Consider the following 57,671-nt stretch of genomic DNA (forward strand, 5'->3'; position numbering starts at 1 on the left):
ATTCATCAATGTATTCTGTGATTTATATACTCAAAAACCAATCGAAAAGATATCCATTCAAGAGATCGCTAACCAATCAGGATATAATCGGAGTACATTTTATCAATACTTTACAGATATCTATGAGTTGTTGGACTGCGTTGAAGAGCGTGTTTTGAAATCCATTAACGAGGAAATGGCAGGCAGAGAGTTTTCAACACATACGTTCCAGGATGCACTTCAATGCTTGGAAAATGCAGAGGACATTTCAGTTCTGAAAGCTCTCTTGGGAGACTATGGTTCTGTTCATTTTGTGGAACGCTTGAAAAAAGAAATTCCCTTTGAGCGATTGATTGTGGATTTTCCAACAGATGATGTCTTGGCACCATATATCATTGAGTTTTACATTTCAACATTAATATCTATGTTTCGTCTTTGGATACGCAACGACAAAGATCTATCGTCAGAAGAATTGGTCAAGCTGATCGATAGCCTATTTGCAAAGGGGATAACACCGTATCATATCTTTGGCGCGGTCAATCCGCAGCGCTCTGATTCGAATAAAGAGTAAAGGGACGAGGAGAAAGAGAATGAGGGACTTACGGTAACAGAATCCCTGATACTAGGGTCGCTTCCCTAATCATTTTGCAAGAGCCTTTTCTGGTGTGCCTACAAACAGATCATACAGATATCCTCGCGAAAATAGTAAAGAGGAGCATTTGCTCCTCTTTACTTCCTTAACTATAGTAGTCTAAAACTCTCCATCATCCCAGGCGGTAATTAATATACGTGCACACTCGCACCAACCACGGATTTGTTTTGTACGGAATTACCGGATAGATATACCTTTTGCAGATTAGGCAGCTGGCTTAGGGTCTCTATATTGGAAATGGCATTGTTCTCGAGATGAAGCTCTTCTATGGCCTGCCAGTTGCTCATAAATTCGAGAGAAGCCAAATTGTTATCTTGCAGAGTAAAGGAACGTAGAGCGGACATGTTGGCAAAGTAAGGCATCATTTGGTCAACTTCAGCAACAGAGGTGTTGCTTATGCTGAAATATGGCTGCTCTAAGGTCAAATGTTCAAGCACGTTATTCTCCACGGCCGCCTGTTGTTCAAAGTTCAGCCTGCACTCGGAGCACATCAGAGATTTGACCTGCTTCAAACGAAATAAAGCATCGCTCTCCTTATATAGTGACGAGTCGTAAATGCTTAGGGCCTCTAGGCTGGACAAGCCGTCCAGGGCGCCAAGACGGGTTACTTCACTGACCTCCGAGAGGGAGAGTTGCTTAAGTTTCGGAAATTTCCCCAGCGCCGCCAAGTTCAATTCCCCGCTTCCGCCACGAAGCGTCAGGCTGGTAACGGCAGGTGCCTTCAGCCCGGGGAGAAAGGAGCTTGGAATTTCCACTCGTTCTACTTTAGGCAGTGTCAGAGCTTCCTCCTTCTCGTAATAACCGGACAGCGTTAATTCCCGCAAAGAGGAGAGGCTGTTGATGGGTTTGACCGAGCTGAGCTTACTTAAAGAAGCCAGGCGCAGTTTCGTGATGGAAGTCTTGTCGGTCAGACGCTCCAGACTGGAGAAATTTAAATTTTCAATATCCAGTGTTTGTAGAGCAGGCATGTTTTGCACAAAGTCGATGGACTTTACATTCGTTAAAAAGGACAACTGAAGCTCCTGAAGCTGAGTTAAGGCGTACAGCGGCTGCAGGTCTGTGGCTTCACTGTAATTGATGGACAGGGAGGTCAGCCCGGTCAGAGACGACAACCATCCCAGTTCATTGATATACGTGAGTGACAGGGACTTGAGCGGCAGTTTGTTCAACAAAGAAAAATCCGTTACCGATTCATCCACATAGGTAATGGATAACGAGTTTAGATTAGGGAATTCCAGCAGTAAGGCCAATTCCTGATTGCTGCGAAGCTGGGTGGAAAGCTCCGTAACTTTGGACTTGTCGCCAAAGTAGCCGGAAAACGTGCTGAAGGATTCGTTAAAAGCACCACCATAGCTTTTTAATCCGGACATATGAGCAAACGTGGTTTGGTTCGACTGGGAGATTTCATAGGTATTCGTCAGGTCCAATGCCGTCAGTCCCGTAAAGGCTTCAAAATCTCGCTGATCGATCTCCTGAGTATTCAGTTTCTTGTCCTGAGTAACATAAGTGATCTTCTCGGCCTGTTCATCGCTGAAGGGATCGGAGAGGCTATATGTAAACGTCCACTGATCATTCTCCGAATGCTCTACGGTTAAATAGCGAAGACGAGCCAATTCCTCCTCGGTAGGCAGGGCAGAGCCTTTATCGAAGATATCCCGCAAAAAGGAGAGCAGAACCTCGCTTTCAGGCATCTTCCTCACAGGCAGATTGGCTTCTGCTTGGGGATGAGTGGAGCTGACGCTGTAATAAAAATAAGTACCGATGGCGCCTGATATGACGAGCAGCAGGACCAATACCAGCCTTAGGGGGACGGAGATGGAGACGGACGGCTTCGGCGTGGCCTCAGGAACTGTCCCGTGGTAATGGTTAATGGTCTGATCCACATAGTAGACATGATTTTGTTTCAATAAAAGCTCTGTTTCACAATAGGGACACTTTAAAACTTCATCCTCCTTGTATTCAATTCTTCCGTTGCAATTGGGACAGTTTAACGGAATAAATGCCACGGATGCTCCTCCTTCATTATGATGGTCATAAGATCATGCTGAACGGTTATCTGACTTCATTATACCTTGTGAATTTACGTTTGATGAGAGAAAGAAGTTTCACATAGCGAAGGAGCAGGGAAATCCTGCTCCTTTTTGATCTTTTTTAAGTATGGCTGGGGGTAGGCATTTGACATCATCAAGCGAACCGCTGCTTTACCTGGGGAGGTTTATTTATGTTTATTGAACGCGAGGGTGAGTATGTTATATTGAGGAAGGGAAAATCAAACGATACCATTACATAAACAGGTGTAAAATGCTGCAAGCCACCAATCTCTTCCTCTATATCTGGAATAAGTTTCGTGCTTTCAGACGGATGATGCGTTTGTTCTGGATTATTTCACGTAAAGGTTTGGCTCATTTGATTCAGCAGGATCATGCCAAACTGCCCTTTGCGATTGCTGAGGTTCTGGATAACATGGGCGGCGTGTTTGTTAAATTTGCTCAAGTGTTATCGACCAAAAAGGACATGCTGCCTGCGAACTATATTCAAGCTTTCTCCAGTCTGCATGACCAGGTCAAACCTCTGAGCCAAGATGAGCTGAAAACAATCATTGACACTAGAATTGGAAATATGGATGAAACCTATGAATCCTTTGGGATGGAGCCGATTGCTGCGGCTTCGATCGGACAGGTTCATCTGGCAAGGCTAAAGTTAACGGGCGAGAAGGTTGTCGTTAAAATTTTAAGACCTGATGTGAAGCAGAAGATGACAGTGGATTTGGATATTTTGATCCAGTTTGTCACATGGCAGTCCGAACGCTCTATCAAAATCAAGAGACTTGGGTTAATCCAGTTGGCCGAAGGATTCAAACAGAATTTGCTTGAAGAAACCGATTTTGATATCGAGGCCTTAAATACGAATCTGTTGCGAAAAGCCTTCGAGGAACATGATATTCAGATCCGTGTTCCTAAAATCTACGCCGAGTTCTCGACGAAACAGGTGCTCACCATGGAATATATCGAAGGAACCAGCTTCACAAAAGCAGTGACAAACGACGTTTCGGTGAGAGTGATGCACGCATTTTTGGATCAAATTCTGATGATTGGTATCTTTCATGCGGACCCCCATCCTGGAAACCTCATGCTGACTGCTGATGGAGAAGTAGCATTGATCGACTTTGGTTCAGTGGGATATCTAACGGATGAGGAACGAGGCGGCATGTTAAGCTTCCTGATGGGTTACAGCACTAAAGATACGAAAGAGATGGCGCATGGCTTAACGCGAGTCTGTGAGGAAGGAGATTTACTGGATAAAAAGCTGATTGAGCAACGCCTTAACCGTTTGTTAGCAGAAGCATCTTTCTCACCAGACCCGACAAGTGTCATGATGAAACGTATGATGACCCTAATCACGGATATGGGTATGTCCTTAAAACCGACCATTGCTGGTGCATTCAGAGCTATCATTACGCTGGATGGTACGTTGTCATCTGTAGATGATACCTACTCTTTATCCGCAGTAAGTCAGTCCTACGCCAGCCATATGGATAAAGGGCAGATGGTTAAGGAGCGCATAAGCAAGGTCAAGGAGCAGATTACGGACTACATCCCTAGATTATTGGAGCTGCCTATTCTGAAGGATAATAAAATTACGATTGCTCGTGAGCAAAATCATTCATTGAATGATGTTATAGGCACGTTAACTGTGGGAATTTTCACGGTAATCTGTATGGTTGTTATGCTCGCAAGCTTTGTTGTGCAGAGCGAAGTCATGCGATTTCTACTTGGTCCATTATCCATATCAGGCTTTGGTGTAGGGATGACCATTTTGAGCGTATCTGTAATTAAACATTTGAAGCCCAAGGTGTAGTGTAGAGATAGATCAGTCAGATCAGGATGGATAAGCAATCGTTTACTTTTTTAAGAGTAGGTCGCACTGTGCCAGTATCCATAGATAAAGCCAAGGACTTTGTGTACGCTAACGGTGTGCTCTGGGAGCAAGCGTTATTTCACTATCTTGTTGACAGCGGATCGCATGAATGCCTTTATCAGTGCCTGCTCTGTTATAAAAATGCAGACGGCGGGTGGGCACACGGTTTGGAACATGACATTAAATGCCCGGATTCTCACCCGCTTGATTTGGAATTTCTGTTAGTGCGAGCACTTCGCAGATGGCATAGGTATTATCGAAGCCAAGACAAACTCTCGCTTGCAGCGTGTACTGACACTGATGTCCGATTCCGAGATTGACGGCCGCGCGTTAATACGAGTTCATTTGGAACTCGGGAACCGAAGCGAGGCGCAGCGTGTATATTTGCAGTTAGAGCAGGCTGTGCGTGTTCAGTTTTTAAGTATGGCTGGGGGGAGGCGTTATTAAATGGATCATTAAGCGATCGAAGTAATCGGGTATTTAACATGCACAGGGTAGATGCTGTCACCAGGTTTTTTTACAAATAGGCCTTCATTGTTGATTGTACTTTTTAGAACGATCTGATCTGTTACATCTGGTGTGAAATGGAAGGTTATTTTCTCCGTATCCTCATCTGCAATCTGATGTAAAATATCGATCATATGGATTTTGTTTAAGCTAATCACATCGAAGAGGTCGATGTGATGTTTCTCTTTTTTATAAATAACGATGACGTTTTCATTTTCCAAGTAATAAATATCATCACTAAAAACATTCAGGCAGTAAAACATGAATATGCCCTGGGCATGATCGGTTGCAAAATGCTGCGAAACAGGTATTCTTTCGTGTGAAAATCTATGGATAAGGCGTAAATCCTCCGCGTTAGTAACATCGAGTTTCTGAATGTTCGCAGCCTCCGGTGATTTTTTTGCCGTATAATTCATTGAAAAAAGATGTTCTTCCACAGGCTTAAACCCAAACTTGGGGTAAAAATCAAGCACCGTTTCATTGGCAAAAAGGTACATGCAATCGTATTTGTTCTCATATTCCTCTAAGACTTTATTCATTAAACGTGTTGAGAGTCCTTTCCCCCGATAATCAGGATGTGTCATCACCGTGCCGATTTGAATCGCTTTTTTCTTCTCTCCGTGAATGATGAGCTCAAGGATGTTAACGGAAACGTTGGCAATAACCTGGTCCCCATGGACATATGAATAAGGGATGTAACCCTCGCCCCAGTACTCTTGTTGATACCAATCTTCAAAATTGATCTCAAACGTGTTGGCAGCAAGCTCAAAAAAACTCTTGCGAAGTGCTTCATTCGTTTTAAAATTCCTCATAAATATTAAATCTTGCATGGTATTCTCCCCTTAATCCTCAATAGTGACTGCTAAAATGACCAAGCGTAACTGCAATTAAGTCAGTAATCTGGTGTTCACTATTCAAAATCTTGGTCCATTAATCTATGTTAAAATGCACGACTGCACTATATAACATTTTGGTGCGAATAGGATCAAACGTTACTTGATGTTGAACTTGCTTCACACGCAGCATTAATGCCTTATTAATCTCTATTCGTTCTTCGATCGATCGCGCCAGTTCATGGAAGTCATACGCCTGCAAGCATTCGACTTTGTCTTTGATCATATCCAGTGAAATATCCATATACAATTCAGGCCTCCTCCAAAATATGATTTGCAGGTTAAAAGCCTGCCGAGCTTCATTGTAGAGGAGCTTTTCCAGTTCGGCAAGAGTAATCGTGCTGAAAATCAAATAAAGACGTGATAAAATCGGGAAAGGGCAATTCCAGATTCGACGAACTTTCAATAATCTGAAGAGCTAATGGAAGTACTAACAGATACTGATGTTTGAGGGAAGTTCATTTGCATGGTATAAGTGAAGAAGCAAGGACACCATAATGTAAATTGTAACGAAAAATGGTAGTGTTGATGCTAAAGTAGATGATAGGCATGCAGATGTAAGAGGTACGATTTTTTACTATTAATAAGGACAAGATGGTCCTGGTAAGTATAGAGGAGTTTTAGAGATGACAAAGGAAAACTTTTGGCGTGAACTATCACGACCATTTTTTATACTGGCACCGATGGAAGATGTGACGGATGTTGTGTTTCGGCATGTCGTAAGTGAAGCGGGCAGACCGGATGTATTTTTTACGGAGTTTGCGAACACAGAGAGTTATTGTCACCCGGAGGGGCACAAGAGTGTACGTGGGCGTTTGACATTTACAGCGGATGAACAGCCGATTGTGGCTCACATTTGGGGAGATAAACCGGAATTCTTTCGTGAGATGAGTATCGGGATGGCAAAAGAAGGCTTTAAAGGCATCGATATCAATATGGGGTGCCCTGTAGCGAATGTAGCGGAGAATGGAAAGGGAAGCGGATTGATCTGCCGTCCCGGAATCGCAGCCGATATCATTCAAGCAGCCAAAGCCGGGGGGCTGCCTGTCAGTGTGAAAACAAGGCTCGGTTTCACAGCTGTAGATGAATGGCGCGACTGGTTAACTCATATTTTGCAGCAAGACATCGTGAATCTGTCTATTCACCTGCGTACGAGAGAGGAAATGAGCAAAGTAGACGCTCACTGGGAACTGATTCCGGAGATCAAAAAACTGCGGGATGAGATCGCGCCGAATACACTGCTGACGATTAACGGGGATATCCCGGACCGTGAGACAGGCCTTAGACTCGCAGAGCAATATGGTGTGGATGGTATTATGATTGGACGCGGTATTTTCCAGAATCCGTTTGCATTTGAGAAGGAGCCGAAGGAACACAGCAGTGACGAATTGCTTGATCTGTTGCGGCTTCATCTGGATCTCCATGATCAATATTCAGCACAGGAGCCACGTTCGTTCAGCCCGCTTGCTCGCTTCTTCAAAATATATGTCCGTGGATTCCGCGGGGCAAGTGAACTTAGAAACAGCTTGATGAACGCCAAATCAACAAATGAAGTACGTGCTTTGCTCGATGAATTTGGAAGTAAGGAACACGATGAGGCGGAGTAACGTGGAAGTTAACATCTCTTTGTTAAGGGAATGTGCGAAATGGGAGAGGGAAGACTGGAAATCCATGTGACTGTTTGAAATATAATTAAAGCTAAACAGCAATTCTTCCAAATAATTTTGGGAGAAAGCAGTTTAGCTTTTTTGCATTATTTCTAATTCAATAGATAAAGAATAAGCCCGCGATTTTATTGAAAAAGGCCTAGGGCATTAACGCGTATACTCCAGTTGTGCCATCGCGAGGGGCTGAGGATTAGCAAGCACCCATAACACCGCCAACTCGCATAATCTAGCAGGCGCATCATAATCCGATCCATTGCGAAGTCTACCGGCCCAAGTCTGCTGCCTCTTGGAGAAGTACCGGAGCTAATGGCGCACCACTGCCAAGGTGCCGAGTCAGCGCATCCAGCATCTTACGATACTCAGCATCCCAGTTTTCACCGGGGGGATTCCCCTGTTTATTCTCTATGTTGATATTAGCATCTTGGGTTACCAATTCCTGTTTCTATATCAATAGGAGAGGCCATTTCGTGGTGCTGTGTTATACTTTAGGTGAATGTCGTTATTGGAATTAGAGAGGTACATGTAGATGTTTAATTTAAGATGTTTGCCGCCATTCGAGCGGTAGGCTTATTGAAAATAGGAGGATCTATGTCCTGGAGTAAATTGAAGCAACAGCTGGAGAGTTTTCTCAGTCCTACGTTAGCTGGAAGAGTTGAATATCGCGCAACTGGTTATCGCTATTCACCTGATAAAGCAGGGCTTTGTTATATTTCGGTAGATAAAAAGAACGTACTCAATATGAGTGATAAAACCAGCTCAATCAGATGGTATCAGACGGAGCTGGAAATTAAGAATGATCCCAATATTCAAATTCCGATCAGCGATGATGAATTGGAAGCCGTCAGGAAGGAAACAAAAGGGACCGTTCCAGAGGATCGTCTAAACGTAATTGCAAGAAATAGAAAAGTATCCGTACTCTCAAAGGAGCTTTTGTCAGCACAGGCTGCATTAAGTAAATCCAATTTTGTGGCTACAGCGAATAAGTTCTTATCTACTTCTATAGAAGAAAGCATAGAGAGCGATGATATCTTATTGAATATTCTAGCTTTGATAGACAGACGAGTTGGCAAAAAGCGGATTTTAAACATGGGAGATATGATGAAGTTAAAGCATCCGATTGTGCAATATTTTTATGAACTGCGGCGCAGTGCGTGATGAGAATAAATAATGTTCGTTGAAAGAATCATATTGCACTTGTGGAAGAGAGGGAATTTCATGTCTGAACAAACAAAGTCGGAAAGAGTTCATCAGGTATTTGAAAAGATATCGGATTAATACGACTCGATGAACTCGGTCATCACGTTCAGGAGACATATCGCATGGCGCCATGATGTTATGAAACGGATGAATGTGAAAGTAGGTAGTAAAGCTCTTGATGTGTGCACTGGAACCGGGGATTGGGCGATTGCTTTAGCAAATGCTGTTGGAACGCATGGAGAAGTCATTGGATTAGATTTTAGCCAAAACATGCTCAGAATAGCACAAGATAAGCAAGAGCAACAAGCTTTAAAGCAGCTTACACTTATCCAGGGAAATGCCATGGAGCTTCCTTTTGAAGATGATTCATTTGATTATGTAACCATTGGTTTTGGTTTAAGAAATGTACCCGATTATTCCACCGTACTGCTGGAGATGTATCGAGTAACTAAACCAGGCGGACAAGTCGTTTGTTTAGAAACATCCCAACCCACATTAATCGCTTATAGACAAGCATCCCTCTTTTATGTTCGCTATATCATGCCCTTGCTTGGAAAGTTTATTGCCAAAAGTTATGATGAATACTCATGGTTACAAGAATCAGCCCGTCATTTTCCCAATAAAAATGCACTGAAACAAATGTTTTTGGAAGCGGGATTTTCCAAAGTAGATGTAAAAAGCTATAGTGGTGGTGTCGCGGCAATGCATAAGGCGATAAAATAGATAATAGAAAGAGGGGTATCGCCCTCTAGGCAGAGCATTGCCCAAGGTAAAACAACGGTTTCAGCACCGGCTCAGTCCTTATCAATCAGAATCAGACTTCGTTAGAGTTGGCGAAGACAGCCTTGGCATATCATGAGGGCTGTCTTCCTAAAGGGATAAGTCGCTGACAAAGCGGCTTTTTTGGTATGGTATTATGACTATATTGCATAAAATGATCAAGTGACAGAAGGGAAGTACGAATATTACATTGGGGTATAATAATTTTTTGAAATGTTATTTGGGAGGAGATTAGCTGATACTTGAAGATACAATTGCAAGAGAAAACGAAGAAGAGACAGGACTTAACACTAAAGTTTCTAAGTTATTATACATATGCGATAAACCGGATGCTTCGCCTTCACTAATACACATAACGTTCCTACTCGAAAACATAGGTGGGGAAATACGCTTCCATCGAACGAGTTTGATTATAAGTGTTATGGAGATGGTTCCGATCCAAAAACTTGCAGCTTATGGATTCTCAGAGAATTTTATGGCGATTGTTCAAAAAGGCTTTCCTGACAAGTCCATAGTCTTTCTTCTGTTTTTAGCACGACTTTAATTACCTTTTTGGTCCCGATCTTCATATCCTCCTACCGTTGTATTGTTTGAATTGTAATAATCTGATTAAAAAAATTGTGGAATTAATTTAGAAAATGGAAATAAAATAAGATAATAGTACATTCAAAATCTGTGGCATGTCTCACGGGAGCGCTACAGATAAATAAAAAACAAGGAGGTTTGAAAATGACTAATAAAAGGTTTCCTTTTAATCCCTTATCACTTTTGGTAGTTTTAGCAGTATTTCTATCCACATTCTGTGTAGCCCTACCGTCAGTAAACGCAGCAGCTAGAGGAGCATGGGCTCCAAATACCACATATGCAGTAAATGACACAGTAACCTATAGTGGAAGCACTTATACCTGTCTTCAGGCACATACTTCTCTCGTAGGTTGGGAACCGTCCAATGTTCCTGCTTTATGGCAGAAAGACGGTAGTGGCGGAACTACGCCACCAACCACACCACCGACAACGAACGGAGTAACATTCTATGCAGATATAAACTATGGAGGAAAAGCAGTGACACTCGGGATAGGCAATTATACACTGTCTCAGTTGAACACAAACGGAATTCCGAATGACTGGATGTCGTCTCTTAAGGTTCCAAGCGGTTGGACGGTTGAAGTATATGAGAATGATAATTTTGGAGGAACAAAGTGGACCTTTACTTCAGATTCTTCCTGGGTTGGCAACACGATCAATGATAAAATGTCATCGGTCAAGATTTATACGGGTTCACCATCTCCTACAGTAACAAAGCCTGCCGAGGTTCCAAGCCATATCTGGACATATGTCATGAATGCGGACAATACCTATGGGAAAGGCGGAGATTTTGCTTTATTGCTAAGTGCTGTTATCAAAAAGGAAAGCAGCTTTGGAGCAGGTTTACCAGGTAGTCCATCGGCCGGCGACGGATTGATGCAGGTAGAACCAAACACACGCAATGCGTATTTATCTCAATTCAGCTCAAAATTTGGCCGTGCGTATAATCATAGCAGTGAACAAGATCAGGTATATCTGGGCGCGTTGATTTTAAATGAGAAGATTACGAAGTTTGGAAATATCTACAACGGATTATTACACTACAACGGTGGAGATAACTGGTATCCGGGAGCTACGGATTCTTATGGCCGTCCTATTCTGGCAGATCAATATGCAAATGCAGTTTACGCTACTTATAAGGGCTATGGCGGTAAGAATTAAGGTGTTACATTGAACAGCCGATGGTAGCCCATATCTGGGGAGATAAGCCGGAATACTTTCGTCAAATGAGTATCGGCATGGCGAAAGAATGGTTTAAAGTCATTGATATTAATATGGGTTATATTCATAAATTTGGAATAAAGGATCATGTTGAGGTAGATGAACACGGAAATTAAATGGACAGTCGATAATATTTTTGGAAAACATGGCCGACTTGGCTGTGTTTTTTCTTTTGGAAACATTCAGTATCAAAAGTAATCTTAGCAGTCATTCTAGTTATAGCTTCTAGCTATAACTAGTTATGGTTTTTAAGTATCTGATCTAACCCCTTTTTGCATGATATGATAATGGTATACAACGAGGGGGTTTTTACATGACTGATAAGTTCCAGATCGTAGGAAGTTTATTGCGGCCCGATGAGCTGCTGAAATATAAAACGCAAATTGAACATCGTGATGATATCCAATACCCATTCTATGAAAACTTCGAAGGTTATGAGAAGTGCGAGACGGAGGCAATCCAACAGGTTGTGAAGAAGGAAATCGAGCATGATCTGTCGATTATTACAGATGGCGAGTTTTCCAAATCGATGTGGCATCTGGATTTTGTGTGGGGTTTTGGCGGAGTTGAACGCTATATCGCGGATCACGGCTATTTTTTCAGAGACGTGGATGGAATGTCAAAATATGAAACACGCAAAGATATTGGCCTGCGTATTACCGGCGATTTGAGCGGTAAAAATCATCATTTCATTCAACTGTTCAAACAGTTGCAAGACACGGCTGGTGACCAGCAAACGAAACTTTGCGTACCGTCGCCTTCCCATATCTTCGGTGAACTTTCCTGGTCGGATAATATTGGCGGTACGGGTGCTGTTTATCAGAACATTCAGGAGCTCAAAGCGGGTCTTGTGAAGGCATATATAGAATTTGTCGAAGAATTCGCTGCGGTAGGCGGGAAAATCCTGCAATTTGACGACTGCCTGTGGGAGCTTTTTGCAGACGACAACCCGAACTCTCCGTTTACAGGGGAACATATTAATCAAGAAGAAGTACAAGGCCTCGCTACCGAATTTATTGATATTAACAATACAGTAATTGACTTCGGTCATAGCCTGGGCTTGAAAATGTGGACACACAACTGCCGCGGTAATTACGATTCCCGCAACATGGGTGGTGGATCTTACTCGAAAATCGCCAACCTGTTCCTGAAGCAGTTGAAGTATGACCGTTTCTTCCTGGAGTGGGATGATGACCGTGCAGGTTCGATTGAGGCGCTGGAAGTGTTCAAAGACAGACCGGAAACGGAGATTGTACTCGGTTTGTTATCGTCCAAAACAAGTACACTTGATGATGAAGCACGTGTCGTCCGTTTGTTGGACGAAGCATCCAAAATCATCGATAAGGATCGCCTGTTATTGTCCCATCAATGCGGTTTTGCATCCTGCGATGGTGGCAACGAACTAAGCGAAGCCGAACAATGGGCAAAGATCGATCAAGGCCAAAAGATTGCCAAGCAGTACTGGAGCAACTAATTTGTAAATAAAAAGAACGTTTTATAAGGCGGCGGTCTTTTCCTGAATTCAATCAGGGAGAGTTCGCCGCTTTTGGTGTAGAAACGTTCCTTGGTGTGAACCGATCCGAATCTCGTTTTTCAGTTTACTCTGGGATTTGCCGTATACTCCAATAATCCTGCTGCGTCGGTTGTGGTAAAGTTTCTTAGCTTCAACCGATTGGTTCGAGGATTTACATGTAATACCTCCATTTCATTTTTCAAAAATATAGGCAAAATGTAAAAGTATATGTAAGCTGTGACAAGTAAAAAGCTGTGGAATAACAGGTTGTTTTTCGACTGTGAATTTACTAGAATTTAGTTGGACAAGAATGAGAAACGACCTATTGAAGGGAGAAATATAGATGACAACGAGCACATTTGGAAGTGAGAGGGAGCTATCGCCAGAACAACGTGAGGGACTGCTCCAAACCTTGAAAGCGCGCTTTGAAAAAAACATGAACCGTCATCCAGATATGGAATGGGCAAGCCTGCAAGCGAAGTTAGAGGCTCAACCAGAAAAACTGTGGTCACTCCATGAAATGGAAAGGACTGGCGGCGAACCGGACGTTGTGCATTATGACAGTAAGGCAGACGAATACACTTTTGTGGATTGTTCAGCGGAAAGTCCCAAGGGCCGCAGAAGTATTTGTTATGACCATGAAGCCCTGGAGTCAAGAAAAGAGCATAAACCACAGAATAGTGCGGTTGGAATGGCAGCGGATATGGGTATTGAGCTTTTAACGGAAGAGCAGTACCGGGAGCTGCAGAAGCTGGGAAACTATGATTTGAAAACGTCGAGTTGGGTGACAACACCCGCTACTATTCGAAAACTAGGCGGAGCCATCTTTTGTGATCGTCGTTATGACACGGTTTTTGTATATCACAATGGAGCAGAATCCTACTATGGTGCAAGAGGATTTCGCGGCTCGTTAAGGGTCTAACTCGTTAAGGGCATAAACCTAAATAATATCTACCTATGTTTTAAGCTCAAGTGGTATGCGACTTGAGCTTTTTGTTTTGATCATAGATACGTATGCTAATCATGTGATAGTGCCCTATAGTAAAGTTATGAAATCGAAGTACAGGTGAGGTATCCTGTTTGGATATACCGGGTGTATAATTTTGGTAGTTCATAATACATAGATTCATTGAGGGGTTCAACACATGAATAGTGAATATAAAGATAGAATGGATAGAGTGATCCAATATATTAGGCAAAATAGTCATCAAAAGCTCAACCTCGATATGTTGGCTGATGTTTCAGGTTTTTCCAAATATCATTTTACAAGAATATTTACATCGTTGGAAGGTGTGTCTCCAATCGCATTTGTAAATCGAGAGCGTTTACAGAAGGCTGTATATCTTTTGGGTGAAAACAAGAGAACCATATTAGAAATATCGAATCACTGCGGTTTTGAATCGGTATCCACCTTCAATGCTCTCTTTAAGAAGCACTTTGGCAAGACCCCAAGTGAAGTCCGAAATAACATCGGAAAACATAGCAATTATCCGTTACATTTTAGCAAGAAGCAAGAAGAGTTATCCTCTTTGGAAGATTACAATAGAAATGGAAGAAATCATCTTCTAGAGAGGGCATGGAAAAAAATGATAACGATTAAGGAACTGCCAGATTATGAGGTGGCGTATGTCAGACATGTGGGGAGTTATTTGCATACTCATGTGGCATGGGAGAAGTTGGGACATTGGGCTAGCGAACAAGGAATTACTCCGAATAATCATTATTTTATTGGGGTGTCTTTGGATGATGGAACTTTCGTCGAAGAATGGGCTTGCCGATACGATGCTTGTATAACATTGCCCCGTGGATTTGATAAGCTCCCACATCAGGGGCAAGTCGAATTTAAAACGCTATCTGGTGGAATGTACGCTGTATACCCATTCTACGACACCATTGATCATCTCGTTCTAGCCTATGAAAGCGTATTTGGCTTATGGCTGCCGAATAGTGAGTATGATGCCGACGACAGACCCAGCCTTGAGTTCTGCATGAATGATCCGGCGAAGGATGAGCAAGGGAAATGCAAAATCGATTTATGTATTCCGATCAAGAAGTCTCTTTAACCACACATCCCATGAAACATGGCTATGAAGCTGAGGCGAAGAGCTTGACGTATCATGATGATTTACCAATAAAAGATAATATGGGGAAGTGACGAAAAAAGTGAATGTGGAGGCAGTTTATGATCAACTTCCGATTCTAAAGTCAGATGAATTGGTATTGAAAAAGATTGAAGATCAGCATGTTAACGGAGTTTTTGAAATCTATGATAATGACAATGTATTCGAATACTGCGGTATCATACCCAAGCATAATAAAGAGACAGTGAAGAAGATGATCGGACATTTCGAGAGAGATTATCATAAGAGATCAAGAGTGAAGTGGGGCATATTCGCGAATAATGAACCCGATCGGTTGCTTGGTATTATTGAAGCCACCGATTTCAATCTGAAGGTGAATATGGTGACGATTGGTTACTTTTTAGCAGAATCACATTGGGGGAAGGGGATTGCGACCCAATCGGTGGGGATGTTGCTCGAATTTTTGTTCACGAAGGTTAACGTCAATCGAATTCAGGCAGAAGTGATGCCTGCAAATGAACATTCGAAAAAGGTGCTATTAAAAAACGGCTTCATTCATGAGGGGACACTTAGACAAGCAACCTTATGGTCGGGCAAAGGAATTGTTGATTTAGAAATGTACGGTATTTTAAGAGAAGACTATGCAGTATCACATCGGGATTCTATGGTGGGGAAGGCGCTCAAGTAGGTGAAGTAGCATAAACTCGACTATTCGCAAGGTAGAGAAGAGCCATGCGTCAGCATGGCCCATACATATCATGAGAAGGCAAACTTCATGTCTTAAACAACATGTGCACTCTGCTTTTTGAAATACTGCTCCACTAGAAACGTAAGCATCGGTCCGGGGTCTGCCTTCTGTAATTGAGACTGATCTCCGAATTCCATGAGATACGGCTGCTCCGTGGTGCAAGGAATCCAATGAGGCATCGGATAGCCGGTGGAGTCGGGACCGTTCGGGTCACCGGTAGCAATAAAATTAGACAAATAGTTGCACATCTGTCGGGCCAGATCGTAATGTTTGCCCACGAAAGGACGCCAGCACTTGGCGAGTGTTTCGAAGAAAAACCACAGATCGACGGAGTGGAAGGTACCCGGCTGGTCCCAGCCAGGAATCTCGGCGTCGAAGTTGTAATAGTAGAGCGGCGTTTCAGACGGATGGCCGCTGTTCGCGCGGATGGCCAGCAGGATGGCATGCTGGATCATGCGGACAGATGCGTGTTGCAGGGCACGCTCTATTTGGCCGGTATCAGCCTCACATAGCTGCAAAAAGGCAGGAGCCTCCTCGCCAAATAGCTCTGCGGCCATCTGTTTCAATTCTTCCATATTGGCTGCGGCAGGTCGGGTCCAGAATTCCGAAGAAGTATGTCCCAGCATGACGGGGATTGGCTCACGTTCCTGCTGAATAAAGCGGGTAAACGGATCGCCTGCACAGAATTGTTCATCGATGACGGTGCCCCAGAAGCCTTTGTATTCCAGAGCTTTGTCGCGAACATATTCGGCATCCAGTTGTCTGGCCTCTGCCAGAGAGGATACGCCCAGGAAGCGGAAAAATTTAACCCCTTCCTGCTCTGCTTCCCGCAGTGTGGAGCGGACAGAAGGCACGCGGACCTTCGGGTACAGCTCGGTAGCTATACCGCTCATAATGACGGCTCGCTGGAACAAGCCTTTATTTTGCGGAGAGGTCATCTGGCTGAGCACACTGCCTCCGCCTGCCGACTGCCCGCCGATTGTGATCTGGTCAGGATCACCGCCAAAGGCGGCAATGTTGCGTTTGACCCACTGGGTACCTGCTTGCTGATCGAGATGTCCGAAGTTGGCCGGTGCATGTGGGGATTCGGCACTGATCTCGGGGTGACACAGGAAGCCGAAAGCATTCAGTCGATAGTTGATCGTGACGACGACAATGCCTCTGCGAGCAATTCGCTCGCCATCAAATTCCATTTCGGCGGTGTTCCCGACCTGAAGGCCTCCCCCAAAATACCAGACAAAGACAGGCAGTTTCTCATCTGTTCGTTTGGCAGGTGTCCAGACGTTCAGATACAGACAATCCTCGTCCATAGGCAGATCCGGATCAACGGCCCATTCGCGGGTATAGATGTTGTTATCGTCTATAACCGTTTTGGCTTGCATGGAGGTGGGGGCAAAATCAAAAGCTTTCAGAATGCCATTCCAATTGGACTGCGGCTGCGGAGCGCGCCAGCGATTCTCACCTACAGGAGGTGCGGCAAAAGGGATTCCCTTGAAGCTGGTAATACGCGGGTCCGCTGCGGGCAGCCCTTGCACTTGTCCGTGTTCTACCGTTACCATTCTAAGCAACACAACATTCTCCTCTCTGGATAAAGCGTATATCAATCATGCCGATCAAAGATGTATGGATGCGCTTACAAATGTGTGGGCGAGATGCCCTCTATTTTCATAATAAGCAACTTTCAGGGAGCTTTCCAGTATTCAAACAAAATATAAGAATGCATGGATGATATATAAAGATTGAGCTATGCGTTAGGGGGAATCAAGGTTGAATCCGATTTGGCATGAGAGCAGCAGAGCCAGTCATTTGTATTTTATCAGCGGCGGTCACAAGCCAGCCAACCTTCACCAATGGGGGCCAGGAGTACGTGACGTTTATGCGCTGCACTATATTATTCGCGGCCAAGGGACGCTTGAGACGGGCGGCCGCGTGTTTCAGCTTGGTGCGGGGGAAAGCTTTATCATATTTCCGCAGAAGGAGATCTACTATTACCCTGACCCGCATGATCCGTGGGAGTATGTTTGGGTAGAGTTCAGCGGCGAGGATGCCGGGCGTTTGCTGGAGCTAACAGAGCTCTCAGAGGTAGAACCTGTGGTGACGGTCACGCCGGAGACGCTGCAGCCCTTTTTTCATCTGGCGTGGAACGCGGGCGCATCGCCCTATGAAATGCTTCGGGCGGATGCCCGTTTACGTCTCCTTCTTTCCTATTACATGGAGTATTATCCAAAGGAGCCGCAGATGGATACCAAGGATTATGTCTGGCTGGCGAGAAAATACATCGAGCAGAATTACTGGAAGCCAACCTTGACCGTCACGGAGATCGTAAAGGCAGTCAATCTGGAGCGCAGCTATTTGTTTCGCCGGTTTAAGGGAGCTACCGGCAAATCTGTGTTGGAGTATATTACATCCTGCCGAATTCGGCGAGCCTGCGAACTACTAAAGATGTCGGGTTTGCCCATTCAATCGGTGGCCTACTCCGTGGGGTACAATGACCCGTTATACTTTTCCAAAGTATTCAAGAAAGCAACATCACATACGCCATCAGCGTACATGATGCTGCATGCGGAACCAACAGAGCTTCAGCGGAACAGGGCGCAGTTGCCGGATTCCCGGAAATAACGAATCAGCTTTTCAATGGGCTCTCGCCCGCAATTCAGCTTCATGCCGAGGCAGTCGATGCACGAAAATTGCTGGGCAGAGCGCGATACCAGCTTCAGGTAGATGGCCACATCGTCTGCTGCAAGCGGAACCTGACAGGACTGGCACAGGCGATTGCTGACCATCTACTTCACCAGCTTGGCCCGGACAATGAGGCAATCATGTGCTGCGACAACTGGGGCGAAGCGTTCACGGAACTCGCCCAGCTCCTTATGTTCCCAGCAGTCGTACAGCGACAGGGCGTAACCGGCAGCGTAAGGCAGGCCCATGTCCCAAAATTGCAAAGACAATTCCCGCTGGCTGTCGCTCAGATTGAAGAAACCGATGGCCAGATCGCCGTCTGTCAGCACTTTCACCAGCATAAATACATCGTCTGTGTGAAACCACTGGGGCTCTGGTTTAATGCGGTAAGCTCCACGTGCCTCCACATCCTGATTGATGGCAATCAGGTCGGGATTCAGCAGAATATCCTTTGTAATCTGGTTGGCTTTGCGCACGTCGCATCCGATCATCAACGGTGACCCCATCATGGACCAGAGCGAGAAGTGGGTTTTATACTCAATGTCGTTGCATCCGCCGATGCTGCCAATATAATCATTGTTGCTACCACCGTACATCCCCACAATCAGCATGTCCATGTCGTTATGGCAGAAAGAGCCGGTGTAGCTTTGTTTACCTAACTGCGAAAGGGCAAGTTCTTTCACCGATTCCCAGTTATCACGGATGTCACCGGTAGAGCGGTACATATGAGCACCCGATTCCCTAATCCAGTCGTATACGTCGTCGGCTCCCCAGTTGCAGGCGGAGAACAGGATGTCCCGTCCGCAGTTTTTGAGTGCGAGGCTCATCCGTTTGTACAGCAGCTCGCCCGAGATATGGCGTGGCTTGAAGCAATAATCATACTTCAAATAATCAACGCCCCACTCGGCAAAAAGCGCAGCGTCCTGGAATTCATGCTCAAAGCTGCCTGGATACCCGGCACAAGTATGCGTACCAACGCACGAATACATCCCGAACTTCAGTCCTTTGCCATGGACATAGTCAGCAAGCGCTCTCATTCCACTCGGAAATTTCTCGGGATCAGCCACCAGATTGCCGCTTGCGTCCCGTTCTTTCAGGCTCCAGCAATCATCTATGACAATATACTCGTAGCCAGCAGCCAGATAACCTTCCGATACAAACACATCAGCGACATCCCGAATTAACTGTTCGTTAATATCCCACGTAAAGGTATTCCACGAATTCCAGCCCAGGGAGGGGGCAAAACCTAACACTTGATTGTTGCTCATCTTATCGCATCCTTCCTCATCTCGGGTTCGTTAGTAGAACTAAACTGAACTTAAACGATGAGCGACGTTCCCAGCCATAGCTAGACGTTGCTTGGACATGGACAAATGATGCTCTACTGGTGGAAGCAGCCTTTCCGATTAGACAAGTGGCAGGTATTTAGAATGTTGTCGAAATAAGCATAAGAAAGGAGAAATGTCCGCCTGCGAAGAAGTTATATTCTTTCAGGTGTCTTGTGCGAAACGATGGCAGGGATGCTATGATTGTTATAATCATCTGACAGGATGTTAGAGCATCCGGGAAAACATGGATAACATTCTGTTTTATAAGGGAAGATACTCCAGTAGGGGAATTTATAGGGTTAAGGGGTGTTGGGAATTGAATCTGGATGAAGTAATGCAAGAGCTGGAGGCACTGGGCAAAGAACGAACAAAGAAAATATATATGTCCAATGGCGCACGTGAACCGCTTTTTGGGGTGGCAACCGGAGCGATGAAACCCATGGCGAAGAAAATTAAAAAGGATCAACCTTTGGCTGAGCAGCTTTACGCTACAGGGAACTATGATGCCATGTACTTTGCTGGCGTGATTGCCGATCCCCAAGCGATGACGGAAGCTGATTTTGACCGTTGGATCGACGCCGCTTATTTTTACATGATCTCTGATTTCATCGTTTCAGTCACGTTGGCGGAGACGGACATTGCCCAAGAGGTTTCGGACAAGTGGATTGCGAGCGGGGATGAACTGAAAATGTCTGCAGGCTGGAGCTGTTATTGCTGGTTGCTTGGAAGCCGTCCAGATCATGAATTTGAGGAAAGTAAACTGAACGATATGCTTGGACAGGTACAACAGACAATTCATGAATCACCTGAACGCACCAAGTATTCCATGAACAACTTCCTATACACCGTTGGTGTATCCTATCTTCCATTGCATGAGCAGGCGGTGGAGATTGCCAAGGCTGTGGGGCCTGTTGAAGTCAACAAAGACAAGCCGAAGAGCAAGTTTCTACAAGCTTCCGATAACATTCAAAAGGCAGTCGAAAAAGGACGTACGGGGTTCAAGCGCAAATATGTAAGATGCTAAGCTGAATAATAAGTCGGATAAACCGATTGGTACAAAAGATTACAGAAAACACGCCATTATGGACGTGTTTTTTGTGTTTTCTAACCTTTCATAACCATTTCTTTGGCTTGCTGCCTGCCTGAAGCGAGAAAGCTGTCGCTTAGTTCAGGATCATTAACAGAACGTGCAAGAACAAGCGAGCCAACCATGGTACTGAACAGTGCACGACCTTTGGACACATCCATATCTGCCAGATTGGAGATAAACGTGACCATCCGCTCCAGTTCATGAGTGAATACCTGCCGAACCTCTTCGGAGGAGCGGGATATTTCACCGGAAAGGGCAGGGAAAATGCAGCTCATTTCCGTTTTGTCGCGGTGATAGGGACTGAGATAATAATCGATGACTGTATTAATTTTGGGATTCTGCTCTTCCTGATCAGCGACTTTCTGAAGGAGTGCGATGGTATCGCTGATGGCATATTCGCAGGCTTCGGCGACCAGTTGTTCTTTGTTGTCAAAGTGTGAGTAAAACCCTCCATGAGTCAATCCGGCTCCCTTCATAATAAACGGGACACTGACGTCCTGGATACCATTGGTGCGAAAAGCTCGAGCGGCACTCTCAACAATTTTACCTCGTACTTTTATTTTATGGCCTTTGGGATAGGGCATTGTCATTCACTCCATAGCTTCATCATTCAATTTCTATACTTTTAAAATATTATAGTCATCATAATAAAGCCTGTCAATTTGGCGACTGGATAGCTGTGAGTTGATGAAAGGGCAAGTGCAGTTGTTGACGGTCTTAAAATATGATGTTTATAATATATTATGATCATCATATTTTAAATCGACTTCAAATCAGGAGGTATCAGGATATGGGTAAGCTTCAATTGGTAGATACGTTAGTTATTGGATCAGGGCCAGGCGGGTATGTAGCTGCGCTGCGTTCTTCTCAACTGGGGATGAATACGGCAATTGTCGAACGTAAACAGCTTGGTGGGGTCTGCACGCATGTGGGTTGTATACCATCCAAAGCATTAATTGCGGAATCCCATCGTTATGATTTGTTCAGACAGTTCAATCAAGCTGAAGCGGCAGCGACTTTTAGGAATGCTCAGCAGTTTAAGCAGGGGGTTGTGAATAAACAGGCAGGTGGTGTCCACTATTTGTTAAAAACTGCGGGTGTGACCATTCTCGAAGGAGAGGCCTGTCTGGTGGATGAGCACACAGTGATGATCCAGCAAGCTGGACAGGAGCAAAGCCTTTCTTTTAAAAACCTCATCCTGGCAACGGGGTCTCGTCCGATTGAGCTGCCAGCATTTCCAGTTGGAGGTCGTATCTTGTCCTCCACAGAAGCACTGTCTCTGCAGGAGGTTCCGAGTAGTCTGGTTGTGATCGGCGGAGGGTATATTGGTGTGGAGCTTGGACAGATGTATGCCAAATTCGGAACAAAGGTAACGATTCTGGAGGGAGGGGCTCAAGTATTGCCCGGATTCGAGGCGGAACTTGCGGCCCCTGTAGTCAAACAATTGAAGGCGGACGGCATCCACCTCGTAACCGGAGCGATTGCTGAAAAGGCGGAGCAGAATGCTGACTCCATTACATTGCATTATTCGAGGAATCAGGAGCAGCACCAGGTTACGGCTGAATACGTATTGGTCACGATCGGTAGGAAACCCAATACAGACGGTCAGTTAGGACTGGAACGCATAGGTTTGCCCGTAACGAACAGGGGACTGGTGGAGACGGATGAACAGTGCAGAACGGTTATTCCTCACATATATGCCATTGGGGATATTACGGTCGGTCCTGCGCTGGCTCACAAGGCATCTTATGAAGCCAAAGTAGCAGCAGAGGCCATTGCAGGCCTTACCTCCAAAGTGGATTACAAGGTGATTCCGCTTGTCGTGTTCTCTAATCCGGAGCTATCAAGTGTTGGAGTAAGTGAGACAGAAGCGAAAGCACAAGCCATTCCGGTGGTTATCGGAAAATCTTCTTTCGGGATTAACGGAAGAGCATTGGCATTAAGGGAAACCGAAGGGTTTGTGAAAATAGTGGCAGACCCAACCTCGGGAATTGTCATTGGTGCGCAAATCGTTGGCGTGGAGGCATCCACCCTTATATCCGAGCTCGCACTTGCGATCGAGATGGGGGCAACCGTGGAGGATCTGGCCATGACGATTCACCCTCATCCCACACTGGGAGAAGTAATCATGGAGGCTGCCGAGAACGCAGTCAACAAGATGATGAAAAGTAAACATGCACAACAAATTTAACTATAAAAATTGAACTAGATACTTACACAAAATGGAGAGGACAGAAAGAACCTGAAGAAGCGGAGCGTTCGCCTTTATCCCCGGATTTACCCCTTTTAAGGGAATCAAAAAAATCTGGGGATAACAGCGATCGGAAGGTTGTTCTGTCATCGGAGTGTCCATTGTAAATATTTTTTAGTTCAACTTATATATACGAGGATTGGGAATGGGAGAGATAAAAGAATGAAGATAAAAGCAGGTTTGTATATCGGAATTGCGCTGGTGCTCATTGCTGGAGGTTCACTTCTGGCTGTGAAAGGAAAGGATGCGGTAAGTCAGGCTGAGAGCAGGAAACAAGGCATACTTGAGGCAGAACAAACGACTTTATTCTATCAGAATAGTCCTGGGGCAATTGTAGAGGCGGGTGCTTCCGCAGGTGACTCCGTGAAAGAGGGAGAGGTGCTTTTCAAAGTGAAATCCGCTGGGGAAGGAGATGTGGATGTACTGGCACCGTATGATGGTTTGGTTGACCGGGTTGCTGTAAAGCAGGGAGATCAAGTGCAAGCAGGAGTGCCGCTGGCGGTTCTGCAAAAGAATAATTACTATACGGACCTCTATATCCAGGAAAGTGAAATCCAAAAGCTTGAAGTGAATCAAAGCATTGATGTTCATTTTCCGTATTTGGATCAGCCAACGCAAGTGAGCGGGGTTGTTACTGCCGTCTCATCTGCCCCACAATTCGCAAGCTTGCGCATGTCACGGGAAAAAGGGCAAGCCGATTTAAGTATGTTTCTGGTCCGAATATCGATGGATTCGAATGCTGGTTTGCTTCCGGGGATGACAGCAGAGGTGAAACTTGATGAAATCACTGATTGATGAGTGGAAATACGTATCGGGAAGTAAGTTTGTTCGATTGATTTTTATCGGCCCGCTTATTGCAGCCCTGTTCTTTGGTTTAATGTTCTCACACAATCAAATTTGCAAATCTCCAGTTGTGGTCATTGATGAGGACCATAGTGAATATTCACGGCAGTTGATCTCCAAAATAAATGCTTCACAATACATGAGTGTCAAAAATGTATATGCGAGCCGAATGAGTCCGGAAACATTACTTGCCAATGAGCAGGCGGTAGCGGTCATTATGCTTCCTAATCTATTGGGAATACGTCAACAACAGGGGAAATCGACGAATATCGGCATCTTGATGGATAACACAATGCCCTCGGGGCTAACTGGAATCCGGACAGCGATTCAGGAGATCATCCAGACGGAAAATATGACCCTTTCCATGACACGTCTGATCCAGAAAGGGATGGATGCCGATACAGCTAAAGGAATCGTGTCGCCGTTAGCCCTTCAGCAACGGATGCTGTTTAATCCAACCTCAAGTTATGTTGGTTTTATGGTGCTTGGATTTGTGAATATCGTTGTATTGATGATTACAACAAGTGCAGCGGGCTCAATTGCACCTCGGCTGCGTCAGGAAGGAAAACTGTTTACAAACGGAAATTCACCTTTCCAGCTATGGATTCGGTGTGTACCCTACACTGTGTTGAGTTCGATTTCGCTGCTTCTATCCTACGGATTATTAAAGCAAATAGGGGGGATGCGGTTTGAAGCTGAGCCTTATCTTTTCATCATTCCGCTCGTTATTTATGCCTTTGCTTTGTCACTTCTGGGTATGTTGATTGGATACACAGCCAAAGACATATCGAAAGTAAGCCTACGAACCAGCTTTGTGTTGTATCCGTCCTTTCTAGCTACGGGAATTCAACTAACGCCGCTGGCATTTCCTGAACCGTTCCAGATTTTCGCATGGGCATTACCGATGAACTGGCTTAACCGCCTGATTCGCGGAATGGCTTTTCGGGATGGGGCATTAACCGCCTACAGTCAGGAGTTGGGGGCATTGCTGATTATTATTGGCGTAGTGTCCTTGTTCATGGGGGGACTGTTTCTGCGGGAAACGAGAAAAGCTTCTACCAGCCGGGAACTACTGTTGAATGCAGATGTGGTGCCAGGCGGCTTATAATTAAAAGATAAGCATTAAATAACGAGAGCAGACGCACGGGAATCATTCCTGATGCGTCTTTCTGTTTAGTGAAAATATTCTTTAGTTGAACTTATATAGCGAAGGTTTTTTATATCGTTTATACTTGTAAGGCCAATTTACTTGAGGAGTTGTCTAACGAATCATGAATAAAAAAGAAGTCGCGCATATACGCAAGCAATTTAAGATGGATCATGATTTACTGAATATTTACGATATTCTCAACGTGTATATTACGAAGGAAACGAACGAGGTCTATCACTGGGAGCGCCATCCGTTCGAACTGGTGGATCGAGAGAAGCAAGAGTTGTACATGGGGAATTTCAAAAAGCTGCTGACCGGCGAATTGGATCAAAAACTGTTTGAGTTGAAATTCCAGGAAGAGGCGGAGGACCCGGCACAGGTGCTTCTCCACCAGGCTCTGGTAACAGGTGATCCGGACGAATGGCAGGATCTGATGCTGCTGCTCGTGGATAGAATGTTGGCAGATGCCAAGTATGAACGGGATATGGTGGCCACGTTCGTGCGTGGACAGTATTACTTGCCGACGAAGGCCCGTAACGATCAAGCGGAAGAGAGCGAGAAGAACGAAGTGTTCGCACATCCATTCATCCTGTGCAGTGTAAATTCCACGGAGAAGCAGCGGAAAACACTCTTGTTTGATTATGTGGAGAGAGAATTTAAATACAATGTTATTGTAGATCCGATTATCAAATTAAGTACACCGGAGCAGGGTTTTCTGTATCCCAGCGTGACGGACAACTACTCCGATGTGAATCGTGTTCTATATTGCACAGGGAAATCCAATTTCCCGGATCCGCATTTTGTTGAAAATGTATTGAATGGAGAAAGGTCTGTGACAGCACTGGAAGAACGAGCGATCTTCGAAGATATTGTGAAGGAAGTGGCCGGTGAACAGCTCGACTCAGCTACAATTGCACAGGTATACGAGGAGATCAACCGAGTGATTGAAATTAACGAAGAGTCACATGAAGAGGAACCGCCGAAGCTGGATTATAAAGATCTGGAACGTGTACTGACTGCAAGCGGTGTAGAGGACCTGACGTCGGAGAAAGTGGAACGTGCATTTGAAACCATCGTCGACAACAAGAATTATGAAATGAAAGCGACCAGCGTCATGCCGAAATTTACTTCCAAATCCATTAAGATTGAAACCAAAGTTGCTACGATTTCGGTTAGCCCGCAGGATTTGAGATACGTAAAACAGGTGAATTTCCAAGGTAAACGCTGCATCATGATTGAAGTCGACGAAGATGTCGCAATTGAAGGCTTCACGCTCGCTTCAGAGACGCTGTGACATGCTTCACGGCGTCGTTTTTTTGAGATAAATAGATGAGACTCTCTAGGGCTATCCTTAAATCTTGCATCAAGATTTTGGATAGCCCCTATTACTATTCATACTCTTGCTACATCCAACCCGTAAACTCCAATATAGAGGCTTTCGCAGATTGCGCTTCGGACTGTGCGCCTTTACGCCATTGTTTGGGTGACTCGCCCATAAGTCTGGAGAAACATCGGTTGAAGCTGGAAATGGACTGAAAACCAACTTGCTCGGAGATTGAAAGAATGGAAGCGTCCGTGCTTTTTAATTGCTTGCAGGCTTCTTCAATTCGGGTGCTATTCAGGAAATCCAGAGGTGCGGTTCCCATGATGTCATGGAATTTTCTTCGGAAATGAGTGGTGCTCAGGTGGCACAGATCAGCGAGAAAATCGATGGTAATGGGCGACATATAGTTTTTGGTGATATACTCCAGAACCGGAGAAATAACAAGATCGCCTTTTAGATTATGCTGCGATTCTTGATCAGCCAAGGGTTCGTTCCGGGAATGGATTCGCAGGAGTTCGATATAAAGGGATAGCAATAAGCCATAGGCACTTTCCTGATAGTAAGGACCTTTTTGCTTCAATTCCTCTACGACCGATGTCGCAAGTGTATAAACCTTCGGATGATCCTCCCTGTTTAATATGCAGTTCATTCCCTGAATTGCCCACCAATTGGGCTCAAAGTTACTGTAGGTACTACTTTTAAACGAATGCTGAAAGAGATCCTCTGGTGAGAAAAAGAGATAAGACCATAAGCTGGCTTCATTGGGTGAACTATACGTTGTATGAGGAAGATATCTGGGGATAAAGGTCACATCACCGGCTTTAAAAGGTACTGATTCACCTTTGATCTCCATCATGCCGCTATTCGAATGGCAAATGCCAATCTCCAAATGGTTGTGGAAATGGAGATGTTCACTTTTGATATCGGAGATTTTCCAACGTTCACCGCTTAACAGCAGAATAGGAAAGTGGATCGGCAAGCTGTAGTGACGGTATTCAATAATGGGTTGCTTTTTTCTGGGCACATTCGATAACTCCCATTCATAAATGATTGAAATTGCGCATTTTTGTTGCGAATATGCTTAGATTGAAACTATTTTACTGCGTACAATGGAATAAGTAAAGCGTTTTCAAACCAAGGACGGACAGCTCTCAAGCGCATTTGGGGGCGTGTGCGCCAGGAGAGGGGAATCACCGATGCTTCAAGTGAAATATGACAGAGAAGAAATGTTAAGAGTCATTGATAACGTTACCCAAAAAACACTGGCGATGGATTTGACGTGGGACTGGCCTTGCGGTGTGGCGTACTATGGTGTAACCAGAGCTTATCAAACGACAGGGAATAAAGAGATTTTGGACAGGCTTGTCCAATGGGCGGATGAATACATCGAGCTGGGCTTGCCGGACTGGACCGTAAATACATGCGCGATGGGTCATATGCTGATTACTTTATATGAAGAAACTGGGAATCAGAAATATTGGGATATTGTGATGAGCAAGGTGGATTATCTGCAAAATCATGCGCTTAGATTCGGAGATAACGTGCTGCAGCATACCGTATCCATTTCCAATGATTTTCCCGAGCAGGCATGGGCGGATACATTGTTTATGGCGGCATTTTTCCTGCTCCGTGTAGGAAGCAAATTAAAAGATGAGGCCATGATTCAGGATGCGCTGAACCAGTACTACTGGCATATCAAATACCTTCAGGACCCGAGTAGCGGACTTTGGTACCACGGCTACAACAATGTCAACAAGGATCATATGTCTGGATTTTACTGGGGCAGAGCGAACGCCTGGGGAGCTTATACCATGTCTCAGGTGAAACCTCAGTTGAAAGACTGGTACCTATATCCACAGTGTATGGACGTCGAGTGTTCGCTGCGGGATCAACTAGCCGCTCTGAAGCTGGTTCAGACCGAGAACGGCTTGTGGCGGACAGTTCTCGATGACGAGGAGTCGTATGAAGAGGTGTCGGCTTCTGCTGGTATTGCAGCAGCCATGATCAACAACGGTAATCCGCTACACACAAAATACGTGCAAAAAGCATTGGAAGGTATCCTGAACAACATAAGTGAAGATGGACGTGTGCTTGGTGTATCGGGTGGTACGGCGGTGATGAAGGATCGGGATGGCTATCGCAATATTCCAAAAGACTGGATTCAGGGCTGGGGTCAGGGTCTGGCGCTCGCTTTCCTGTCCGACATGTTGAAATAAGGGAGGGAACCAAGTTGTCCAAACCAATCAAAGGCTCCTTTACGCTGCCCGGCGAATCCGGTTATGAGGATCTGACTTTACAACTTGCCGAGCGATGGGGGGCAGATGTCATTCGTGACAGTGACGGCACCCAATTGTCTGATGAGATTATTAACGCTGGATATGGCATTTACTCGACGATCTGCATTATCCGGGATCATAACGAATGGGCGTCCCGTAATATGGATAAGCTGCAGCAATGTTTTCTAATTACGAATCCCAAGGTAGCTGTACAAGATGATGTATCATTCTATCTGATGGAAGATTTTTTTGCTGAACAATTCAAGGTGAATGATTCCAAAGAGGCGTTTAAATACTGGCAGGTCTACGACCGGACAACCGGGGAGGAAGTGCCAAGAGGACTGTGGAATTATGAAAGGGAATCCGGCCATGTGGTCATTACCGGCATTGTCCCTTGGCATAAATACACAGTAAGCTTCATGGCCTATCGGATCTGGGAAGAGATTTCGATGTACAATCACACCACGAACCATTGGGACAAAGAGCACTTAATGCAGATTGATCCGATCTATCCGGAAACGCAAACATATTTGCTGGAATGGATGGAGAATTGGTGTCAGCAGCATCAGGAAACAACGGTGGTCCGGTTCACCTCATTATTTTATAATTTCGCCTGGATCTGGGGCAGTGATGAGCGGAATCGCCATCTGTTCTCGGATTGGGGTTCATACGATTTTACGGTAAGTTCAAGAGCGCTTGATCTGTTTGCTAAAAAATACGGATATTCGCTCTCTGCCGAGGACTTTGTGAATGGCGGCAAATATCGAGTGACTCATATTCCGGCACAGCAGCGCAAGCTGGATTGGATGGCATTTATCAATGATTTTGTAATCGAATTTGGCAAGAAGTTAATTGATATCGTGCATCATCACGACAAGCTGGCGTACGTCTTCTATGATGATAGCTGGGTTGGCATGGAGCCTTATAATGACCGTTTTCAGGAGTTTGGATTCGACGGGATAATTAAATGTGTGTTCTCCGGTTATGAGGCAAGGATGTGTTCAGGTATCAACGTCGATACTCATGAGATCCGGCTGCATCCCTACTTGTTTCCGGTTGGCTTAGGCGGACTTCCTACTTTTAAGGAGGGCGGAGATCCCACGCTGGATGCCAAAAAATATTGGATCAATATAAGGCGCGCCTTGCTCAGAGAGCCGATTGACCGGATCGGATTGGGTGGATATCTGCATCTGGTTGAGCCTTACCCGGACTTTTGCGATTATATGGAGAAGATTGCGGACGAGTTCAGGGAAATAAAAGAGCTGCATCATGAAGGCAAGCCTTATCAAATAAAAACCAAGGTAGCTGTTCTGCATAGCTGGGGTAAATTAAGATCGTGGACGTTATCCGGCCATTTCCATGAAACGGTTATGCATGACTTAATTCATGTAAATGAAGCCTTGTCGGGCTTGCCGGTTGAAGTGCAGTTCATTGATTTTGAAGATATCCGTCAGGGTGTACTGCAGCATATAGATGTCGTGGTCAATGCCGGCTCTGCTGGTTCAGCCTGGAGCGGGGGAGAACATTGGAATGACCACTCGTGTGTGGACTTACTGACTCAGTGGGTGTATGAGGGCGGCACCTTTATTGGCATCAACCAGCCATCGGCGGTAGAAGGGTACGACAGCTTTTTCCGAATGGCACATGTTCTTGGGGTAGATGAGGATACTGGCGCCAGGGTGGTTCATGGAAAATGGAAATATGAGACTCGCGATGAGTATGGTTTGCTGCCGGAAGGGGCAAAAATAGCGGCGAAGAATAACTTATATCTTACCGATGGAACAGCTGCTGTGGTGGATGACACGGATGGTATGGTCACATTGTCTACACATGATTTTGGTAAAGGAAAAGGAATCTATCTGCCTTCATTCGAATTCAGTTGGGAAAATACCAGATTGCTGCTGAATCTGATTCGCTTTGCAGGCAATGAGTACGGTGAAACAAAGTATATCCCGGATAACTTGTATACAGAGTGTGCTTACTATCCGGAAAGTAAAATATTGGTCGTCATTAACAATAGTGATCAAGTTCAAACCACGACGATCGATACGGATTATGGAAAAGAGACCTTGGAATTGGCCCCGTATGATACGGTTATCACCAAAATAGGTTTAACAAAATCGGTATCCTCATAGAATGATGACTCAATAGACTGCATTCCCCAACCAGGAAGCGGTCTATTTTATTTGAAAAGGAATTTTACCCATTCATATTTTATAATGTAAACCATGAAGCTCGGTTGTTCTTTAATATATACATTATAGAGGCGGGAGGAGATCAACTTGAAAGCGGAATATAAATTCCTGGCTCAGATTTTGGAAGGTCACAATGATACGGAAGAATCCATTTCCGAGGAAGACATTCGTGAACAGGAACATCAGCTCGGTTTTTCTTATTCTATGACGTTTATAGTGCGGGTCTTACTGTATCGTGTTAGCATTATTTAGTAAAATATTTAAATAAGGGTAGAGATCATGAGCCCTAACATGTTATTGCTTTCATCTTTTCAAAGGAGAGAATGTCCTAATGTACACTTATAAAATGTTGGACAAGATAAGCATGGAAACACTTCACCAAGTGTTTGTGGATGCGTTTTCCGATTACCAGGTTAAAATGGATTTGCCTTTTTGGAAGTTTCAACAAATGCTCCAACGAAGGGGGTATCACCCCGAGATATCGATGGGGGCTTTTAAAGAGGAGAGAATGGTCGGATTTGTCCTCAATGGACTTCGAAACTGGAATGGAAAGGAAACCGCATATGACCTTGGAACAGGTGTTGTAAAAGAATGCAGACGGCAGGGCATAACAAGAAATCTGCTCTTGAATATACAAAAGCTGCTAAAAGAAAAAAATGTAGAGCAATATTTGCTGGAAGTCATCCAATCCAACGAATCTGCAGTTCAGCTTTACAGTAAACAAAACTTCAAAATTCAAAGAGAATTTTCATGTTTCCAGTTACAAAAAGATAAATTCATACCGCAAACGACCTGCACGGTGGAATGTGTGGAGAAGATCGATCTGGAGCAGTTCAGGGGATTTTGGGATGTGGAGCCCTCCTGGCAAAATTCAATTGATTCCATCTACGCTGTGCCGGAAGCTTTTATCTATGTGGTTGCACGTCAGGATCACAGCATTGTTGGCTATGGCATTATAGATAAAAAAACAGGTGATATTCCACAGCTCGCAGTCAACCCAAATTACCGGGGCAAAGGCGTTGCAAGCAGCATTCTGGCAGAGATGATCCTTAATACAGAATCTCCTAAGATCAGTGTCCTTAATATGGAAACTCATCTGAAACCGATGGAAGATTTCCTGGTCAAATCAGGCTTTGCGTATCATGTTGGCCAGTACGAAATGCTCTTGAAATTATAACGTGGTCGCCGACAGCCTTTTCCGAATGGCACAAGTACTTGGGGGTCGGGACTAATTCCTGAAGCGTCTATTTTTGCACATGTAGTACAAAGCCGATCCCATGAATTATGGACCGGCTATTGTTGTAAATCAGCATCTATATGGAATTCTTTTCAACTAATCCTCCAGTCAATCCCGTTATTGCAGCTGCCAGAGGGTTGGTGTTGATGAAGGGATCCAATCTACTTGAGACTTGTGGGTTAGGAGGCATTTGTATGTCAGGTTATTGTAGCTCACGATTGTACCCGCTGTGTATTGCGTATTGGCTGCCCATGCAGGAGCAGTAGAAACTGCAGCTGTTTTACCGCTGACTGTGCTAGCAGCCGATTGGTTGCCTGCTGCATCCACAGCATAAACCGAGAAGTTGTAGGTTGTGTTCGCTTCAAGATTAGTTACCGTATAAGAGGTTGCCGTCCCGGATGTCGTTGTAACTAAAGTAGAGCCATTATAAATTTTATACCCTGTCACTCCTACATTATCCGTGGATGCCGTCCACATCAGCTGAATGCTGGACGCGGTTGGTGTTCCCATCACATGTAGCCCGCCTGGAGCTGTAGGTGCGGTAGTGTCATTAGCAGGAGGTGCAGTTGTGGTAACGCTTACACTATTACTGGCTGCAGATTCGTTGCCTGCTGCGTCGACTGCTTTGACAGTAAAGGTATATGCCGTATTTGCTGTCAGCCCCGTTACCGTATAGCTTGTAGTTGTGCCGGAGACATTCCCTACCAAAGTATTCCCGTTGTAAATTTTATACCCTGTTACACCTACATTATCTGTTGATGCCTTCCATGATAAAGATGTACTGGTCGCAGCAGTTGCAGTTGCTACAAGGGAAGTTGGAGCAGTTGGAGCTACATTATCAACCGGATTTGTCCCGGAGAAGTTCACGTCGATGACATTATAAAAGGCGTTGGCAGTATCCGCAACCTCCCAGACAGCTAGAATGACATGATAACCACTGCGTTCGGGTACGTTGCAAGAGTTGGTGTAACTAAACGGAGGTTGCTTACCGTCATAGGCAACGGAACAGAACGGTGTCAGGTCAAACGAATCACGAGATAGAGGTGCATTCGGATTCCAGTTCGTTTTCGTAATATAATATTTCCAGCTTGCCGTTGAATGGTTTGCTGTGAGCTTCCAAGTGAACGTATTACTACCACTAGACATATTTACTTTCGACCAACGCGTAGCGTATTGCTCATCAAGCTTAGGGAACACACCGTTAGCACTTGCAATGTGGCCGTCGGTAGGTCCAGCACCAGGGAAGCCCTTAGGCGCTTCAAGACTTTGGGGCTCATACACGATGTTGCCGCAATCCTGATTGACTCCCGAAGCACACAGCGCAGCCCGGCTCGCTGGCCCTTCTACGTAGCCATGTGACAACGCCTTTGGACTGTTGAGCAGCATGCTCACCGTTGTAAGCACCAGCAAACAGCAAATCAATACGAGCTTGGAAGACGGTAAAATGAATCTGAACATTCGATAGCCTCCTGTATCATTTTTTTATATAAACTCAAGTAAGAGCTTATATCGTAAATAAGGAAGTGCTATACCATATATGGATATCGTTTAATAAAGAAATCGATATACGGGAATTTCTAAAGTTATTGTAAAGGACGCACTTTTGCTGAACAAGGATAAATTCCAACGATTATCCAGTTATTCAACACTTAGGTAGTACATACAAAAGGCCTTTGCGGAGAGATCATCTCTCTACAAAAGCCTTTATTTCTGACTGGATTGAAAAGTTAATTAGCTATAAACGAAAGTGGGTATAAGGACATCAAAAACAACTATTTAATGTTTAATAATATCAATGATTTTGCGTTCTGCATCCTTGGCTTCAGGAATAGGATAAAGCACAAAGACATGATTCATTTTTGGATAAACAAAAGTGTTATGGTGTATATATAGAATCACTTTTTGGTCAGCAGAGATCTGATCATTCAAAGTAAACACCTGCATATCCTCAAAAGAACGTTCGGTTACTGAGGAGATTAATTTAACTTTACCCAACTCATAAGGCTTAGTATTCTCAACATCCATGTGCTTCAGGTGATTCAGAGTATTTTCTCGCGTGGATAAATTCTTCTTGGTATCTAATGTTCCAATGTATTTTTCTAAAAGATAGCTCGTTACAGAGCGTCTATTATTATAAATTTGTATGCTCATTTAAGGTTCGTCCTCTCATCATTGAAGTATGATATGTACAGTATAAAGATTGAAGTATACTTCAAGGTCAAGGCTATGAAATGGAAATGAAAAGGTGCTTATTTTAACATACTACATTACTCGCTAGGATATAGGAATCATAGAAAAAAGTAAGAGCATACCTGTTCGAAATTAAGGATTTTAAAAATAAATAATGAAATTATTACTAGATAATCGTTAAATGAGATAGAATTATTCATAATATTATGAAAGGAGCCGATAATGAATAAGGAAATAAATAACTGATAAAAAGGAGAATTACCAATGTTAAAATGGAACAAAAAAAAATTTTTGATTGGATTATTTTTAGTATGTCTAGTTGTAATTGCAGCATGTTCAGGTAAAGAAAAAACAGATGAGGAGAAATTGACAGAGCTTTTAAAAGATACTATTGTGAATTCTGGAAATATCAAAGAATCTTCGTCAGAAGTAGAGCCGCCGACTGTTGAATCTGAACTCAGAGAGATTAATAACTTTCTAACTATGGATATCTGGAATGATGGCTTTGTGAACATTAGTTCGTATACTAGGCGTGGGACTGACGCTTTAGGCCAGACCTTGGATATTGATTTCTTAATTGAGCGTCTAGGTAAATCTATGGAAAAGAAAGCAGAGTATGACACATACATACAAGGATTAGATCCAAAGTATGACGATCTGAAGCAAGTGTGGACCAAACTTTCAAATGAGACTGACATTCTGTATAACACATTAAAGGATAATAAGCCTACAGCTAATGATGAGGATTATAAATTTGATACCGGATTGTATTCTCAGTACAAAGATGCTTTTAGTAATGATGTAATGGCACTAAATCCTTAATTAGTCTCATGATTACATAAAGTTATTAATGGAATCAGCATGGCGCGGAGCATTTGTTCCGCGTCTTTTTGTTTAATAGTTGAGATCATCTTTGATTACTCTAAGAAAGGAGTTTGAGCCTCAATCACGAATGATACTAAATTCTAGGAATATAAACTGAAGGAGTATACACATGTTCAATCAACCGACAGCTTTACGTTCAGTGCTCAATCCTAAATATCTGGAGTTTGTATTGAGTGATCAATATGACATCGGACCATGGAAAGAATGTTTATTTTGGCTGCGAGGGTTAAATGATACCTACCGGTTACGTACTTCCACTGGAATGTATATTCTTCGTGTCTACCGTACAGAAATTACGGAGGAAGATGTTCGTTATGAGTTGGCTTTATTGTCACAATTGAAAGGCACTCTGAGTTCATCTGCACATACCGACATTGGAGAGTATATCGAGAAAAAGGATCACACCGAATATACGATGCTTGATGCGGCAGAAGGAAAGCGTGTGGCGGTGATGTTTCGCTATATCGAGGGAGCAGAGAATAACCTTGAGGATGAGGAATCCTGTTATACCTTTGGTCAGTCTGCCGCTGAATTGCACAGTGCCATGGATCGGGTAACGATGGAGCTGCCACGGTATGAGCTGGATACGAAGTTCCTGATCGACGAGCCGCTGGAGCGAATCTTGAATTATGTCGGGAAAAGTAGTGAAGCAGTACCATTCCTGAATGCGTTTACACAAACGTTAAAAGAACGGATTGCTGCCGTATCCAGTCAAGGCCTGGACGTAGGACTGTGCCATGGCGATATGCATGGGAACAATAATGCTTTTCAGCAGGGGAAACAGTTTATCCATTACGACTTCGAGTGGGCGGCCCCCGGCTGGCGTGCCTATGATCTGGCTCAGGTGAAGGCTCGAAAGAGACAATCCGGTGAGCGTAAAGCAGTCTTGTGGGATGCACTCATGGCGGGTTATCGTTCGATTCGAAGCTTCTCCAAGCAGGATGAAGAGGCTGTTGATCTTTTCATCATCGCTCGCAGATTTTGGGTGATGGGTCTGGATGTTGCGTTTATTGAGAGTGATACGGGCGGGCTGGATTATGGTTCGGATTGGCTGGACAGTTTCATTGAGGAGTTTCGTGAGACAGGAATTGTTGTAAGTGATGACTTACAGCAATTATGGATTCAATGAAGAAGGCCTTCCCCCCGTATCCATTCGGGCACCGATCACGGTTGTGACGGCCATGCCTATCGTTTTACTGTATCCGTTCTTGCAAAAATACTTTGTGACTGGACTCACCAGTGGAGGGATAAAAGAATGAAAAAAGTAATGGAAGGCCAGCAATGCAAGTTCAAAAACCCGATTATGCCCGGGTTTTATCCAGATCCATCCATATGTCGGGTGGGGGAAGATTTTTATTTGGTGACATCGACTTTTGCCTATTTTCCTGGCGTTCCGATCTTTCAAAGCCGTGATCTTGTAAATTGGAAACAGATTGGCAATGTGCTGGATCGTCCTTCCCAGTTGAATCTTGAGGGTGCTGGTCATTCACAGGGCATTTTCGCTCCAACGATTCGTTATCATGAAGGAACCTTCTATATGATTACAACCAATGTATCACATGGCGGGAATTTTGTTGTAACGGCTACTGATCCGGTGGGGCCATGGTCCGATCCTTATTTTATCGAAGGAGCAGAAGGCATCGACCCCACGATTTTCTTTGATGACGGCAAAGCCTATTATCTGGGTACACGGCCTTGCTCGCAAGGGGTTCGTTATAACGGGAATTGGGAAGTTTGGCTGAAAGAGCTTGATCTGACGACGATGAAGCTGGTGGGGGACAGTCATGTGCTCTGGCGCGGGGCGATGGTGGATGTCATTTGGCCGGAAGGACCGCATCTGTATAAAATCGATGAATATTACTATTTGTTGATTGCAGAAGGAGGTACAGGACCGAACCATGCCGTGACTGTTGCTCGCAGCAAAAGCTTGACTGAAGGATTCGTCGGAAATCCAAACAATCCGATTATTACGCATCGCCATTTGGGCAAGCGTTACCCCATTGTTAATGTGGGACATGCCGACCTGGTGCAGGGTGCGAACGGTCAATGGTTCATGGTCATGCTGGCTTCCCGTCCGTATGGAGGAAGCTTTAGCAACTTGGGCCGGGAGACGTTCCTCGCTTCGGTCGATTGGGAGGACGGATGGCCGGTAGTGAATGAAGGTCGCGGAATCCTGGAGGAGCAGGGCATTGTTAGCTTGACACCCGCTCCCGTCGAGCCGCCATTGCGAACCGACCACTTTGACAGTGATAAACTGGGCTTGCAGTGGATGTTCCTGCGCAATCCCCAGAAGGACCTCTATTCATTAACCGAGCGAAAAGGATACCTGAGGCTGAAGCTGAAACCGCAAACATTGAAAGAGAAAGAGAATTCCAGCTTTGTTTGCCTGAGGCAAAGGCATATGGATTACGTGGCAGGCACAGTGATGGAATTTGTGCCCCAAAGCGTTCATGAGACGGCTGGTCTTGTCGTCATTCAGAATGATCAATATCATGTTCGGATTGAGCGTGCGATGACCGAGCAGCAGCAGGTGCTGCGCGTGATGTCCTGGATCGACGGTCAGGAAACCCGCATTGCGCAAATCATGCTGGACAGCGATGCTTCGCGAGTGTATATCAAAATGGCTGCATTAGGACAGCAGCTCAGTTTTTACTTCAGCACGGATGGAAGTCAGTATCATCTGGTTGCAGAACAGGTGGATACGAGCAGCTTGAGTACCGAGGTGGCCGGGGGCTTCGTTGGCTGCTGTATAGGCATGTTTAGCACCAGCAATGGCGAGCCATCGGATCAGGTAGCCGATTTTGACTGGTTTGAATACGGCTCCTACTAACGGTGCCGATAACTTTCAGAAAGATCATCACGGGATGAGGGGAGTCCCTTTCAATATGTTATATGTTATGATATTTGCATCTTCAAAAGTTCGATTGAAGGGGCATAGCGTATGAATCAGAGCATACAACAGTTTAAAGCGGATTTTTTCAAAGCGTTGGCGCATCCGATGCGGATTCAGATTCTGGAGCTGTTGAGCGAAGGGGCGAAGAACGTTAACGAGTTGCAAAGTATTCTAGGCTCGGAAGGCTCAGCTGTCTCGCAGCAGTTGGCTGTATTACGCAGTAAAAATGTTGTGCAAGGACTGAAAGAAGGGACCACGGTCATATACTCTCTGCGGGACCCCTTGATTAAAGACTTGCTGGTGGTCACCAAACAGATTTTTGATAATCATCTGGTCGATGCCATTTCCATGTTGGAAGATATACGAAAAGAAACATAAACACATTAAACAAGAGGAACCGGAAGTAAATTCAGGTAACTTCTTGTTTTTTGTGTTGTGGGCCTGCATGACATGTGAGGAGTAAGATTGACAGGGGATCGACTAGGGAGTAGTCTTCATATTATATTCAAATATTCAAATATATGAAGAAAAGAAGGTTAGTGTAGATGAAATGGATGGGGAGATATGCAGGTTACAATGCTGCCGCTTTTCGCAAGGATCTGTTATCAGGGCTGATTGTAGGAATTATTGCGATTCCACTGGGTATGGCGTTTGCCATCGCTTCCGGGGTCAAACCAGAGTATGGCTTGTATACAACGGTGATTGCAGGTATTCTCATTTCTTTGCTGGGTGGGTCTAAGTTCCAGATTGGCGGACCAACGGGTGCATTCATTCCAATCCTCTTCGCAATTGTGATGCAATATGGATACGAAAATCTATTGATTGCCGGGATCATGGCCGGATTGATACTTGTAGTGATGGGGCTGTTTAAACTTGGCGCATTGATCAAATTCATACCACGACCTGTGACCATCGGTTTTACGGCGGGTATTGCCGTTATTATTTTCAGTGGGCAGATTGCTAATTTCCTGGGATTAAGCGGGATTAAAAAACACGAGGATTTTTGGTCCAATATGAAAGAAATCGGGATGCATATCTCAACCGTTAATATATACAGTTTGCTGACAGCAGGCAGTTGTCTGGCTGTTATTTTGCTTGTGCCGAGGTTTGCGCCGAAGGTGCCTGCCTCACTGGTCGGGCTGGTTCTTTCGACGATAGTCGCAGCGTTCTTTTTTGAAGGACAGATTGCTACGATCGGATCGTCCTTTGGTGCCATACCTAACTCCTTGCCCCAGTTTCATGTGCCGGAGATCACTTGGGAGCGAATTGTAAACTTGCTGCAACCCGCATTTGTCATCGCCATGTTGGGTGGAATCGAATCGCTGCTGTCTGCTGTTGTTGCCGATGGCATGACCGGAAGCCGGCATAATAGCAATCGAGAGCTGATTGGGCAGGGGATCGCCAACCTGGTGACCCCGCTATTCGGTGGTATTCCCGCAACAGGAGCGATTGCACGTACAGCAACGAATATCAAATCCGGCGCGGTATCCCCATTTTCGGGGGTTATTCATGGCGTAGTCGTTCTACTGGTACTCGTTCTGTTCGCACCGTATGCATCTCACATTCCACTTGCCAGTATGGCTCCAGTCCTGATGATGGTTGCCTGGAATATGAGTGAACGGAAATCGTTCATGCATGTAATGAAAACCAAAACGAGCGATTCGCTTGTGCTACTCATTACCTTCTTGCTCACTGTATTTACAAGTTTAACAACGGCGGTAGAGGTTGGGTTGGTTCTGGCTGTTCTTTTATTCGTAAAGCGGATGAGTGAGATGTTGAAGGTTGCCAAAGTATTGCCCGATCCCGATCATAAACATGAGAAAGTCATGGCCCACATGGTTCAGGAGGGACATGACTGTCCGCAGATCAGCCTTTATACAATTGAAGGGCCACTTTTTTTCGGCGCAGCGGATGGTTTTGAGAAGTCGGTCATGGAATCGATTCATCGACGACCGGGTACTTTGTTGTTGCGCATGAGCAAGGTGCCCTTTATGGATACGACGGGGGAATCCAATCTGGCCAGAGTTGTCAAACATATGGAGAGATCTGGCGGAAGAGTTCTGCTATCAGGCATTCAGGCTCAACCCCTTGAGATGATGAAAAGAACGGGATTGATTGGACGGATCAGGCCAGAGCATATGTTCGAGCGTACAGGTGAAGCGATCAATGATGCATTAATGCATCTGGATGTTCAGAAATGTAGGGGATGCAAGCATTTTGCCTTTCGTGAGTGTGCTGCTTTGTCGAGTTCAGGTCCAATCTTGAGCGTAAGAGCCTGTTGGAGCAGTGAAAGGGAGTCAAAGCAAACAGCTTTCAACAGCAATAATCAAAAACGATCCATTCATAATTTTGTAAGAGAAACCGATAACAAATCCTGATTGCAGGAATTTCTATTTTTGGAACGTTATTAAGCCTTGCTTTATGTAAAGCATAAACCAAAGGATAAATTGTCGAAAAGAAAAGACACTTGTTTTAAAACCGTTGATCTCAAAGAAAAATCAACGGTTTTTTATGCTTTGGAGGAGGATAAGAACAAATTTGTTTAAGAAGTTGTCTAAATGGTGGTATTTTTTTGGTGTAAGTTCTTGTTCCAAGCCAAGTAAAAGAACTTGGTACTATTGCCGAATTAGTTGAAGAAGGGAGGTCTCCTGATGCATTTCAATTCATTCAGTGATCTGTTATGGTTTAATATTGACACTTGTAGCATACCAGTGCCCGTTCTTGATTTTTAAATTAATTGTTAGCGGCTCACGAAATCCAAAGTTAGGCTGATTATATTCGTGAGTTACGAATACCTTAGCTATAAAAAAGAAATGTAATGGGAACGCGGCACCTATTTTATGATTTTCGGGTTCATATGAAAAATTGTCTGAAGTATCGCCTCGTGCTATTAAATTTGTTTTATCAAAGACAGATTGACTCATGTATTCTACATAGTTACTGTCTGATTCCAAGGACTTTTCCAAGATAATTTTAGTATCCTTCGCTATCCAAACACCAAACGAAATGTAAATTAATGCGAACAAAAAAATAAGTGTTAGGAACCATTTCTTTTTATTCATAATTAGTCCTCCTATACTAAAAAGTTGGTACAGTTATTAGGAGTTTCGTGAGACAGGAATTGTTCAGTAAGTGATGACTTACAGCAATTATGGATTCGATGAAGAAGGCCTTCTGGATGGTTCCAGAGGGCCTGTTTTATTTTATAAAATGAATTTCATGACCTTTAGCTCGATGAGGACGAAGCAACGACGGCGGCCGAAGTTGCAGCAGCGGCCATGGCAGCCTGTTGAGCGATGATAATGTTGGTGATGCTAGTAGAGACTGTCGTGGTCAGAACGCCGTTTCGCAGATCCTCCACATATTGAACCGCCACCAGCGAAGATGAGAGCAGCAGCAATTCCTGTTTGTTGATCGACCAGGCACCGAAGCCCTTCTGTGTACGCAACGATTCATACGTTTCCTCAACTTGTTCTACAAGCGTATTTCTGTCAGCAGGCAGCAGAGAGAGTATCCCCAGAGAGGGCAGGGTGTACAGTTTGTCCATTCGTATCTCCCGACTGCGGAACGCTTCGTTTAATGCGAGTACACGAGTACCCGCCTCCGGATTGTCATCTCCTAGGACCAGCACCTGCGTTAATGCCTGCACGCTGTTCCCCGGTGAGAATACAGGTTTTAGTTCAGTATAGAGCTGCTCCATACGGTCCACACCGGATTCCATGTCGAGATCGGAAAGGGCCAGCATGGCAGCGAAAATATAGTCGTCCTGTCCAGTAAGAAAGCGGTGTTGGTTTTTCATGTGATCATAAAATGCTTTCGCTCGTTCTACCTTATGCTCGAACGAATCAGGCGTCGCATGAGCCGCGATCTGATAAGCGGCAATGACCAGATAATCAGATGTACGAAATTTGATTTTTTTCATCAAATCATAGATCAGAAGGGTGTCTGTCAGTTTCGTTTCCTGATCTGTCGTAAGCGAGAGCATGGTGGCGACGCTGATCGCCAAATTTCCCCTGAAGGCTGAAAAGAGATTGGTGTTTTGCTTAATCAATTCATGGCTTTGACGGATGGCTTCACCATCGGCTTGTTTATTTTCCGTTGCATATAGCAGGGCCGCCAGACGTTGCATCATCACATTTTGCCACTTGAATGACTTTTTGATGATCTGAGTGTTGGAAACGAATAGTTCGACTCGTGCTGCATGTTGCTGTTGCATTAGCAGACCTCCCAAGTGATTGAACATTTTCCCCAGTTTACTATAAATGCATATGCTTACACAGCGCTTTATTTGATGTAGCTAGCAAAGTTGAACTGGACTATTTCAAATTGTTCTGCTCCCAATAATCCCCATGGGGTAAATAAATGATCTGAATATGTATTCTTAAATTCAATATGAGGGTGCTTTTCGAAAAATAGGTACAGTGCCGCATGAATGAGAAAAATATATCCAGTACCCAGAACGTAATCGTCGGGTAAGAACTGAAAATCAGTGGAACGATGATGGTTCACTTGCCTTTTTAAGGACTTTTTGTTCTAGCATTTAACTCCAAACCATACAGTCCACAGATCCTTTTCGACAATCGGGTTTTGAACGGGCTCCAGTTTACGTTCCACGTATTCCACCAATTCTTGCAATTCCTCACCGGACAGTTCATGAAGGAGTGAGCGGCCAGTGCGCGACATTAAATCTTCTTTCAAAGACTCCATATTTTCATACACACGGCGAGTCTCCCATAAAGAAATGGTCTGGTCAAGCTTGAACCCGCTTGCTTCCATTGTCTGTTGCACCTGATTGGCATCATATCTGCGATTCACTTCCAACTCGATCAACCGAGGAAATTTTTCGAAGAAAAACCCTCTTAGATGATGTTCACTTCCAGGGAGTGTACAGTCCTGAGGCGTACGATCCTGAATGATGAGGGTTCCACCTGGTTTTAAAATTCGGTGGGCTTCCCGAAAACAAGCGCCTAAATCGTTAAGGTGATGAATCAACGCCCGCTCTAACACAAGGTCGAACTTATGGTCAGGGAGGTGGGTATCATAGGCATTGCCTTGTAAAAATGTAATGTGCTGAATCGATTTGCAGCTTGCAGAGGCTCCCTTTAACATCTCCTCGGAAAAGTCTACACCGATAACCTGTACTGCCCCCATCTGGGCCAGAGCTTGAGTATAAATACCACCGCCACAGCCAATGTCAGCGACATATTTTCCGGATACATCCACGTTTTCTTGGATCATGGAGATCCAGGAATCGTTCGCAGATCTTGTGGTATAGGTGAAACGATTCTGTTCATCATGAAAATCAATAGGCATATACATGACTCCTTTCACTTGTTCTATATTTCATCTAATGAAACCCAGTTTCATTAGATGACTGTAATTATACCATAGATATCCAGTGATGTTTAAGGTGAACACTCGCCTTTTAAAATAATTTCTGCTTTTTCAATAAAAATCAGACTTCAACGGACTGCTGTATTCATTAAGGGGTTATCCTGTTACTGTGTCCTGAATCCGCTTCCTTACATTCCTTGTTGTATTTCTGCGGCACATCTCGTACAATTTGGTGAAGCAATTCTGCATTGCGTTAATGTGAATACTAAATTGTAATCTTACGGCATGAAACTGCACACAAGAAAAGGGGAGAATCGTTTGGAATCGAAGCAACTATCTAGAGGGCTAAAGCCCCGCCATGTAGAGCTGATTGCACTCGGGGGTACGATTGGCGTTGGATTGTTCATGGGATCGGCTAGTACGATCAAATGGGCAGGACCTTCCGTGCTGCTGGCCTATTTGCTGGCCGGGATCATTATCTTTTTTGTCATGCGTATTATGGGAGAAATGTTGATTCAGGAACCTGTCACCGGTTCGTTTGCCACATTCGCTCACAAATATATCAGTCCGCTTGCCGGGTTCCTGACGGCCTGGAGTTACTGGTTCCTCTGGGTCACAGTGGGTATGGCGGAAGTTACGGCAATTGGGATCTATGTAGGCTACTGGTTCCCTGATATTCCACAATGGCTTCCCGCCTTGGCTGGTGTGCTTATAATTGCGGCAGCGAATCTGGCAGCGGTAAAATACTATGGCGAATTCGAATTCTGGTTTGCGCTGATTAAGGTAACGGCGATTGTCTTCATGATCGTGATCGGAACCGGACTCATCTTCTTCGGCTGGGGGAACGGAGGACAGCCAATCGGGCTATCGAATCTGGTGAGCCATGGCGGATTTTTCCCTGGAGGGATCAAAGGTTTCCTTTTCGCCCTGTGTATCGTAACGGCGGCCTACCAGGGCGTCGAAATGGTCGGAATTACGGCAGGAGAAGCGGAAAATCCGAAAATCACGCTGCGTAAAGCGATCAAGAACATCGTGTGGCGTATTCTGATTTTTTACGTGGGAGCGATCTTTGTCATTGTGACACTGTATCCCTGGAATGAAGTAGGCGAGACGGGAAGCCCGTTTGTACTGACGTTTGCCAAAGTCGGCATTGTGGCTGCTGCGGGCATTATCAACTTCGTGGTGCTTACCGCCGCGATGTCGGGATGTAACAGTGGAATCTACAGTGCAGGACGTATGCTCTATACTCTTGCGGAGAATGGACAGGCACCGGCCTTTTTCAAAAAGTTATCCAAAGGCGGGGTTCCCCGCAACAGCATTATCATCACGATTTCCTTGCTGCTGGTGGGTGTTGTACTTAACTATCTGATGCCGGACTCCAAACTGTTCCTGTACATCTACAGCGCAAGTGTTCTTCCGGGGATGGTTCCGTGGTTCGCACTGGCCTTTAGCCAGTTCAAGTTTAGGAAGCGTTGGGGCAATGAGATGGCGGATCACAATTTTAAATCGAAATGGTTCCCGATCAGCAACTATATCATCATCGTATATCTGACGCTTGTTATTATTGGTATGGCATTTAACCCGGATACACGATTACCGCTGATTGTCGGGGCTACATTTATGGCGATCGTTGTGATCGGATACTTCGTGTTTGGAATAGGGAAAAGACAGCGGGTAGACGAAGGCGAAGATCGCTAGCCTTGGCTCAGAGATAAGAGGGCACTGCAATCAGATTGGAAAAGGTGTAACTTTCCCTAGTCAAACTATAGTGAAACATCATACGTGCATTCCTTGTACACATTGGAAACCTTCGGGAGATCCAGTGTTATGCAGGGAGTGCTTTTTTGTTTCTCAAAATTCAGGCTTGAATCTCCTGTTACTGGAGGTTTTAGGATTGAAGATAGAAGGGGGCAAGGAAAGATGAGGACACTAGAATGGATTTATCTTATTTTCAATGTTGTCATGCTGGTGTGGTTGATTGGGGGGCGGAATAAACCGCGGAGAATGGTGTGGGGAGGATTAGTCATATCGAGTACGTTATGGTTGATGCATGGCGTGGTTGAGGGATTGCGTTGGCCCATGATTCCGGGATATCTGCTCACACTGGTTCCACTGATTGTGTTAATCGCGGGAGCAAGAAGGGAATGGAAGTCAGGTGCAGATTTAGACCAAAGGAGTCATCTACATGATGTGGTATCCATGGGCGAAGCACCATCTCGAACCACGATCCTGCCTGGATCGTTCTCAACTTCCGCGCAGGTGCGCAAATTCGGACGTGTTCGAATCATCGGAACATCGCTGTTGGTATTGGTTTATGCTGCGGTGACCATTGGATTACCACTTCTGTTCCCGGTATTTTCATTTGATAAACCAACAGGCCCTTACGGAATCGGTACGGTTTCTTATGACTGGACGGATGAGAGCCGAGAGGAATTGCTGACCAGTACAGCTGGAGACAAACGGGAACTGATGGTGCAGATCTGGTACCCAACGGATCAAGACACCAAAGGAACAACAGCTCCGGTCAGCCAAGGGTATATTGTTGTGGGCATTAATCATACGTACAGCAGTTTGGTCTCCGTGTTCCCGGATGGGCGTGTGGCGCAGTTTGAATCAGAGGGCAAGGAAGGCTTCGATCAACTGCAATTCAGTTATATGGACAAGCTCAACGAGACATGGGTGAAAGATGCGCAGTTTGTGCTGGATGAAGTGGAGAAGCTTGCAGCCAATGATGCAAATGGACGCTTTAACGGTCATATGGATCTGGACAACATCGGCATGTTTGGACATTCATTTGGCGGGGCAACCACGGTACAGATGCTGATGGACGATCCTCGTGTCAAAGCAGGCATGAACATGGATGGCGTATTGTTTGGAGAGAAGCGCATTCCTGCTGGAGGTGTGGGCAAACCGTTTCTTATGATGAGCGCGGATACAACCGTAGCAGGTACAAGTGTCATGAGTGACGACGAGATTGCAGCTATGGGTACGACCCGCCCGGAAGCAGAGAAATACTACGAAGGAGTGTATGCACGTTATGAACTGGTGACCGCAGGAGGAAACTATTGGATGGAACTGAGTCAGACCAAACATCTGAGCTTTTCTGACCTCTATCTGATATCTCCTATTCTCGAGTGGTCACAGGGTGTAGATGCAAAGGGAGCACACCAAATCGTTAACGATACCACCATCGACTTCTTCAACCACTATCTGAAAGGACAACCGCTTCAGTTGGACAGTGAAGTGGGAGAACACCCATCCTATTCATTGAAAAAAGGTTGAACGTACAAATGGAAGAAGACTGAAGTTCAGTCTTCTTCCATTTGTTTTAAGCGCACTCGCATACCTTCCTGCAACAGATGAATGCCGTCTACGATCTGGCTCCATTCGGGATTTACGATCTTGCAGAGTTTGTTAAAACGAAGGATGCGTTCTGTCACGGAGTCTAGCATATAACGAGCCTGTTTGCGAAAAAATGCTTCCGGATTTCCGGCATGTTCAATACTGGCGTACATCATCACAAACTCCCACACCATGCTCTGCACTGCGGGGCTATCTAACGGCCAACGTTTGTCCAGAGCTTCGATGGTACGGATGCGGATAGCCTCCATTTTTTTCACCCAGGCATCTGCCTTAACCTGTGGATGATTCGCCATGGTGAAGAAGGGCAGTTCGAGACGGGACAGATCGGCGATGTAGGCCGGATCGTTAATGATTTTCTGGATTTCCTTCCAAGCCAAGGTTTGCTGTGCAGACAGCTTTGTATCTTTCATCATGTATTTGTCGAAAAAATGCAGAAACGAAACTCTCCATTCGTGCGGAATGCCGTCCAGCAGGTGATATTCTTCCATTTTGGCAGAAACGAATTGTTTTCTTTTTTGGGCATTGGCTGTCAGCGAATCCACCAGGCTGGATACATAGGTAAGAGACTGTCCCGAAAGAAGTGTATCCTCCGCTTCACGCTGTTTGGCTTGTTGCAGAATGGAGAGCATGGAATTCATTGTTCCGATCTGGGTTTCCAGAGCGCCGGAGCAACTCGATTTCATCGTAATAACGAATCGTTTTGACGGTCGAGCCGATCATTTTGGCGGCTTCACCGATTGTATAGGTATCTTTGCTTTGGTTCAACGAGACCACCCCATCTTCTATTATACAACCTCCAGTCACTGGAGATTCAATGGCCAGAAAGTTGGCATGGGAATGACCAGATCCGGTTTAAATTCCACCCATCTCGGTTACAAAGGAAAGAGTGCAACTTTTGTGAAAACAACATAATGAATAAATAAATAAATCCGAGGAGGAATTGAACATGGCTAATCAAGACCAACACACCATGCAAGATCCGACGACACAATATCCGAAGGCCACATCAGATTGGAAACAGCAGCAGGAAGAGCCGGGACTTCAGCGTGAAATGACTCCTGTTCCTGATGCGGGTGAGAAAAGCTATAAAGGCAGCGGGCGACTGACCGGCCGTAAAGCTGTTGTAACTGGAGCCGACAGCGGCATTGGTCGGGCAGCAGCCATCGCTTTTGCTCGTGAAGGCGCGGATGTCGTTCTGTCCTACCTTCCTGAGGAAGAAGCCGATGCCAAGGAAGTGGTCAAGCTGATCGAAGAAGCAGGCCGCAAGGCTGTTGCGATTCCAGGTGACCTCAAGGATGAGAAATACTGCGAAGAACTCATTGAATCTGCTGTAAAAGAGCTCGGCGGGATCGATATCCTCGCCAACGTGGCAGGTAAACAGCAGTTTGTTGAGCAGATCGCTGATCTGACTACAGAACAATTTGATGCGACATTCAAAACGAATGTCTATTCGATGTTCTGGCTCTGCAAAGCAGCGGTGAAACACATGAAACCAGGCAGTTCCATTATTAACACGTCTTCTATTCAGGCATATAAGCCATCTCCAATCCTGCTGGATTATGCGACCACAAAGGCAGCAATCAACACGTTCAGCAAAGCGCTGGCCCAACAAGTCGGCAGCAAAGGCATTCGTGTGAACGTCGTCGCGCCAGGACCGGTGTGGACACCGCTTCAGGTCGTTGGTGGACAACCCGTAGAGAAGCTTGCTGATTTCGGCTCCAATACACCGCTTGGCCGTGCAGGGCAGCCTGCGGAAATGGCGCCAGCGTTTGTATTCCTGGCAAGCCAGGAATCCAGCTATGTGAGCGGCGAGACATTGAACGCCAATGGCGGTACAGTTAGTCCGTAAACTTTGGATATAAAAGGCCAATGAGTGATAGGTCAGTGATCATAGGCAAGATAAGCAAAGAACTCCATTCCCGATGAAGGTGAATGGAGTTCTTTATTGTTATGGAATTTTTCTTGATTATTGCATTACTTCTGATCCGGGTTAGGCTCCAGAATGGCGTAGCTGCCAAGCGTGGCCAATTGCGCCGTACCCAGAAGGGCTTCATCGACTGCAGCTAGAGCCTCACCTGCGGCGGTCATCAGTTCATCTGAATTAACGGGCGAGGCAAAACGGAGAATGACCCGTTTCTCCCCATTTTTCAGCTCACTCTCAGCCTTCGTTTTGTATTCACTAATCGAAGCAACTTCGAGATCGTTCTGTACATAATAATCGTTTGCATCACTTTCGCCATTAAACAGGGCGAGTTCGGAATCGAGCCAATAATCCTTATCCGCTATCGTTTTCTGACTTGCAGCCGTTACATCATTTGCATTGTACAGGAAGTACGGAATACCGGAGTTGGTCAGGTTGTTGGTGGCATCCACATGGAACCATTCATTCCCGATTTTGACCTTATTCCACGCATGAGGAACACCGCTAGATGCTCCCGTTACGACAATGCTTTCCAGTCCTGACAGATCGGAGAGCAGTTTGTAGACGGAAGCATAGCTGGCACATACGCCAACCCCTTTGACCAGAATACCGTAAGTAGTAAATGAGTCATTAAACTGTGCATCGACATTTTTAAAGTTGTTCTGTTCCGCATTTTCCAGTGCTGCATCATCATATTTCGCGTTATCGTTCAGATAATCGTAGATGGCCTTCCGTTTCTCATCATCCTTCATGCCATCCTTGATGATGGAAGCAACAACTTCGTTTGCTTTGGTAATAATCTCGCTCTGTTTTTTCTGGATGACATCTGCCGACTCATTGTAATGGATCGAAAGGGTAAGTGTACCGTAATTGTATTCAAAACCTTCCACACCCAGAATCAATGGATTCTGGTACATCACTTTCAGGACTACATCCGAGAGTGTTGTGAAGTTTTGGGCTTCGGGAAAAGCTTTCAATGAGATCTTGTCTTGCGCAGCAATCATGTTTTTGGCTAAAACTTCTTCCAATGCAGAATCTGCATTGATCGTGGCATCACCTGTAGCTGGCTCAGGAACCGTTTCCTGATTACCTTGCTCTACATTCTGCTGTGTATTGGATTTCTGCTCATCTACCAAGTTGTCTTCTTCAGTTTCGGAAGCTGGATCAGGTGCTTCACTCGAAATTTCATCAGAAGCTTTATCGGAAGTTTCATCCGCCGCTGCTTCTGTTTCCGTTTCCGTTGAAGGCTCAGATGCTGGTGCATCATGATTGTTGATGATGGTTGGCACATCAGGTGCAGGGACGTAAGGTGTGTCATTTTTCGGTTCTACGAGTCCGTTACTGGATTCTGCGACCGTTTGTTTATTTAATTTATCCAGATCCTCCTGAGTCACATTTTCCACCCGTACGTAACTTTTCAGGGCTGTCCCTTTAATGTGAAAAGGAATATTGGTTTCATTGAACTCTGAGATTTCCACGTTAATGGTATCATAGACAATCGTTTCTTGGGAAAACGAACCATCAATGTACTCAATACTTGTTGTTTTAGGCAGTTCATTTATGTTCTTCAGTTTCTTCATGTACAGTTGTTCTTTTATAGCCATAGGCAGCTGGTTAGAGAGTGGAGCAGTGGCAACAGCGTTGCTGAAATTGGATTCCTTGTCTCCGCTGACTGCGGTGACGTAATATTCACCCTTCATTCCATAATTCTGATAGGATGTCATCAGCTCATTAATGGTGCCAAGACCGCCTTTTCCATCTTTCATGAAGTCATTAAAGGATGTTTCTGTTGTTGTCGTCAAAACCAATGGATTACTTCCATTAAAGGCTTTCTCTGCCCCTTGCAAAGGTACGTTGTTGGTTTCAAAAATAACCGTTCGATCGGCACGATTATAGATTTTGTATTCGGTTGCGCCCTCGACCTTGTCCCAAGTCAGTTTAAACCGTTTATCCTTGTCGATCTCATATTTGAGATTAGGAACAGCCAGTTCGGATTTGACTGTGAAAGGAATGATCATTGGTTGATCCAGCAGCGTGAGCTTTTCGGCATCCAGATCATAGTTAATACGAATGTAATAAATGGGGGCGCCGCCCCAAGTGCTTTGCTCCTGTGTCCGTAACTTATCTGAGCTTAAAACACCCCATCCAAGAGGCTTAATGGAGACACTGTTGTCATCGATTTCTGGTATGGCATAAACTTTGCTGGCTTCAAGTGCCTTAATATCGGTATGTACACTAATCATATCACTTGCTTGTATGCGGCTATTTTTCAAATCCGCTTTAAACTTAAAATTAAATTCTTCATTTTGAGCTACGTTATACATTGGCATAATCGCTTTATTTGATTCAGAGCCATACTTCTGCTTCAAACTTAATATGCTAGCACCTTCTACTATTTCTGTGGGGTTATTTTCGGACGGGCTACTCTCCTTGTCATTGCTCTGGCATCCAGCCAATAACAGGGTGAGCGTAAACATAATCAATAATAAACGTTTCATGATACACCGCTTTCTCGTTTTTCTGAGTTGTTGCAAAGGCTAATTTCTAAATAATTTCTAAACACCGTAGATTATCATTTCTGGTTAAAATCCATTTTCAAACCTCTTATCAGCTAAACCTCCTATTAATTCCCTAATGTCTGTTGCTAGTCTATGGTCATATAGACTTATTGTCAAGATATGTAATGGTATATTATGACTATATACAATAGAGTAAGAATCCTGTATAAAAACTAGTTAATTGATATTTACGAGAGAGTGAGATTCTTCGATACTTCTGGTACAATGCATGATAAAACGGAAAATGGAGTGGATCGGATGACGCCAGAACAGATTGTCAGGACTTTTTTTGAAGAAGTGCGCTCGGGTCGTAATCTTGATTATGCCAATACACTGATGGCCGAGCAGGTGCTGGCTCACCAGGTAATCGCGGAAGAGGAAGCGACAGTCACAAGAACACCTTCCGACTATGCGGATCATGTGAGGGAAATGATGGAGGCATACGGAGATTTTTCACTCCAGATTCAGGAGCTGCTTGCACAGGGAGATAAAGTATATGTACGCTGGAGACAAGTGGGTACTCATGTCGGAGAAGTGGATGGATATGCGCCGACCCACCTGCCTGTGATAGAAATTGCGAGTGCGGTATATCGAGTGGAGAATGAGCGAATTGCAGAATACTGGATTCAGATTGACAGGCTGGGGATCGAAAAACAATTGGAGCGTAATCAGAGCTGAGAACCAGCTCTTTTTTTGTTTAAATTGCTTGAAGCTAAAATCTGATCCAGATCAGATTTTAGCTTTCTTGACCCTATACCAGTAGGTATAGATTTCCGAGAATCCAAGCTTGGCATACAGTTTTAATGCGGGAGCATTATTAGCAACCACTTGCAGGTAACTGGACGTAGCGCCATTCGCTTTTCCCCAATGCAGCAGATGCAGGATCATCTGCTCGCCCAATCCCCGATTCCGAAAGTTAGCGTCCGTAATGATGTCATACAATCCAATATAGCCTCGTTCCACTACACCGAATCCACAAGCAACGACTTGTCCGCCAATGAACAGCGAGATGAAACCTGTGCGCGTACGGATGTTGGTCAACATTAGTTCCATCGTACCCCGATGTAGATCATTCACTTGATTCAATCTGCAAAAGTGATCCAGCCACTCTCCAGTTAACTGTTCGTCCAATTTCACTTCAAAATGCTCAGGCTCCTTAATGGTATCCAGGCTCCGGGTTTGAACCCGGCTCAGATCCACAACGTCATACCCTTTTTCATGCAAAATGTGGTCGAGATGTTCCGGTTGGATAAAAGGCGTAATCTTAAATATGGTACTTAACTGATTGGAAGCGTAGATTCGCTCGCATTGCTCGATCTTTTCATGCACATCCTGGGTCGAGTAGTGAAGAGGTTGAATGGAGTTGGCACGCTTCGTGTATCCCTGTGCAAAACGCAGCACCCATCCGTCAAAAAGCAAGGTGGATAAGGGCTGCCAATGGTTGAGTGATAGTTCTTCAATGGTTTTGTAATCCGGATTTGATGTAGGGGTCATATCTGTCCTCCTATCTTTTGATTTTATAATAATACATATTTATGAATAAAAATACAGTGTGAGATAAATAATGTCGCTGAACATTATGCAAGGAATCACAGGATGGGTTACAATCTGAATGAATAAATCCAAATTTTGAAGTTGAAATATCGGAAGAAGTGGAGCAGGTTATGCTAACTATTGAAATAAACAATCACATCATTAACTGTCATATCGAATATGGAAAACGCAAGAAAGTCTCCATTACTATGGATTTGCCTTATTTGGTCACCATCAAGGCTCCTAATGGCACCAGCGAAGAGATGATCCAGCAGCTTGTGGAGCAGCACGGAGAAGTGATTTTGGAAAAATCAGCTCTGATGCAGCAGGCATTGGACGGTCCTCAAGCGAAAGAATATGAAGAGGAAGGCAAAGGGAAGTTTCTGCTCTTTGGCAAAGAACATGCGCTGCATCAGTTAATTGATGTAGAGGGATGTTCAGAAGAGGATTTGCGTGCGAATCTGAAGAAGTTTTATTTTGCCGAGTGTAAAAGAATGATCGGTGAACGCATCGGCCGTTACCAGCAGGAGTTGAAGGTAAAGCCGAAGTCTGTGGATATCGTGGAATCGGTGACCAAGTGGGGAAGCTGCAGCTGGGACAAAAAACTTACGTTTAACTACCGTTTGGCGATGGCACCGCTGGAAGTCATTGATTATGTCATCATCCATGAATTGTGCCATATTCACCACATGAATCATGATCGTTCTTTTTGGCGTCGTGTTGGCAGTATTATGCCAGACTACAAAGCCAAGGAAGATTATCTGATGCGAAATGGCCGAGCCATGACGTTGTGAAAAATGCCATACCACGAATGGACGTGGTGGAAGGAGTTTAAGATGTCAGAGAGTACCTCTTCTGATGTGCTGGTTGATGAATATATCTCGCAATTTCCTTCGGATGTACAGGTTAAATTACAAGCATTAAGGCAGTTGATTTGCGAGACCGCTCCAAATGCCGTGGAGAAGATCAGTTACAAGATGCCAACGTATGCACAGCACGGGAACTTGGTTCATTTTGCAGCGTACTCCAGGCATATCGGATTTTACCCGGGTTCCAGTGGGATTGAAGCGTTCCAGGAAGATCTTTCCCAATATAAAGGAGCCAAAGGATCGGTGCAATTTCCGTTGGATCAACCATTGCCAGAAGAACTGATACGTCAGATCGTTCAGTTTCGGGTGCAGGAAAATGTGAAGAAGGCTTTGGAAAAGAAACGAAAGAAGTAGTGGAAGTACCGTAAATATATGCGCGAGTATAAGGAATTGTATGAGGATTAACATGGTTTATATGTGACTTCTAAGATTTGAGTATGGTATAATTAGAGCAGATTAGACGTAAAATGCAAAGAGAGCCGTGCTGGTAACACGACTCTCTGAGCAATAGCCGCTTTTAAGGGCGGTGGGCTTCAGTAACATAAGGGCACGATGAAATAGACCGCATTCCTTGCTACGGGGGCGGTCTATTTGCGTTTATCGGACAGAATGGCAACGATGAGCGTACCAAAGGTAAGCATCAACATGATTGCTTCAAAAACTGTCACAGGGCATCCCTCCCTTCATGGCGAGGTAGCCGACCGACCCTTTAAGCCTATTCTATTGCTTTGTTGATTATAGCATATTTTGTAAGAAGCTATGGCGTCAGAAATCTTTGTATATGTAACTCGCTCATTAGTTGCAGGGCATCCCGAAACCCTTGTAAATAAATCTCTCTTTCCAGAAGTGTTTGCATAGAAAGTTGAGTATCTTCATATAAAAAAATGGTCTGATTCAGATGTTCAGGTAAAGCTTGGCGAATGGTATGAAAATAATGATCAGATTCTTTAGATAGTTGGGTATAATCAGGCTGCGTGTGAGACAAATTGTTGTATAATAACTCTAAGCGCGTTCGGATTAACGGTTCTGCCAAAGATTCCAGAGATTCTATCATTTTTGCACACCTCTTTTAGGAAATGTAGAGATATTGAGCTTATATATGAACACTACAGTGTACATTATATTCATTCAAATATACACTTTGTGGTGTGCTTTGTCAACACTACAGTATGCATTATAGTTTGGAGGAGAACATGTATGATTAAGATTCATTTATCTCGAATCATGGGAGAGAAAAGAATTAACATTGCCGATTTATCTCGACTAACCGGATTACATAGAAATGGGATTGCTAAATTATATAATGAGGAAACAGATGGTGTGAAGTTCGATACGCTGAATCGAATATGCGAGGCTTTGGATTGTGAGATCCAAGATATTATTGAGTTTATTAAGGACGAGAAGGATCACCTTTAATGATCAAATTCACTCTCGAACAAGTTCTAAAGGATAAGTGTATGTCTATTTATGCTTTGGCTAAGAGAAAACAGGAGTTCGTCCGAATACCATTGGATAATGGGTAACGGAGCGGTTTTGAAGTCAAATCGGTCTCAATCGAAATTCTTGAGAACATTTGTGTAGCACTGGAATGTCAGCCAGGCGACTTAATCAAGTATATTGACGAGAAGTGATGTTAAACGATTAGTTTAAAGTCCTATACTCTTTTTTTAAGATGGCTATGTTAAATTCTAATTTGTGACCATAAGAAAACCGCCTTTGTGAAAAGGCGGTTATTTAGCGATTTGTCTCCCGTTAGCGTAATCACTTTAAGTAACAAGGTCATCTTACCGTCTGGTAAACGAGAGCTATGGCTCCAGAATCAAAGGTCTTATTTTCGATTAGCTTAAGATTGATCTTCTCCTTGAGGCCTTGGAATAATGGCAATCCCTTACCGATCAGTACGGGAGAAACCGTAATTTTATACTCATCAATTAAATCAAGCTGCATAAGGTGATGTGCGAGCCTAGGACTGCCGAGGATGACCATATCTTTGCCTGGCTGCTGTTTGAGGTTATTGATCTCTTCCTCGATATCTTCTTTTACGAGTCTGGAGTTATTCCATTCAACGTTCTCCAGCGTTGTGGAAAATACGATTTTGGCTGTCTTTTCGATCCACTCGGCATGATCCAGTTCATGTTGCGAAGCTGATGGGTTCGAAGGCACAGATGGCCAGTAATTGTGCATCATCTGATAAGTCCCACGCCCCCAAATGACAGTGTCGGCAGTACTCAGAATTTCTTTCGCGTGCTTCTCCAAATCAGCATCGTAGGAAACCCAGCCAATATCCATTTCACCTTTCGGTCCTTCTACAAAACCGTCAAGCGATGAGTGCAGAAATAGAACGAGTTTTCTCATTTTTCAGTTCTCCTTTGTGCATGAGGGATATCTACACTATACATGTACTGCATCTTACCTAATTCAACTTGGGGTGTTTGTTATGGATTGCTACTCCCAACCTGCCGATTAGCTTAACAAGAAGAAGCAGAAGGCCGAAGCTTTGTGTTCGTCTCGGTGACAATAAACAGGCAAGATTCGAGCAACATATTTTCTTATTCGATGAGGTATCCTCATTTTCCTTGTTGTCTCTATGAACATGCTGAAGGACAAATCTGAATTCAGCCTTTTTTCAGGCAGAGGCATTATACTATTCCCGAATCCTGTACTGGAAAAGGAGTTTTGGCATGTCTAAGGTGATTCATAAGTCGTTTTATCTCATTCTGCTTGTGTTTATCGGACTTTTTATCGTTTCGTCCCTGTTTGTCCGGGCGCAGTACAATTACACCTTATACGGGGACAACCCGATTTTGGGCACGCAGCAGTGGGGTGTGTTTATCCCGGTGATTGCGTTGCTTCTGGTATCGGGTATCGGATTGTACCGCCTTTGCCTGAGGCTGAACAAATACAGCCCCAAGGTTGTCATTCCGGTGGTGCTACTATGTTCTCTGGCTATTCAAATTATAATGATCTTCGTATTTCCACGAGTGCCCACGGATGATTCACAGACCGTGCTTTCACTCGCGATGAACATGCTCTACGATCAGGACTATTCCTCGTTCGAAACGGGAGGATATCTGCACATGTTCCCGTTCAACTTTTCGACCGTGTTGTATCTCAAAACATTGCTGTACCTGTTCCCGGATAATTATCTGGTAATCAAGCTGTTCAATATTTTGTTTTCAACGTTAACGACATTTATGATTTATCTCATGTATAAACAGTTTAATAACAAGTCCACGGAACGCGATTACGGGGTTCTGATCTTTGCGGCGACGTATCTGCCATCCCTGTTCCTGAACAACCTGATCTATAACGATGTCATTGCTACGGCGTTTCTGACGTCTTGTTTATACTTTTTGATTCGGTTTCAACGTGAAAAGTCTTGGAAAACAATCATCATCGCCGCCATTCTGCTCGCGATTGGCAACGACTTCCGAAGCGTCGGCGTGATTGTGCTGATTGCTGCTATGTTAACCATTCTGCTGAATATGCGAAGTATAGGATTCAAGAAAGGGGTATCCTCCATTTTCGTGTTGGCCATTTTGTTTAACGTTCCAGGGTGGACTCAGAATGCGGTCTTGAAATCTTCAGGTGCTGTAAGTGAGACGGTCGGCGAAAATTCAGCACCGGTCTATATGTGGCTGAACATGGGTATTAATCTGGAACGATTCGGATTCTGGGACAATATGGAGAGTTACCAGATTTATCAGAGACAGGCCCATTATAATAAAGCTGAAAGTACAGAGCTGTACAAGCAGGAGATTGAGCGGAAACTGTCGGAAGCGAGCTTAAGTGACTTGGCCCAGATGTACTACAAAAAGATCATTTGGACCTGGACCGAAGGCACTTACCAAATGGATCGATATGGCATCGGTAATGAAAGCTCCTCGGGTATGAGAGCCGGAAGAGGTGGCGGAATCGCCGGTTCTTACAGTTATACCAATGCGGTAACTGACTTGTTTCAGGGTGATTCCGTCTACCGGACGGGGGTGCTCTGGGTCGTTTATGTGATGA

At 44.6% G+C, this 57,671-nt stretch carries 53 protein-coding genes and 4 pseudogenes (2 of these 57 running past the window's edge); 37 read left to right on the plus strand and 20 right to left on the minus strand.

Going from position 1 to position 57,671, the window contains the following annotated elements:
* Positions 1–550 carry the 3' portion of a TetR/AcrR family transcriptional regulator gene (locus JNUCC31_RS18850; RefSeq protein WP_192263286.1) on the plus strand. Its footprint begins 41 nt before the window's first position, so 550 of the gene's 591 nt are visible here — the last part of the coding sequence; the start codon falls outside the window, past its left edge; its stop codon occupies positions 548–550.
* A 209-nt stretch (positions 551–759) separates the two neighbouring features.
* On the opposite strand, the gene JNUCC31_RS18855 is transcribed toward JNUCC31_RS18850, so the two are convergent.
* The gene (locus JNUCC31_RS18855) at positions 760–2,637 is read right to left on the minus strand and encodes a leucine-rich repeat domain-containing protein (protein ID WP_192263288.1); all 1,878 of its coding nucleotides are present in this window, start codon (positions 2,635–2,637) and stop codon (positions 760–762) included.
* A 295-nt stretch (positions 2,638–2,932) separates the two neighbouring features.
* Between JNUCC31_RS18855 and JNUCC31_RS18860 the strand changes: the two genes are divergently transcribed.
* Entirely contained in the window at positions 2,933–4,489 is a 1,557-nt protein-coding gene (locus JNUCC31_RS18860) for an ABC1 kinase family protein (RefSeq protein ID WP_192263289.1), read from the plus strand.
* A gap of 339 nt (positions 4,490–4,828) precedes the next feature.
* The gene (locus JNUCC31_RS33420; protein WP_228469095.1) at positions 4,829–4,996 is read left to right on the plus strand and encodes a hypothetical protein; all 168 of its coding nucleotides are present in this window, start codon (positions 4,829–4,831) and stop codon (positions 4,994–4,996) included.
* An 8-nt stretch (positions 4,997–5,004) separates the two neighbouring features.
* Here the strand turns inward: JNUCC31_RS33420 and JNUCC31_RS18865 are convergent, their stop codons facing one another.
* Together JNUCC31_RS18865 and JNUCC31_RS18870 are read right to left on the minus strand one after the other, a co-directional pair.
* A complete protein-coding gene (locus tag JNUCC31_RS18865; RefSeq protein WP_192263291.1) occupies positions 5,005–5,886 on the minus strand; it encodes a GNAT family N-acetyltransferase in 882 nt (293 codons plus the stop codon).
* Positions 5,887–5,986: 100 nt separating this feature from the next.
* Entirely contained in the window at positions 5,987–6,193 is a 207-nt protein-coding gene (locus tag JNUCC31_RS18870; protein WP_192263293.1) for a DUF2536 family protein, read from the minus strand.
* 382 nt (positions 6,194–6,575) lie between these two features.
* Here JNUCC31_RS18870 and JNUCC31_RS18875 point away from each other — a divergent pair, with 382 nt between their 5' ends.
* From JNUCC31_RS18875 to JNUCC31_RS18910, 9 genes and pseudogenes are all read left to right on the plus strand, one after another.
* The gene (locus JNUCC31_RS18875; protein WP_192263295.1) at positions 6,576–7,556 is read left to right on the plus strand and encodes a tRNA dihydrouridine synthase; all 981 of its coding nucleotides are present in this window, start codon (positions 6,576–6,578) and stop codon (positions 7,554–7,556) included.
* Positions 7,557–8,204: 648 nt separating this feature from the next.
* Positions 8,205–8,771, plus strand: coding sequence for an SF0329 family protein (locus JNUCC31_RS18880; protein ID WP_192263297.1), 567 nt, complete (start codon positions 8,205–8,207; stop codon positions 8,769–8,771).
* Between the two features lie 60 nt (positions 8,772–8,831).
* Positions 8,832–9,536: pseudogene (locus JNUCC31_RS18885) on the plus strand (demethylmenaquinone methyltransferase).
* A 786-nt stretch (positions 9,537–10,322) separates the two neighbouring features.
* Positions 10,323–11,339: a carbohydrate-binding protein gene (locus JNUCC31_RS18890; RefSeq protein ID WP_192263304.1), complete on the plus strand. Its 1,017-nt coding sequence runs from the start codon at positions 10,323–10,325 to the stop codon at positions 11,337–11,339.
* Between the two features lie 11 nt (positions 11,340–11,350).
* Positions 11,351–11,458, plus strand: a pseudogene (locus JNUCC31_RS33425) (tRNA-dihydrouridine synthase); the annotation flags it as partial.
* Positions 11,459–11,712: 254 nt separating this feature from the next.
* On the plus strand, positions 11,713–12,873 hold the full coding sequence (locus JNUCC31_RS18895) for a cobalamin-independent methionine synthase II family protein (RefSeq protein ID WP_192263306.1): 1,161 nt from the start codon (positions 11,713–11,715) through the stop codon (positions 12,871–12,873).
* Positions 12,874–13,255: 382 nt separating this feature from the next.
* Positions 13,256–13,834, plus strand: coding sequence for a DUF4256 domain-containing protein (locus JNUCC31_RS18900; protein ID WP_192263308.1), 579 nt, complete (start codon positions 13,256–13,258; stop codon positions 13,832–13,834).
* A gap of 223 nt (positions 13,835–14,057) precedes the next feature.
* Positions 14,058–14,975, plus strand: a complete 918-nt coding sequence (locus tag JNUCC31_RS18905; protein ID WP_192263310.1) for an AraC family transcriptional regulator — start codon at positions 14,058–14,060, stop codon at positions 14,973–14,975.
* A 100-nt stretch (positions 14,976–15,075) separates the two neighbouring features.
* Positions 15,076–15,681: a GNAT family N-acetyltransferase gene (locus JNUCC31_RS18910; protein WP_192273137.1), complete on the plus strand. Its 606-nt coding sequence runs from the start codon at positions 15,076–15,078 to the stop codon at positions 15,679–15,681.
* Between the two features lie 92 nt (positions 15,682–15,773).
* On the opposite strand, the gene JNUCC31_RS18915 is transcribed toward JNUCC31_RS18910, so the two are convergent.
* Positions 15,774–17,300, minus strand: coding sequence for a carboxylesterase/lipase family protein (locus JNUCC31_RS18915; RefSeq protein ID WP_228469755.1), 1,527 nt, complete (start codon positions 17,298–17,300; stop codon positions 15,774–15,776).
* A 208-nt stretch (positions 17,301–17,508) separates the two neighbouring features.
* Between JNUCC31_RS18915 and JNUCC31_RS18920 the strand changes: the two genes are divergently transcribed.
* Positions 17,509–18,360: an AraC family transcriptional regulator gene (locus JNUCC31_RS18920; protein WP_192263314.1), complete on the plus strand. Its 852-nt coding sequence runs from the start codon at positions 17,509–17,511 to the stop codon at positions 18,358–18,360.
* Here JNUCC31_RS18920 and JNUCC31_RS18925 read toward each other — a convergent pair.
* Entirely contained in the window at positions 18,321–18,524 is a 204-nt protein-coding gene (locus JNUCC31_RS18925; RefSeq protein WP_192263316.1) for a hypothetical protein, read from the minus strand. The genes JNUCC31_RS18920 and JNUCC31_RS18925 overlap by 40 nt on opposite strands.
* Complete coding sequence (locus tag JNUCC31_RS18930; protein WP_192263318.1) at positions 18,525–19,688, minus strand: glycoside hydrolase family 27 protein; 1,164 nt, start codon at positions 19,686–19,688, stop codon at positions 18,525–18,527.
* A gap of 376 nt (positions 19,689–20,064) precedes the next feature.
* Here JNUCC31_RS18930 and JNUCC31_RS18935 point away from each other — a divergent pair, with 376 nt between their 5' ends.
* Positions 20,065–20,772 (plus strand): DNA alkylation repair protein, encoded by a 708-nt coding sequence (locus JNUCC31_RS18935; RefSeq protein ID WP_192263320.1) that lies wholly within the window; start codon positions 20,065–20,067, stop codon positions 20,770–20,772.
* A gap of 80 nt (positions 20,773–20,852) precedes the next feature.
* Here JNUCC31_RS18935 and JNUCC31_RS18940 read toward each other — a convergent pair whose 3' ends face one another.
* On the minus strand, positions 20,853–21,422 hold the full coding sequence (locus JNUCC31_RS18940; RefSeq protein WP_192263322.1) for a TetR/AcrR family transcriptional regulator: 570 nt from the start codon (positions 21,420–21,422) through the stop codon (positions 20,853–20,855).
* 206 nt (positions 21,423–21,628) lie between these two features.
* Here JNUCC31_RS18940 and lpdA point away from each other — a divergent pair, with 206 nt between their 5' ends.
* The 4 genes from lpdA (at position 21,629) to JNUCC31_RS18960 (ending at position 26,376) form a co-directional block, all read left to right on the plus strand.
* A complete protein-coding gene (lpdA, locus tag JNUCC31_RS18945; protein ID WP_192263324.1) occupies positions 21,629–23,029 on the plus strand; it encodes a dihydrolipoyl dehydrogenase in 1,401 nt (466 codons plus the stop codon).
* 222 nt (positions 23,030–23,251) lie between these two features.
* Positions 23,252–23,884 carry a biotin/lipoyl-containing protein gene (locus JNUCC31_RS18950; RefSeq protein WP_192263326.1) on the plus strand — a complete coding sequence of 211 codons (633 nt, stop codon included), beginning with the start codon at positions 23,252–23,254 and terminating at the stop codon, positions 23,882–23,884.
* Complete coding sequence (locus tag JNUCC31_RS18955) at positions 23,868–25,040, plus strand: ABC transporter permease (protein ID WP_192263328.1); 1,173 nt, start codon at positions 23,868–23,870, stop codon at positions 25,038–25,040. Before JNUCC31_RS18950 ends, JNUCC31_RS18955 begins: the two co-directional genes overlap by 17 nt.
* Before the next feature lie 163 nt (positions 25,041–25,203).
* Positions 25,204–26,376 carry a DUF4317 domain-containing protein gene (locus tag JNUCC31_RS18960; RefSeq protein WP_192263330.1) on the plus strand — a complete coding sequence of 391 codons (1,173 nt, stop codon included), beginning with the start codon at positions 25,204–25,206 and terminating at the stop codon, positions 26,374–26,376.
* 109 nt (positions 26,377–26,485) lie between these two features.
* Here JNUCC31_RS18960 and JNUCC31_RS18965 read toward each other — a convergent pair whose 3' ends face one another.
* Positions 26,486–27,430: a helix-turn-helix domain-containing protein gene (locus JNUCC31_RS18965; protein WP_192263332.1), complete on the minus strand. Its 945-nt coding sequence runs from the start codon at positions 27,428–27,430 to the stop codon at positions 26,486–26,488.
* Between the two features lie 172 nt (positions 27,431–27,602).
* On the opposite strand from JNUCC31_RS18965, the gene JNUCC31_RS18970 reads away from it, so the two are divergent.
* The 4 genes from JNUCC31_RS18970 to JNUCC31_RS18985 all read left to right on the plus strand — a co-directional run bounded on the left by JNUCC31_RS18970 (position 27,603) and on the right by JNUCC31_RS18985 (position 32,054).
* Positions 27,603–28,622 carry a glycoside hydrolase family 88/105 protein gene (locus JNUCC31_RS18970; protein ID WP_192263334.1) on the plus strand — a complete coding sequence of 340 codons (1,020 nt, stop codon included), beginning with the start codon at positions 27,603–27,605 and terminating at the stop codon, positions 28,620–28,622.
* 14 nt (positions 28,623–28,636) lie between these two features.
* Positions 28,637–30,817 (plus strand): 1,3-beta-galactosyl-N-acetylhexosamine phosphorylase, encoded by a 2,181-nt coding sequence (gene gnpA, locus JNUCC31_RS18975; RefSeq protein ID WP_192263335.1) that lies wholly within the window; start codon positions 28,637–28,639, stop codon positions 30,815–30,817.
* A 147-nt stretch (positions 30,818–30,964) separates the two neighbouring features.
* The gene (locus JNUCC31_RS18980) at positions 30,965–31,129 is read left to right on the plus strand and encodes a hypothetical protein (RefSeq protein WP_192263337.1); all 165 of its coding nucleotides are present in this window, start codon (positions 30,965–30,967) and stop codon (positions 31,127–31,129) included.
* Between the two features lie 94 nt (positions 31,130–31,223).
* Positions 31,224–32,054, plus strand: coding sequence for a GNAT family N-acetyltransferase (locus tag JNUCC31_RS18985; RefSeq protein ID WP_228469098.1), 831 nt, complete (start codon positions 31,224–31,226; stop codon positions 32,052–32,054).
* Positions 32,055–32,231: 177 nt separating this feature from the next.
* Here JNUCC31_RS18985 and JNUCC31_RS18990 read toward each other — a convergent pair whose 3' ends face one another.
* The gene (locus JNUCC31_RS18990; protein WP_192263341.1) at positions 32,232–33,572 is read right to left on the minus strand and encodes a lytic polysaccharide monooxygenase; all 1,341 of its coding nucleotides are present in this window, start codon (positions 33,570–33,572) and stop codon (positions 32,232–32,234) included.
* Between the two features lie 318 nt (positions 33,573–33,890).
* Entirely contained in the window at positions 33,891–34,265 is a 375-nt protein-coding gene (locus JNUCC31_RS18995; protein WP_192263343.1) for a hypothetical protein, read from the minus strand.
* Positions 34,266–34,568: 303 nt separating this feature from the next.
* Here JNUCC31_RS18995 and JNUCC31_RS19000 point away from each other — a divergent pair, with 303 nt between their 5' ends.
* From JNUCC31_RS19000 to JNUCC31_RS19020, 6 genes and pseudogenes are all read left to right on the plus strand, one after another.
* Positions 34,569–35,126 (plus strand): hypothetical protein, encoded by a 558-nt coding sequence (locus JNUCC31_RS19000; RefSeq protein ID WP_192263345.1) that lies wholly within the window; start codon positions 34,569–34,571, stop codon positions 35,124–35,126.
* Between the two features lie 172 nt (positions 35,127–35,298).
* On the plus strand, positions 35,299–36,318 hold the full coding sequence (locus tag JNUCC31_RS19005) for a phosphotransferase enzyme family protein (protein ID WP_192263352.1): 1,020 nt from the start codon (positions 35,299–35,301) through the stop codon (positions 36,316–36,318).
* Between the two features lie 13 nt (positions 36,319–36,331).
* A pseudogene (locus JNUCC31_RS33430) lies at positions 36,332–36,448 on the plus strand (carbohydrate ABC transporter permease); the annotation flags it as partial.
* Entirely contained in the window at positions 36,445–38,019 is a 1,575-nt protein-coding gene (locus tag JNUCC31_RS19010) for a glycoside hydrolase family 43 protein (protein WP_228469100.1), read from the plus strand. The pseudogene JNUCC31_RS33430 and the gene JNUCC31_RS19010, both read left to right, overlap by 4 nt.
* Before the next feature lie 111 nt (positions 38,020–38,130).
* Entirely contained in the window at positions 38,131–38,460 is a 330-nt protein-coding gene (locus JNUCC31_RS19015; RefSeq protein ID WP_192263354.1) for an ArsR/SmtB family transcription factor, read from the plus strand.
* A gap of 167 nt (positions 38,461–38,627) precedes the next feature.
* On the plus strand, positions 38,628–40,460 hold the full coding sequence (locus tag JNUCC31_RS19020) for a SulP family inorganic anion transporter (protein WP_228469102.1): 1,833 nt from the start codon (positions 38,628–38,630) through the stop codon (positions 40,458–40,460).
* A gap of 300 nt (positions 40,461–40,760) precedes the next feature.
* Here JNUCC31_RS19020 and JNUCC31_RS19025 read toward each other — a convergent pair whose 3' ends face one another.
* The 3 genes from JNUCC31_RS19025 to JNUCC31_RS19035 form a co-directional block, all read right to left on the minus strand.
* Complete coding sequence (locus JNUCC31_RS19025; RefSeq protein WP_192263356.1) at positions 40,761–41,144, minus strand: hypothetical protein; 384 nt, start codon at positions 41,142–41,144, stop codon at positions 40,761–40,763.
* Positions 41,145–41,308: 164 nt separating this feature from the next.
* A complete protein-coding gene (locus JNUCC31_RS19030) occupies positions 41,309–42,298 on the minus strand; it encodes a DUF4003 family protein (RefSeq protein ID WP_192263358.1) in 990 nt (329 codons plus the stop codon).
* A 317-nt stretch (positions 42,299–42,615) separates the two neighbouring features.
* Entirely contained in the window at positions 42,616–43,395 is a 780-nt protein-coding gene (locus JNUCC31_RS19035; RefSeq protein WP_192263360.1) for a class I SAM-dependent methyltransferase, read from the minus strand.
* A gap of 339 nt (positions 43,396–43,734) precedes the next feature.
* Between JNUCC31_RS19035 and JNUCC31_RS19040 the strand changes: the two genes are divergently transcribed.
* Together JNUCC31_RS19040 and JNUCC31_RS19045 are read left to right on the plus strand one after the other, a co-directional pair.
* Complete coding sequence (locus tag JNUCC31_RS19040) at positions 43,735–45,114, plus strand: amino acid permease (RefSeq protein WP_192263362.1); 1,380 nt, start codon at positions 43,735–43,737, stop codon at positions 45,112–45,114.
* A 222-nt stretch (positions 45,115–45,336) separates the two neighbouring features.
* Positions 45,337–46,698 (plus strand): alpha/beta hydrolase family protein, encoded by a 1,362-nt coding sequence (locus tag JNUCC31_RS19045; RefSeq protein WP_192263364.1) that lies wholly within the window; start codon positions 45,337–45,339, stop codon positions 46,696–46,698.
* 26 nt (positions 46,699–46,724) lie between these two features.
* On the opposite strand, the gene JNUCC31_RS19050 is transcribed toward JNUCC31_RS19045, so the two are convergent.
* A complete protein-coding gene (locus JNUCC31_RS19050) occupies positions 46,725–47,417 on the minus strand; it encodes a hypothetical protein (RefSeq protein ID WP_192263366.1) in 693 nt (230 codons plus the stop codon).
* A complete protein-coding gene (locus JNUCC31_RS19055) occupies positions 47,374–47,544 on the minus strand; it encodes a MerR family DNA-binding transcriptional regulator (protein ID WP_192263367.1) in 171 nt (56 codons plus the stop codon). The genes JNUCC31_RS19050 and JNUCC31_RS19055 overlap by 44 nt, the downstream gene beginning before the upstream one ends.
* Before the next feature lie 181 nt (positions 47,545–47,725).
* Between JNUCC31_RS19055 and JNUCC31_RS19060 the strand changes: the two genes are divergently transcribed.
* Positions 47,726–48,628, plus strand: coding sequence for an SDR family oxidoreductase (locus JNUCC31_RS19060; RefSeq protein WP_192263369.1), 903 nt, complete (start codon positions 47,726–47,728; stop codon positions 48,626–48,628).
* 125 nt (positions 48,629–48,753) lie between these two features.
* Here JNUCC31_RS19060 and JNUCC31_RS19065 read toward each other — a convergent pair whose 3' ends face one another.
* A complete protein-coding gene (locus JNUCC31_RS19065; protein WP_192263371.1) occupies positions 48,754–51,198 on the minus strand; it encodes a transglutaminase domain-containing protein in 2,445 nt (814 codons plus the stop codon).
* 318 nt (positions 51,199–51,516) lie between these two features.
* Between JNUCC31_RS19065 and JNUCC31_RS19070 the strand changes: the two genes are divergently transcribed.
* Positions 51,517–51,936 (plus strand): ester cyclase, encoded by a 420-nt coding sequence (locus JNUCC31_RS19070; protein WP_192263373.1) that lies wholly within the window; start codon positions 51,517–51,519, stop codon positions 51,934–51,936.
* Between the two features lie 51 nt (positions 51,937–51,987).
* Here JNUCC31_RS19070 and JNUCC31_RS19075 read toward each other — a convergent pair whose 3' ends face one another.
* Positions 51,988–52,752, minus strand: a complete 765-nt coding sequence (locus tag JNUCC31_RS19075) for a GNAT family N-acetyltransferase (protein WP_192263375.1) — start codon at positions 52,750–52,752, stop codon at positions 51,988–51,990.
* 170 nt (positions 52,753–52,922) lie between these two features.
* Between JNUCC31_RS19075 and JNUCC31_RS19080 the strand changes: the two genes are divergently transcribed.
* Together JNUCC31_RS19080 and JNUCC31_RS19085 are read left to right on the plus strand one after the other, a co-directional pair.
* Positions 52,923–53,585, plus strand: a complete 663-nt coding sequence (locus tag JNUCC31_RS19080; protein ID WP_192263376.1) for a M48 family metallopeptidase — start codon at positions 52,923–52,925, stop codon at positions 53,583–53,585.
* 42 nt (positions 53,586–53,627) lie between these two features.
* On the plus strand, positions 53,628–54,014 hold the full coding sequence (locus JNUCC31_RS19085) for an iron chaperone (protein ID WP_192263379.1): 387 nt from the start codon (positions 53,628–53,630) through the stop codon (positions 54,012–54,014).
* A gap of 233 nt (positions 54,015–54,247) precedes the next feature.
* On the opposite strand, the gene JNUCC31_RS34140 is transcribed toward JNUCC31_RS19085, so the two are convergent.
* Together JNUCC31_RS34140 and JNUCC31_RS19090 are read right to left on the minus strand one after the other, a co-directional pair.
* Positions 54,248–54,328, minus strand: coding sequence for a putative holin-like toxin (locus tag JNUCC31_RS34140; RefSeq protein WP_350338901.1), 81 nt, complete (start codon positions 54,326–54,328; stop codon positions 54,248–54,250).
* A gap of 89 nt (positions 54,329–54,417) precedes the next feature.
* On the minus strand, positions 54,418–54,714 hold the full coding sequence (locus JNUCC31_RS19090) for a DUF6809 family protein (RefSeq protein ID WP_192263381.1): 297 nt from the start codon (positions 54,712–54,714) through the stop codon (positions 54,418–54,420).
* A gap of 143 nt (positions 54,715–54,857) precedes the next feature.
* Between JNUCC31_RS19090 and JNUCC31_RS19095 the strand changes: the two genes are divergently transcribed.
* Positions 54,858–55,076 (plus strand): helix-turn-helix domain-containing protein, encoded by a 219-nt coding sequence (locus JNUCC31_RS19095; RefSeq protein WP_192263383.1) that lies wholly within the window; start codon positions 54,858–54,860, stop codon positions 55,074–55,076.
* Between the two features lie 131 nt (positions 55,077–55,207).
* Positions 55,208–55,291, plus strand: a pseudogene (locus JNUCC31_RS33435) (helix-turn-helix domain-containing protein); the annotation flags it as partial.
* 148 nt (positions 55,292–55,439) lie between these two features.
* On the opposite strand, the gene JNUCC31_RS19105 reads toward JNUCC31_RS33435, so the two are convergent.
* Entirely contained in the window at positions 55,440–56,015 is a 576-nt protein-coding gene (locus JNUCC31_RS19105; protein ID WP_192263385.1) for a dihydrofolate reductase family protein, read from the minus strand.
* Positions 56,016–56,341: 326 nt separating this feature from the next.
* Between JNUCC31_RS19105 and JNUCC31_RS19110 the strand changes: the two genes are divergently transcribed.
* Positions 56,342–57,671 carry the 5' portion of a glycosyltransferase family 39 protein gene (locus JNUCC31_RS19110; RefSeq protein ID WP_192263387.1) on the plus strand. The gene runs 254 nt beyond the window's last position, so 1,330 of the gene's 1,584 nt are visible here — the first part of the coding sequence; its start codon is at positions 56,342–56,344; its stop codon lies beyond the right edge, outside the window.

Origin of the sequence: Paenibacillus sp. JNUCC-31 (genome assembly GCF_014844075.1) — a bacterium.
Classification (GTDB): Bacteria; Bacillota; Bacilli; order Paenibacillales; family Paenibacillaceae; genus Paenibacillus.

Coding starts and splice junctions, on each gene's coding strand:
- JNUCC31_RS18860 (WP_192263289.1), top strand. CDS start 2,933: ATGCTGCAAGCCACCAATCTCTTCCTCTATATCTGGAATAAGTTTCGT.
- JNUCC31_RS18865 (WP_192263291.1), bottom strand. CDS start 5,886: ATGCAAGATTTAATATTTATGAGGAATTTTAAAACGAATGAAGCACTT.
- JNUCC31_RS18870 (WP_192263293.1), bottom strand. CDS start 6,193: ATGGATATTTCACTGGATATGATCAAAGACAAAGTCGAATGCTTGCAG.
- JNUCC31_RS18875 (WP_192263295.1), top strand. CDS start 6,576: ATGACAAAGGAAAACTTTTGGCGTGAACTATCACGACCATTTTTTATA.
- JNUCC31_RS18880 (WP_192263297.1), top strand. CDS start 8,205: ATGTCCTGGAGTAAATTGAAGCAACAGCTGGAGAGTTTTCTCAGTCCT.
- JNUCC31_RS18890 (WP_192263304.1), top strand. CDS start 10,323: ATGACTAATAAAAGGTTTCCTTTTAATCCCTTATCACTTTTGGTAGTT.
- JNUCC31_RS18895 (WP_192263306.1), top strand. CDS start 11,713: ATGACTGATAAGTTCCAGATCGTAGGAAGTTTATTGCGGCCCGATGAG.
- JNUCC31_RS18900 (WP_192263308.1), top strand. CDS start 13,256: ATGACAACGAGCACATTTGGAAGTGAGAGGGAGCTATCGCCAGAACAA.
- JNUCC31_RS18905 (WP_192263310.1), top strand. CDS start 14,058: ATGAATAGTGAATATAAAGATAGAATGGATAGAGTGATCCAATATATT.
- JNUCC31_RS18915 (WP_228469755.1), bottom strand. CDS start 17,300: ATGGTAACGGTAGAACACGGACAAGTGCAAGGGCTGCCCGCAGCGGAC.
- JNUCC31_RS18925 (WP_192263316.1), bottom strand. CDS start 18,524: ATGGTCAGCAATCGCCTGTGCCAGTCCTGTCAGGTTCCGCTTGCAGCA.
- JNUCC31_RS18930 (WP_192263318.1), bottom strand. CDS start 19,688: ATGAGCAACAATCAAGTGTTAGGTTTTGCCCCCTCCCTGGGCTGGAAT.
- JNUCC31_RS18940 (WP_192263322.1), bottom strand. CDS start 21,422: ATGCCCTATCCCAAAGGCCATAAAATAAAAGTACGAGGTAAAATTGTT.
- lpdA (WP_192263324.1), top strand. CDS start 21,629: ATGGGTAAGCTTCAATTGGTAGATACGTTAGTTATTGGATCAGGGCCA.
- JNUCC31_RS18950 (WP_192263326.1), top strand. CDS start 23,252: ATGAAGATAAAAGCAGGTTTGTATATCGGAATTGCGCTGGTGCTCATT.
- JNUCC31_RS18955 (WP_192263328.1), top strand. CDS start 23,868: ATGAAATCACTGATTGATGAGTGGAAATACGTATCGGGAAGTAAGTTT.
- JNUCC31_RS18960 (WP_192263330.1), top strand. CDS start 25,204: ATGAATAAAAAAGAAGTCGCGCATATACGCAAGCAATTTAAGATGGAT.
- JNUCC31_RS18970 (WP_192263334.1), top strand. CDS start 27,603: ATGCTTCAAGTGAAATATGACAGAGAAGAAATGTTAAGAGTCATTGAT.
- JNUCC31_RS18985 (WP_228469098.1), top strand. CDS start 31,224: ATGTTGGACAAGATAAGCATGGAAACACTTCACCAAGTGTTTGTGGAT.
- JNUCC31_RS18990 (WP_192263341.1), bottom strand. CDS start 33,572: ATGTTCAGATTCATTTTACCGTCTTCCAAGCTCGTATTGATTTGCTGT.
- JNUCC31_RS18995 (WP_192263343.1), bottom strand. CDS start 34,265: ATGAGCATACAAATTTATAATAATAGACGCTCTGTAACGAGCTATCTT.
- JNUCC31_RS19000 (WP_192263345.1), top strand. CDS start 34,569: ATGTTAAAATGGAACAAAAAAAAATTTTTGATTGGATTATTTTTAGTA.
- JNUCC31_RS19005 (WP_192263352.1), top strand. CDS start 35,299: ATGTTCAATCAACCGACAGCTTTACGTTCAGTGCTCAATCCTAAATAT.
- JNUCC31_RS19010 (WP_228469100.1), top strand. CDS start 36,445: ATGAAAAAAGTAATGGAAGGCCAGCAATGCAAGTTCAAAAACCCGATT.
- JNUCC31_RS19015 (WP_192263354.1), top strand. CDS start 38,131: ATGAATCAGAGCATACAACAGTTTAAAGCGGATTTTTTCAAAGCGTTG.
- JNUCC31_RS19020 (WP_228469102.1), top strand. CDS start 38,628: ATGAAATGGATGGGGAGATATGCAGGTTACAATGCTGCCGCTTTTCGC.
- JNUCC31_RS19025 (WP_192263356.1), bottom strand. CDS start 41,144: ATGAATAAAAAGAAATGGTTCCTAACACTTATTTTTTTGTTCGCATTA.
- JNUCC31_RS19030 (WP_192263358.1), bottom strand. CDS start 42,298: ATGCAACAGCAACATGCAGCACGAGTCGAACTATTCGTTTCCAACACT.
- JNUCC31_RS19035 (WP_192263360.1), bottom strand. CDS start 43,395: ATGCCTATTGATTTTCATGATGAACAGAATCGTTTCACCTATACCACA.
- JNUCC31_RS19045 (WP_192263364.1), top strand. CDS start 45,337: ATGAGGACACTAGAATGGATTTATCTTATTTTCAATGTTGTCATGCTG.
- JNUCC31_RS19050 (WP_192263366.1), bottom strand. CDS start 47,417: ATGAATTCCATGCTCTCCATTCTGCAACAAGCCAAACAGCGTGAAGCG.
- JNUCC31_RS19060 (WP_192263369.1), top strand. CDS start 47,726: ATGGCTAATCAAGACCAACACACCATGCAAGATCCGACGACACAATAT.
- JNUCC31_RS19065 (WP_192263371.1), bottom strand. CDS start 51,198: ATGAAACGTTTATTATTGATTATGTTTACGCTCACCCTGTTATTGGCT.
- JNUCC31_RS19070 (WP_192263373.1), top strand. CDS start 51,517: ATGACGCCAGAACAGATTGTCAGGACTTTTTTTGAAGAAGTGCGCTCG.
- JNUCC31_RS19075 (WP_192263375.1), bottom strand. CDS start 52,752: ATGACCCCTACATCAAATCCGGATTACAAAACCATTGAAGAACTATCA.
- JNUCC31_RS19080 (WP_192263376.1), top strand. CDS start 52,923: ATGCTAACTATTGAAATAAACAATCACATCATTAACTGTCATATCGAA.
- JNUCC31_RS19085 (WP_192263379.1), top strand. CDS start 53,628: ATGTCAGAGAGTACCTCTTCTGATGTGCTGGTTGATGAATATATCTCG.
- JNUCC31_RS19090 (WP_192263381.1), bottom strand. CDS start 54,714: ATGATAGAATCTCTGGAATCTTTGGCAGAACCGTTAATCCGAACGCGC.
- JNUCC31_RS19095 (WP_192263383.1), top strand. CDS start 54,858: ATGATTAAGATTCATTTATCTCGAATCATGGGAGAGAAAAGAATTAAC.
- JNUCC31_RS19105 (WP_192263385.1), bottom strand. CDS start 56,015: ATGAGAAAACTCGTTCTATTTCTGCACTCATCGCTTGACGGTTTTGTA.